Consider the following 51208-nt stretch of genomic DNA (forward strand, 5'->3'; position numbering starts at 1 on the left):
TGATAACGGATTGTATAAAGCTATTGATGTCTTGTGATAGTTGGCTAGGTGCTTTCTTTACTGCTTGACCTGCTGGGCTATAGTACCAAGTATCAAATAAGATTACCTTGCCTTTAGCTGTGATACCAAAAGCACAACAAGCGGTGGCTGATTGTTGGTGTCCTCCATCAAGTGCAAAGGATATACCAATAAGCCTATCGTCACTTGGCAAGACATCTAATGGGTGAAATGTACTCATGTTATAAACGTTATTACCAAGACCGACAGCCTCTCCTAAATATAAATACCTATAATAGTCATAGTCGTTTTCTTTGATGCGCTCAATGTCCTCTAGCATCTGATCTGTTACAAACCCTAACTTGTCATCAAGGTAGGTACTAGAGTGGGCTAAATAATTTTGATTAGTCTTGATACTCTCAAACCACTCATTTATCCAACTGTAAGGATTTCTTGGCGGATTGTAAGACCAAAAAAATTGTACAAATTTAGCGCGTGGATGCTTTTGCCGCATAAAGGTCACATTTGACTGGTCAAAATCCTCTTGGTTGCTAAATTCTGCCGCCTCCTCATACCAAACGGCTATGATATTGCCAATGTCGTTTGATTTAAGCTTTTGAAAGTCATCTTGACCATAAAAGTAAAAGGTTGAGCCTGTCTTTTTATGAGTGATTTTAAACGGGCTTACAGTCTTATCAAATCGTCCAGCAGCCCCAAACATACCAATAGCCCACCACACTTTATTAAACACGCTGTCACGAATTGTATTGGCTACCTTACGAATGACAACCACATTGGCTGTCTCCTTAGCTCTGATGTATCTAAGCATCATATACACCAGTTTTAGGACGATTACAGACGATTTAAAAGAGTTCCGCCCACCTTTTAGAACGTTATAAGGCTTTGGCGATACCCATACAGAATTAAAATGGGGATTTATATTATCTTCCTTGATAAAGTTAGGTTTTTTAGAGGTCATCTATCAATCCCTCCAATTCTCCTGCCTGATCATCAATGATGATAATTTCATCATCTTCATCTTTGCCCGTGTTTAATTGTTCTTTTAGTCTAGCCAATTCAAGTTCTAGTTTTTCAGACTGTTTAGCTGTTGGGTAACGTTTTAAGATTTCAGTAATGGCTTTAATAACTGTGGCGTTGTCTGCTTTCTTAGTGTGTCTTTCAACTTTCCCTGTCGTTGGGTTAAGTATCAACACTTCTTCATCTCTCTTACCCCTTGCAATGTCTGACAAGATAGATAAAGCCTCTTTTGCATCCATGATATTTGACTTATGCAGCTCTTGCATCTGTGCATCAATGTATGATTTTATGTCAAGTTTTGACAAGTTTTGACTAGCAATTCTGTTTGCTGTTTTTTCACTGTACCCAGCATTTATAGCAGCTTGAGTTGCATTACCTGTCTTTATGTACTCATCTGCAAAGCGCCTTTGTCTTTCATTCATTCGCTACCTCCTTTCCAACAAAAAAATCACAAGTATTTCTACTCATGATTTCATTTTATATGGTTAAAAAGGGGATGTTTTACCATTGTTTTGGATTTTAGGCACAAAAAAAGCCCCAATTAAGGGGCAAAGATGTAACGCAAGCGTCAGGATTTGAACCTGAGCATCCTCAATCAAGGCGCACTCCCCCTATGCTACTCCTTGCGTTTCTTAATGTAATTATACCACTCTTTATTTACTCTTTCAACCAACTTATGCTCTTTGGTTGTTAGATTTGTACCACCTTTTTTACCAATTTCATACTCCGCATGATTGTAACCATGATGGGTGTGTGGTTTCATACCTTTATGTTCATGGTCTAAATCAATTTGCTTATTTCTTTTATTGCTAGCGTCAAAATAAATGATACTTTTAGGGGCATCTTTCTGTTTGTTAATCAATACATAGACCCTGCCCTTTGTCATAGTTTCCATTGGTGTTTTTGCATTACCACCATTATAACTAATAAATTTAATGTTACCTGCTGTATGTAAGGTGCTATATTCTGTACCGTATTTCTTACCTTTATCACTCATTCCGGAGCTTGCTCCTCTGCCACCCATGTGTCCATCCTTTCTGTTGTGTCATTACCAAAATAAATAACCTCGATACCTTTATAATCATAATCTACCTTACCACCGTATACCAAGATACGCTTAGGACTTAGTTTTTCAATCATGGTATCTACACCATTTTTCCATAAAGAAAAGCGCTCTTTGTTCTTCTTAATACCTATGGTGCTGATTGCTACTGTACTATTATGAGGTAAACCATCAAAGCAAAATCCATAACTTTCTGAGGTTGTCCATGATACGGTTGGTATCACTGTATAACCCCAATTCTGCATCATCTGCCCTATCATTCTTGACCTATACACATTCCATAGTTGCATGGCTATTGGCATATCTGTATATAGGCTAAAGTCTGGAGTAAGCACACAATCAAAACCAGCTAGTTTCTCTATATAAAAATCTGGGCGTTTCCAAACTCTCTCAAACTGATAATCATCCAAGAAAAAATGCACACCTGCTGAATAATTTGGTTTATTCAAGACATAATTAAATCCCTGTAATGTATTTGGTACATGGTCAACTGACTCAAGCATCGGTATATCATGCTTGCCATCTGTGCGCGTGGCATCATAATCTAATAAATTATATTGGTTAATGGTGTTCTGTCTGTGATACGGTTTTAAATCACCCATACTATCCCCCTAATAAAAAACTATGTACCTTGATTATAGATACATAGGATAGGGGCTTTTTACGGTTATTTAGACAATGGTATGTGTTTATAAGTTGAAACAAAATACTTATCAAACCATTTATTGATGTAAGAGTAAGCTGGGCTAGGACTTAGATATAAAATTTTATGACACGCGCCAATGACATTGATATTTTCAAATACATAAACCTCTTTTATTACTTTCAACAATTTTTTATCTGATTTTCTGATATATTCATCCGTTACACTTTTCAGATTAACTAAAAAAGCTGATTGTTCAATGTTATTTTCTAAAAAAGCCTCATGTATCTTTTGTTCGAGTATTGTTCTTTGTGGGTTTTTCTTATCTCTCAAAAAATACCACTTGAGCCAATTGATTTCTCTACGATGTATAACCGATAGGCGCTCTATTTTCTTTTTAGTCATCTGCTACCTTTATAAATTGTACACTTTTAATAAATTTAGGATTTAATAAAATATCTCTATCTTCCCCTAAAATAACTGTATGCCCATTATTCATTTGAGATATAATTTTATCTCTAATATTTTCTAATTTGACATCATCTTGATGAAATACCTGCGCTTTAAATCCATCACACTTGACATAAACTTTAATCATACAAACCTCCTATGTCATCATAACTTGAATATATTATATTTTCAGCACAATCGTCACAAAACAAACCTTGTACTAACTCATGCACCATCTCATGACAATAAAAACATTCTTGAGAATATAAAGTCATGTCTTCCACTCCTCAATGTCAAACACTAGCCTATAATGCCCCTTTTCTTCACTCAAACCACCATAGACAAATGACAGCTTTTTAATAACCTTGTGATTATCATCTGTCCAAATACCTGCATCAGTCATGCCATCAATAATAGCTTTTACTGTCGGATATAAATTGGGTGGGTCTAGCTTTGACTTGGTAGGGCTGTAAATTGTAACTGTAACCTCACAAGGAATTGAGGAGCTAAAAGCAGCCCTCTTTTTATCCTTTGTTGCCAAAGTGTGCCAATAAGCAAAAACTCTAATACGCTTGGTTATTTTGGCTTTATCAACATTATGAAATCTATCATTGCTATTAACAACCATATTTAGAGCTTTTAACTTTGTGTTGCGTGGCAGAGAAAACTCAAATTTCATTCAATGCTCCTGATTTGGTTTTTAGCCAAATCAAATACCTTTATTGCATACTCGAAACCAGTTATAAAGAAATCTTGGTATGTTTTTTCTTCTCCTTGTGGCATCTGATGATACTCAAGGCGCATCTCCTTAGCTGCTTGTGTATAGGCATTTTCCAAAAAGTTTATACTTCTTAACATTTCCTTTTTTTCACGCTCAAGGCGTTTTTTCTTTTGTCGTTTATTCATTTTTTAATTCCTCCTTCGGCGGCTCTGGCAATGCCATCCAATAGATAACATCCTCATCAATATTTTCAAATCCTACACCATATGGTCCAAAATCATCCCAAGTGTCAATGTTAATACGACCATTAGCATAGACCAATACCTGCTCCCCAATGTCTGGTGTTTGACTATCCCACATAAAATCGTAGTCTGAATATAGTTCTTTTTCTTCATTAGTTAGCACTCTGGTTGTTAATTTATTCCATTTCATTTTCAAACTCCTCTGATTTAGCAATTCCGTAGATTACAACATTCATTTTTTACCTCTCCTAATAATTATTTCAAATGGATAATCAACTAAGTTAGTTGTCATTCCAAAACTAACCTCTTTCAGGTTTTCTTTTCTGACAAGCTCAACCACACTCTCAACAATCTTCTTACCTGTTAAAAGTTGCATCTCAACTGCATTGGCATCATTATTCATTAGTTACCTCTCTAGTAAGATGTTCTTCACCCTCTTAAATTCATCTTGGGATAACTGTAATGTATTGCTCCCATCTAGGAATGGTGTCTTAACTTCTAAAATGTTGAAATCATACGATAACCTCGTAATTTCATCCACTGCTAAAGCAACTGTCCACTCAGCACCACCGCTTAGGTAAGTTACCTTGATAAATTCATGTTTCATTTTCAACTACCTCTTTCTGTCAAATAATCTGGGGCATCATCGCCAATATTGATACTGTCATATTGCTCTTTTGTCACAAGAAACTTACCATAAGCTCCTATAGTAACTGTGTGATGACCGTTAACAACTGATTTATCTGTTACTGTACCAATAAGATTGCCACCAGCATTATCCACTTGATAGATGATAACTGGCTTTCTTTTCTCAAGCTCATGTACCCGGTTTTGTAAATCCATAATTAGATAAGAGCTTACAACAAAGGTACCTACCAATATGAGCGATAAAAATTTTACAGCATCTTTCATCTTACGCCCCTATCAATATTTTAATAGCAGTATAAATCAAACCAATAGCATAGGCATCAGCAATAAACCAAGCTATAGTAGCAGATTTATCCTCTTTGTAAGTTTTGCTACTTGTAACAAAAATCAGAATGGCAAGGAGTAAGCAAGCGCTGATGACCATAAGTTTTAGAAATCCATCCATGCTAATACCTCAAATAGTTTACTTTATAAAGTTCAGAGTTTCTACCTAATTTACCTCTGAAACGTTCAGCCTCTTTCTTTGTTTTGAATTCATGCTTTTCATATTTGATGGTATCTCCACGCCCTTTAATTGGTATCTGTACTACCCAACACATGCTATTTACCACCTAACTTTTCAGCTGCTACTGGGTTTTTAGTTTCTTTAGTCATTGTTATTTCCTCCAAATTTTAAGCTAATACTGTAATGTGTTTTTGGTCTGCTAGTTGCTCTTTTAGATAGGCTGCAATGTTCCCTACTGCATCAGCCACCCAACGCTTACCATCTGCCTCAAATAAAGCCATATTTGCTTGCTTATCAATCCTAAAGACAAATAGGCTTGCTGGTTGTTCAACCTCGCTAAATGTACGATATGGGCGCAAAGTAACTGGGTTTGGCGCTTTACCTTTAGCAAGACTTGCTACACCTGTTTTTACAGTTGCCACTTGAGATACCCCATTATCTTCAATTTCAGCACCATTCTCAATTTTCAATGCGCTAGCAAACTCTAGTAATGTTCCACGGTCATTGTCATCAATAAAGTTTGATTGCAACATGATATTAAATTGTTCTGATGATAGGAAACGCCCAAAAGACAACTCTGGAATGCGTGCTTTGACAGCGACAAGCAATGTACGATGTTCTAATTCATCATTTTCCGACCATACACAAACTTCATCGTTTTTCTCAACTGAAACAATCAAGCGTTGCTTTTTCAAATCGTTTAGGTCTGTCTTTAGGTAATCAACAAGACTTGTCAATGTTGATAGCTCAAGTGTTCTTGGATAGCGCTTAGGGTCAAGCTCTTTTAGGTTGAATTTGTTAGCATCGTAATACTCTGTACCATCTGCTGCTGTTAGAATTTCCAAACCATGCTCATTTAGTTCTACTGCGTATTCCAATGCTGCTTTAAGATTTTCTGTTGTCATATTATTTACCTACTTTCTTTTTATTAAAATCAATAATGTCTGGTTGTGGTGTTTCTTGCTCAACTTCATCTACCGATTGTCCAATGTCTGTAAGGATTTCTCCGTTTTCATCAAAATACATTTGACCAGGTACTGTACTTTTTAATTCGTTAGCATGCACTTGCCCTGTATCTAAATCACGACCAACAAGAATTGTAGTAGCTACTCCATTTTGTGGGGCAAGCTTTGATTTTACCTCCATAGTCGTATCTACTACTGTACGTTCTTCATTAGAGGACATAGTAAGCGTGACTGTTATTTTTCGTTTTGCTTTAGCCTCTGTGTTGAGGTCTAAGATGTTATCAAAGACTTTCTCAAGCTCATTATCTAGCTTTTCTTGTAGCCCACCCTCTGCGATATGGGATAGGTCAAGCCCAATTAGTTTCTTTTCCATGATGTTCCTCCACTATTTCAAAAGATTTTGCAACTTATGCAATTTTTCTTGACTTTCAAGTAATTCTGTATACGTTTCTGCATTTAGAATGACATAGCCAGCCAAATCACTGCCAATAGGTAACTTATCATTTGGAAATAACTCAATTTGCCCCGGTAAGTCATCAATTGCAATCCCTTCAAAAGACTGTTGCTCTGTTTCCTTTTTCTTCTTAGTAAAAGTATTTGTGATAACTTCAATTTCTGTGTCATCACTTAAAAATACAGAAACATGAGTATTCAAAGCCTCAGCGAAAGCATCAATTTCCTCTAATGTTGGAGACGTAACATTTCTTTCAATATCACTTACTCTATTTTGAGAAATACCAACCATTGGGGCTATATCGTATTGAGTAAGTCCAGCATCTTTGCGAATGTTTCGCATTTTTATGCCATCAAATACTTTCATTTGTAAACCTCCCCACCATTTGTGTACCATTTGTTGACAATCACATGCCTTGCAATCTCACATTGTATTTGTGGATGTTGGTAATGAGATACCTTTGCTTTGTGCTTTTTGATAGCCTGCAAAGCATAAATTGTAATCATGCCTGCCCATGTAATAGATATGAGAACAGTAAGTGTCATAATAAGCTCAATTTTTGTCATTTTTTTCTGTGTCCTTTTCAAATTGGTTTAATACAGTCTGAAATATATCTAAAAGTAACTTTTGAGGTATATTAGACCGCTCATTGTATGATTTTGAGAAATTACCCCATTCAACCTCTGCTGGATTTATTTCATTATTAAGATTTAGAAAAAGGTTACTTGCAAATTTTGTAGGTTTTTGCAAAGGGTAATCATAGTTGTTGTATCGTGTTGGGTTTTTATAAGGTAAATGAAACCCTATAATTTGCTCAATGTATTTCCACAAGCGCCCTGTAGCTGGATTTTCGATTATCCAATATTTTGGCTGATAACGTTTAATGATTCCAATAGTGTTAAACGCACATAGCTCTCCATTAACACGTTTCATAAACTGCCTATCATACTGATAGTTGTGGTAAGCATCTTCATAATCTTTACTCGTTCTGATTGTAAACATGCTAGGGGGAATTTGAGGTTCAAACAAGCTATCTGATAAATCTTCCTGTTTCCAACAAGCATTGCCATTTGCAATTGCACTAGCATTTGACCAACTTTCACAAGGTGGGCTAGCTATTATTAAATCTGGATGGGGTAGCTCGTCAAGTGTATCAAATAGCTTGTTATCACCAAATAACCGTGAATAATCAGCAAGATTGAGGGGGATAAAATGATTGTTCTTATTTTCTATGTCAATACCTATGGGATATACTTCAATCTTCGCCCCCCCTGAACTATTTATGGTGTTGATAGCCTTAGTATATGAGCCATTACCACTATCAAACAGCGCCCATACTATCATTTTCTACACACTGTCACCCTCTCATCTTGTTTCTAATAGTGAAAGAGTGTTTTGGTGGTGCATCCTCAAAGACATCTTGAAACTCTTTATTGATTTTACGGATATTGAAAGGCTCGTAAGCGTGGAAATAATATCCATGCTCATCAAGTTCACCCTCAAAACCAGTTGCCCAACTCAAAAATACTGGCTGTCTGCACGTTGGGCAAGTAACAGCTTTTCTATGCGGTGCTGTTTTTAAAATCTTACAAAATCCACAATATGGACATTGTAAATCAACTTTTACTCTCTTCATCTGATTACTCCTGTACTATTTCTTTCAACATTGCCTTTAACTGTTTGTATCGTTCTGATTGTTTTAACAACTCGTCATACACTGACTTATCAATAACAACTTTTTCGCTATTTCCAATAAAATCATGATATTCAAAACCCATTTCTTGTAAAATGTTCATAATTGCAGTTAATTTTACAAGACTAATTTTTATCTCCCCGCGTTCCCAGCGTTGATAAGTCCTTATATTTACACCTAAAGCCTTTGAAAATTCTGCTTGAGTTTTCTTTTTTTGACTTTCTAAATACCTGTAATTTTTCATGAAATTCCATCTCAATACTCCTGTTTTAGAAAGGTAAATCTGAATCATCAATATCCATAGGATTTGTAGTCTGCCCTTGGAAAAATGAGCCTTGTTGTGATTGACTATCAAATGGTGATTGATAGCCACCTTGGTTGTTTCCATTTTGGAAATTACCACCTTGATTGCTGTAGTTTTGTTGTTGACCTCCAAAGTTTCCTTTGCTTTGGCTGTTTGGCTGCTGGTTATAATTACCTTGATTATTGTTATTTCTGCTTTGATTGTTCTGTGGGGCGTAACCATTGATAGCGGTAATAACTACTTGTGGATATTTGTTCCCATCATGTTCATTTAGTCTGTAATATCCAGAAACGGTTACTAAATTTCCAGAGTTATCATAGAGAATATCCCCTAACTCTCCAAATGCAATAACACCAATATAGCCACTTTTATAATTTCCATTTTCATCCTTACCGTTGTTAAAACTCATGGATGCTGTGCAATAGTTAATTTCTTTGCGGTTATAGTCGCTGTTGAAATTGACGTAACCCCTATTAGTAATCTCCATCTTGCACCTCCAAAATATCAACATCAGTAATAGTTGGATCATCCAACATAAAATCATCCTCGATTGATTTATGTGCAATTATTGCTGCCATATATGGATTATTAGCCATTACTTCCATTCCAAGGTCAAGTTGTTTCTCTGGATAATCATCAATAACGCCACATACGTAATATTTTTTTAATTCACCATCATACTTTTTCATCTTCCCTCTCCTTTAAATCAGCAGCTTTAACAAATACACCATCTACCATTTTTCCTTGACGGTCTTTGATTTCATTCCATGCCAATTCAAGGCATTCTGTCAATGTCAAATCAAATTTCTTTGCTACAAACATTAGATAAATAGCAATATTACGGATGCTTAATTGAATTCGACTACGTGAGTTAATACGACTTAAACGTGTTGAAATATCAATCAAACTGTTAGCAATCAATCCGATTTCTTTTGCGATGTGCAAGTAAAGCACTTCTACTGACCACTCATCCAAGTAATAATAATTGTGTTGCCCATTTTCATCTGGATTAATAGTTAGAGAGATTTTAGATAACTCCATTTGTTGGGCTAAAATAGTTAAAACAACCACCATATCCCCAATACTATCAGCTACCTTTTCCTTATCCTTGCGTACTGTTGCATCGTTAAGCTCTCCCCATTCTTCATTGAGTTTGAGCATTTGAGATAATGGGCTCGCCTTATCAATCTCTTTTGCTGATGACCAGCCTTTTACATTTTCAATTAATTCATTAAATGTCATTAGATACCTCCTAAAGTTTCAAAACTAATAAAGTTATCCTCAAGATATTCTTTGAGTTGGTCTAGTTGCGGCTTACCTCCATGCAAAGTCAATAGCATTGTGACTTTCATTGGCTCGCTAGGCTCAAATTTTGGTACTTCTGGTGCTGTATTTTGTGCTTGAGGTGTAATCGGTGTACTTTCCAAAATCTCGCCTGTATCAGCATCATATGCCTTGATATTTGAGTTGGCTTGTTCTTGTGCCATACGTTCAATTTCTGCTTTGCGCTCTGCCTCTGCTTTAGCTTGAGCCTCTTGTTGCTCTTTGTGTAAAGCAATAGCATCTCGGTCACTTTTCATGATTTTCAAAACATCTACTAGTGATTTACCATCTTCAAGGTCTCTAATATAGCCATCTGCTAGCAAGTTGTATTCTTGAGCGTGTTCTCGGATAGCTTGCTTATTAGCTTTGTACTGCTCAAGTGCATCAAATTCAGCAAGTACCAACTTATCCATCTCATCAAGAGTATCTTTCTTCAACTCAAATTTTCCAGATTTGAATTTATCTGATTTTGCATAGTTATCATACTTGCTTTCAAAAAGTGATTTTTCCAGCCCAGCCACCATACACTTGTCTTCAAAGGTTGCACGGACAACATCTAAACGCAACATTCTCTTATGTTCATCAACAGCGTTAATCCCTACTGTCATGATTTTTGTGACATCCTCAATTGGTTTAATAACCTTTTCTTTTAGCCAGATTTCCGTATCTTTTACTGGCTCATTAGCCATACGATTTAAATCTTTACGCTGGTTGTCAAGCCCTTGTATTAGCTTATTAAAACGTGTACGTTCATCATAAACTGATTTGTAATTTTCTGCAGTCACCTCTCGACCGCTATACTGTGCAACAGCGGCGGCTACTTGTGCCTCAATAGCCTCACGGTCAATGTTAATTACTGCTGGTTGAAAATCTACCTTGATTTCTGTCAAGGTGCTATTGGTTACATCTTTTGTCATTCTTTTTATGCTCCTTGTTTTGCGTATGCTTTTTGAATTTGTCCGTTGAGATATTCCATCACTAAGTTATAACCGTCAACTGGTACTTGATGGAAATCTTGAATTTGGTATTTACTCAATACAAAACTTGCGACGGTATCAAATGGTGCACCTTTAACTGTCGCAAATTCTTGAATAGATTTGTAAATCTCTTGGTACTGAATGTTGTCAATATATCTGACTTGATTTTGTTGCTGTGCCTGTTGGTTGTTTGGCTGCTGTTGCTGGTTAGCTTGATTTTGTTTTGATGGCTGTTTCTTACCTTGATTTTTATTGTTTTGTTGTTGATACTCATCACTATCAGCATCTTTATTATCATCAATCAAGAAAAGACCGCTTAAAGCATATTTTCTAGCATAACTTGATGCTGCACCAGTAATCTGTGAACCATCCATACCCTTTTTATTTTCTTCTTCTCTTGCTCTTGCTTTAACTGTGATTTCTTCATCAGTTTCAACATCTGCAAAAACAATAGTAGCTACAAGGTAATAGCGTTCTCCGATATGCTCAATGTAATCATCTTTACAGTAGCAAATGGTATTATTATCAACTAGCAATGGTTTCAGAGCCTCCATAATATCCTCAGCGTTACGATAGCTGAACTTACCAAAGTTGTTATATTGTCCTTTGGGAGCTTTTAAGTCTCGCTGGATATTCAGCAACTTTTTTCTTAGTGTTTCTGCCATGCTATTTACCCTCCAAGTTTGCTAAAAGGTACATCCCATTGGTAATTATCAAATTTTTCGTTCACAATATCTTTGATGACATTACCTTTTGAAATTTCAATCTCTTGTGTAAATTCATAGCCTTGTTCAAAAGTGAAAATTTTAATATCAACATCAAATTGTTTTGAAATATCTTGATAATTATCTGGAATTGCAGCCCAAGCTTGCTTAAAATTACCTAACTCAACAATTAAGAAATCATCATCTAACCAAAGCTCAAGTGAATTACTTTCAATAAACGCACGCCTTGTGCCTTTGATGTAAAAATATGATTGAGTAGTATTTAATTTTATTAACTCGCCATCATATTCCTCCTCTACCGTAACAGTTTCATCAACTAGCATGTGTTTCAATGCTGATGCAATATTTTCTGCTCTACCTCTTAATTTAATAGTTCCCTCTGCCCAATTTGGCATATTTCTTTCCTCCTTGTTGAAAACTCTGTAAATCCCTTATTATCTATAAGGATGAGTTTGTTGTTTTTTAGTAATTATTATTAGTTAGTGCCGTTAGGCTTAGATTGTTTAATATTAGTACTTGTTGTATAGTTAGTATTTATTAGTGGTGGGTTTTCCAACTTTTGGATTTTCCATAAAATGGTTTTTCAGTAAAAAGGGTTTTCCAACTTTTGGATTTTCCATAAAATGGTTTTTCAGTAAAAAGGGTTTACTCTTTTTCAGTTGTGGATAACTCTTTTTCTAACCTATCCTTGATATACTCAAAATAGCTATCTGTGATAGGGGTATCTTGAGCAAATACAAAAGTTTGTACACCGTGTTTCCCATCACTTTTTTTAACAACTCGTATATAACCTGTATTCTGTAACTCTCGGTATGCTTTTCTGTGGGCATCCCTACCATTGGTTGACCTTTTTTCAAGTTCGCCAACATAGATACGCCAGTCTGATTTATTGGCTAGTATCGTTGCAAGCAATCCCTTTGCCTGCAAGCTCAACCTATCATCTTGCAAAAAAGCATTGTTCATTGAGGTATAGTTCTCATGCGTATTTCTGAAAGATATATTGCATTATGCTAGTAACCTCCAATTCTCTTTGACCCATTCACGAACGGCATCCCTTGGATAGCGTGGGTGTTTACCTCTTTCAGCAATTTTTGGAAAACCTGGCAAGTTGGTCACTTCTTGGAACTTATCATCGTTGTAAATCCCCAGCAACTTCTTGCACTGTTTGCCATTGAGTACCAATGGTAGTGCCATTTCAATATCAAATACCTCAAACACTTCTATCAACCGTGCTTTGAGCTGACTTATAAATCGTGAAATGAGGCTTTCAGCAATGTCATCCATAATGTCCCTTTCTAGCCATAGCCAAAACCATAAGCGTATCATATAGACTAAGCCCGACTAGGCTGTTAATCAATACCTCGCTTAATGGGTGAAACTTCCGTTGCCAATTTGCTAATAAAAGTTCTTGAATATCATCTAAATCATTCATTTTTATGGTATAATTGAGTAAATAATTTTTAGCAAGTACCTTACGGGTTGCCGCCCTAGGTGCTTTTTTTGATTCACTCAAAAACAGCCTCCTACCTAATTTTCTTTCATATTTTCCAAGATTCTTTCTTCAGCTACCAATCGTTCCTCATATAGTTTAAGAAATAGATTTTTAAATTCATTATAAATTTCTAATGAATGTTCGAACTCATCATCATCTAAATCCTTAATTATTGATGCTCCCATAATCGCTAACGATAGGCCTCTAAGCAATTCTTGAACAGAAGATATATAGATCTTATGATGTACATAATTTTCAATTCCGCTTGAAAATCTACGTCTTGTATAGATATCATTTGGAACACTCAAGCCAAGACGTATCTCTTCTTTAGATGGTAAATCTGTAATTTGAGAAGAAAAACTACGACTTAGCAACTTAGAAATATTTGGAAATTGTTTGTTAACTTTCTCTATGTCAGAATGTGTAATATGAACATCTCTGTAATCTTTCTTTTTCCTTGGAAGAGTATTTCTAGCAATCGCATCGGCAATCATCAACTCTAACTCCGTTCTTGAAATGGTAATTGTTTCCTCCATCATTAACCTCCTACCTAATCTTAAAATCTTCAATCACACGAGCAATGAAACGATTTGCCTGTGGATTTTTTAGTTTGCCATTTAAAATATTTGTGACATCCTGACGCACCATTCCATACTGGACAGCAAGCGTCGTTAACGTAATGTTGTTTTCATTCAGAAAATCTAAAATTTTTTGCCGTCCATTATTTGTATCTGGCATAATTTATCCCCCTTCTTTTAAAATGTAAGTGAAAGAGTTAGAAATGTTTTTATAAAACACTTGACTTATTTTAGAATTAGATCTAAAATAAAAACATAATAAAAACAACGTTTAGAACTCTTCTAATCATTTAAAAATACAGTTTGGCGACCGTGTTATATTTAATTTTTAGAATGTTTTTGACTTCGTTTTTTTTAACTCAATCATCTTACAAAAACTATTTTAGACTTAATTCTAAAATTTGTCAACACTTTTTGAATTAAATCTAAATATTTTTTGTCAATCTCTTAGAAAGGTTGATAATACAATGTTTTCAACATTTGAAAAAATAAAGGAATTATGCAAAAAGAAAGGGATTTCTCTAAATCAACTTGAAGATAAACTAGGTTTTAGTCAAAATTATATTTACAGTATGAAAAAGGGAAATCCTAAAGTAGAGAATTTGCAAAAAATCGCCGACTATTTCGGTGTTTCCACTGATTATCTACTTGGTAGAACAAACAACCCAAAGATTGCAACGGATGAGACTGCAATTGTAAATGGTCAAGTCATCGACTTGAGGAAAGCAGCGGCGAATACTATGTTATTTGATGGTAAGCCACTAAATGATGATGATATAGATTTCATCACTGCTGTACTAACTGCCCATTTCAAAAACAAACAAAAGGACTGATTATCTATGACACTTGACGAACTCTGTGAAGAGTTTGGTGTTGAACTGTGTCTATTTGATGCCTCAAACTGGCATAGTTCAGGTTTTTACAATCCAGACACCAAAGTTCTAGCGGTTGATATAAATCTATCCGAACTAGAACAAAAGCAAGTTGCCCTACATGAGTTAGGGCATAAAGAACATTTTCCTAGCCAATATCGGATTTTTAGGGAACGATGTGAATTAGACGCAAATAGAAATATGATACATCACCTCATGAAAGAAGAGTTGGCACTTACGGAAGACCGCACACAGTTCAATTACCTGGTTTTTATGGAGAAATACAAACTAAAAACCATGGCTGACGAGGCTATGGTCAAAGAAGAGTTTTATAATTTAGCGGATATAATTTAACAATAATGTGCAATTGCTTGAAACACATTAAAAGCTAGTAAGAAAGGAAATGTTATGAAAAAGAAACATTTTATTATTTTAGGTACAGCTGTACTTTTAGGAACAGCTTCTATTGCCCATGTTGATATTCCTTTTTCGCAACCACAAGCGGTTGTTTATGCAGCGACTAAAGAACAAAAGAATGCTGTTCGTTCTGCTAAAAGCTACGCTAAAACGATGCACATGTCTAAGCAAGGCATCTATGATCAATTGACATCAGAATTTGATAAATTTTCTGAAGAGGATGCTCAATATGCTGTTGATAACATTAAAGTTAACTATAAAAAGAATGCTTTGAAGTCAGCTAAAAGTTATTCTAAGACCATGCATATGTCTAAGCAAGGCATCTACGACCAACTTATTTCGGATGCTGGTGATAAATTTACCGAAGAAGAAGCTCAGTACGCTGTTGACAAACTAAAGGTTGACTATAAAAAGAATGCCCTAAAATCAGCTAAAAGTTATCAAAAAAATATGGCTATGTCTACAGATGCCATTTACGATCAACTAATTTCTGAATATGGTGATAAATTTACCGAAGAAGAAGCACAATATGCTGTGGATAATTTAGACAAGTAAAGTTTTTCAATTATAAAAAAATCCCCACACTCTCCATCGCCAAACTTTGAGTGTGAGGTATCTCGTGTAAGAAACAGCCATTAAATGGGCGGTTTTCTTGTACCCATTTTATCAAAAGAAAGGGGTAAAATCAATATGGCATATTTTAGAAAAAGAGAAAATGGCTGGGAATACCGTATCTCATATAAAGCCCCAGACGGCTCATATAAGCAAAAATCCAAGTCTGGGTATAGAACTAAAGCTGAGGCAGTTCAAGCAGCTTCACAAGCCGAAATAGAGCTATCAGAAGGTGTTATAGAAGATAAGAGTATCACACTTGCTGAATACTTTGAGAAATGGTACAAAATCCATCGTGCTCCTGCGATTTCTGTCGGAACTATTAAACACTATGAAACTGCTACTTCTGCTATTATAAAATATTTTGCTAAAGCTAAATTGATTGATATCACCCCATCTACTTACCAAGCCACTCTAAATGAAATGGGGAAACATTACCAGAAATCAACACTCAGACTTATCCACACCAAGATTAAATCCTGTGCAAAATATGCAGTAATGGATAGATTGATAAAAGTAAACTTTGCTGACCTTGCAAAAGTTACATCTGAGGTAGAACCCAATCCCCTTGAAAAGAAATTCTTGACCCAAACCGAGTACCTAAACCTTATCAAGTACACTAAGGAAAATCCCTACCAGTACCGACAATTACAAATCTACCTTTTGGCAGTAACTGGGATGCGTGTTGGTGAGTCATTAGGTTTAACATGGGATGATATAGATTTCAAAAATCATCAGGTAAGCATCAATAAAACATGGGATATCTATTCTAAAAACGGGTTTGCTCCAACAAAAAATCAACAATCTATCAGGACAGTGCCGATTGATAATGGTACAATAGAGCTACTACAAGATTATAAAGCCACTCATTGGCAACCAAATGAATTTAATCGTCTGTTTCCAACCAAAACACAAACCTATTTAAACTCACGTTTAAAGACACTTGTTGGGCGACCTGTCCACATCCACTCATTGCGACATACCTATGTTAGTTATTTGCTAGCAAACGGCATTGAAGTTTTAACCATTTCAAAACTGATAGGACACAAAGACCCAACCGTTACACTGAATACCTATTCGCACCTACTAGCAGAAAAAGAGATGCTCGATTTTGACAAAATCAAAACACTTTTCTAAAACTTTTGGGGCAGATTTGGGGCAAAATCTTGTAAATACGCTATATAAAGGGATTAAAATGATTATTAAAGAATTTTGTGCCGAAAACTTAACTGCTTTACACTCCCTCTCTAGCCCTGACATCAGGCGTGTAGAACTCTGCGATAATCTTGCAGTAGGAGGCACTACCCCCTCTTATGGCGTTATTAAAGAAGCCAATCACTACCTACATGACAAAGAAATTTCAACAGCTGTGATGATCCGACCGCGTGGTGGAAATTTTATTTATAATGATCTAGAGTTGCGCGCTATGGAAGATGATATTTTGCAAGCCGTTGAACTAGGCAGTGATTCCCTTGTTTTAGGTGTATTGACAGAGGATAACCAGTTAGATAGCGATGCTATTGAACAACTCCTTCCTGCCACTCAAGGCCTCCCCTTAGTGTTCCACATGGCTTTTGATCAAATCCCAATAGATCAGCAATTTGAAGCGATAGACCAGTTGATTGCTTATGGCTTCACCCGCATCTTGACACATGGTCACCCTGATACCAAATCTGATATTTTCGAACATGTTGACCACATCAAATCACTAATCGCCTATGCTGATAACCGCATCGAAATCATAATTGGCGGCGGGGTCACTACCAAAAATTATGAGGAGCTTTGTCGTCTTACAGGAGCTGCACAAGTCCATGGAACACAGCTTGTCTAGAGGACCTATCCAACTATAACAATCCCTTTCAACCACCTTATCACAAGATAGATAGGCGCTAGTTTTGAATTTCCATCTAGCAGAACTCTATCTCAGAAAGAGCACCACAGACGCAAAAGACTCACCTAATCTGATCACTGTTTCTATTAGCTAAAAGGAGCATTTGTCTCGCACCTTACGAAGCGAGACGGATAAAAATCACATCATAAAAACGCCTCACACCATGTTAGCCAAAGCCATGATGTGAGGCGTTTTGGGTTTATACCTTATGTTATTTTAAGCATATCTCTAAATGGCATCACCGCCATGCTCACCTGTGCAAATACGAATAGCATCATCAATCGGCAGAATAAAAATTTTTCCATCTCCGACATCACCTGTTCGCACAACAGAAATAATCACATTAACTAAATCATCCACAGCATCATCTTTTACGACAATCTCAACCTTAACTTTGGCTAACATAGTTGGAGTTACTCTTTGCCCACGAACGATTTCCACAAGGCCTTTTTGATTCCCGTATCCTAATACTTGTGAAATCGTCATGCCTTTTGCAAAACCCGATTGGGTTAAAGCCGTTTTCAAATCCTCTAGCTTCTCTGGTCGAATAATTGCTTCTACTTTTTTCATAAACCGATCTCCTATGAATCTAACCCCATAAAGGTTGGGTAAGCTGTTTCTCCATGTTCACTGTCATCAAGTCCAATAGCTTCTTCTCTATCTGAAACTCGAAGTGTCATGAAGTGACCAATCACTTTAATAATGCCAAAACTAACAAGGGCCGACCAAGCCACGGTAAAGACGATAGCCATTAAAATGACCAAAAGCAAACGAGGACTACCATAAATCAAACCAATATTAACCTTATCAAGAGCCAGGTCGGGAGTCGTGAAAATTCCTGTTACAATTCCACCAAAAATTCCCCCAATACCATGGCAACCAAGCGCATCTAAAGCATCATCATAGCCAAGCTTATGTTTGACAATGGCAATAGCATAAAAACATACTGGACTAACCATCAAGCCTATCAACAGAGCACTCCAGATCTAAACAAAACCCGCTCCAGGTGTAATGGCAACAAGACCCGCAACTAAACCTGTGGAAGCACCAACTAAAGAAGGTTTCCCATTTTCCCGATACTCTAGCAAGATCCAAGAAAACATAGCTGCTGCAGCAGAAAGGTGTGTCGTTACCATAGCATGAACTGCCAGAGCATCTGCAGCTAGGGCCGATCCCGCATTAAAGCCAAACCAACCAAACCATAAAAGTCCTGCTCCTAACAGAACAAAAGGAACATTATGCGGGCGATATTCTAAGCGATCAAAATCACGACGCTTACCAATAACCAGAGCTAAAACAAGTCCACTCACTCCAGAGGTAATGTGAACCACATCTCCTCCAGCAAAGTCAATGGTTCCCCATTGAGCCAAAAGTCCCTCATCCCACACCATATGCGCAAATGAGTAGTAAACCAATAGCAACCAAAATACAATAAAGATTAAAAGGGGGTTAAATCGCATTCTCCCTACCACAGATCCTGTCAAAATACCAATCGTAATAATCGAAAACATCATTTGAAAGAGTGCAAACAAACTATCTGGAATAGCTAAATTCCTGGTACTCACTGAATCACTAACATTTGCAAAGAAAAGATGGTCCCAACCACCAATAAGACTACCATCCCCTGAAAAAGATAAAGAATAACCAACAGCAAACCACATGATAGTGGCAATACTAAGTGAGACAACAGCCATCATCATGGTAGAAATAACATTTTTTCGTCTCTCAAGACCACCATAGAAGAAAGCTAAAGCCGGTGTCATAAGAAAAACCAATCCCGAACAAGCTAGGATAAAAGCAATACTAGAACTGTCAATTGTCATAACCACATCTCTTTTTCAAAAACCATATCATATAATGCAACATAAATAAAATGAGATGTAAAGACATTATTTACAGAAAATTCTGTACTTTTTCAACATGATGTGTTAGCTAAATTTTAACAAAAACCGCTATAAATACTCTAGATACAAGCTTTATAGCGGTTCTGTTAACAAACATATTATTTAATATTATGAAATTGTTGGTAAAGCTCTTGGCGGTTTAGACCATATTCCTTAGAAATTATTTTAATCGCTTGGTTAGGTTTTCTACCATCGTCTATCAATTTTTGAACTTTTGACACATAATCAACAGTTTCTTCGTCGTCCTTTTGCGATTCACCAGAAGAACCTGCCACAATCAAGAGACACTCTCCCTTCAAGGGGTTCTCTGCTAAATAGGCTAATATCTGACGAATACTACCACGTTGGTACTCTTCAAAAAGCTTAGTCAACTCTCTTACCAACACGATTTGACGATCACCATAGACCGTAAGCATGTTTTCCAGAGTAGCTACCACACGGTAAGGCGATTCATAAAAAATTTGTGTCTCAGGGTAATCTCTTTTGTCACGAAAAAAAGCAACTTGTTGGCCAGATTTTCGTGGTAAAAAACCATAAAAACTATGTGGCTGAGGAGCCAGCCCACTAGCAATCAAAGCCGTAATCCCAGCCGACGCTCCCGGTAAAGCAACAACTCTAATCTGTTCAGCAATCGCCGCCTTAACCAGGTCATGACCAGGATCCGAAATAGAAGGCATCCCTGCATCAGAAACTTGTGCTAAGGAATTTCCAGCTTTCAACAAATCAAGTAAATCAGGAATTTTGCTAAAGGCATTGTGCTCATGAAAACTGATTTGCCGAGTCTCAATCTCGAAATGCTTTAAAAGTAAGCCTGTATTGCGTGTATCTTCAGAACAAATATAGTCCACTGACTGAAGTGTTTCAACCGCACGATAGGTCATATCAGCTAAATTTCCAATCGGAGTTGGAACAAGGTATAGTGTGCCATAGGGGCTATCCCCCTTAAAACTTTTTTGAATTTGCATACTTACTCCCTATATAAGAGTTCTAAACAAAAGGCACAGGATTCATCATTTTCACGTCTTTGCCCGTAAAAATCGGTACAAATATGGAAGCCATCTTCGTAAATACTATCCAAATGTTGCTTGACTTGATGGTGATTTTTCTCAAACTGGTTATCACTCACCTGTGTTAATCGCTCTCGTAATTTATTGTTTTCGAGACGCAACTGCGTATTTTCTTCAACCAAGTCTTGAACCTGTTTCTTAATCGCTTCAATTTCAGCCAAGGTAATCATAAGATTTTGTGAAAAGCCATCAAATACATCAAATAACTCTTTTTTTGGTACCACCATTTACCTCCTTAGGTCGTTATATATCTAAAATCGTACGGTTATCCGTAGCATGAATAGAGAACGACAGCTCTCACAGTCACCTAAGATCTGCAGATAACGACATTTATCTATTAACTGTTAATAATCATATATTCCAGAGCATTTTGAAAACTAACATTATGTTGCCACATGTCTCTAGCTAAATCAATAGCATCCAACAAAGCCAACGCTTTTTCTTGCTCCAAAGCTTTACCAAATAAGGCAATCAACAGTTGAAAACTCATGTCTTGCAGTTCTTTCTCTTTAGCCAAATTGGCCAAGCGACTTACTTCTAGATAGGCTCTTTCTTTATTGGTCAAGGCCAGCTGACTATACGTCTCCAATACAGAGATGAGTTGCAAAACCTTTTGATCATCAGCTAAAGTCTCTGCCTGCTGTAAAGACACCGAATAACTGGCGAGTAAGCTCGCTTGATTTTTCAACAACCCCCTTTTTTCTAAAGCTTCTACAAGGATCGTCTCATTCTTCTTAAAATGAAACAGTTGACAACGACTTTTGACTGTTGGCAATAGGTGATTGTCGTCATTAACCAATAAAATAAGATAAATATGACTTTGAGGCTCTTCCATAACTTTCAACAAGCTATTAGCTGCATTGGGATGCATTTTGTCAGCCTCTTTGATAATCACAACCTGATCTTTTCCTTCAAAACTCGTACTTGAAAAGCGGTGTAGGAGTGAACGGACATCATCTGTCTTAATTGTTCCATTACTTGGCTCTAAAATGGCCAGATCTGCAAAGTCACAATCCGCTACCAAACGACAGGAACGACAATGTCCACACGGTGTTGGGGAATCCGTAACTTCACAAAACTGAAATTGCGTCATCCAAAGCGCCATTTCCCAGCTAGCGAAGCCCCCCGTGAACAAATATGCATGACTACGTCTCTCTTCAACTAAAATGCTATGAATAGCTTTAAAAAGAAGAGGTTGCTGCCATTCTAATAGTGACGTCAATGGATTTTTAGACATCTTTCACTTCCTTAAATCTCTCTTGAATAATGCGCAGTGTCTCTTCAACGACAAGTTCGAGATCTTGACTAGCATCAATAGTGAGCACACGATGAGGATTTTTCCGAGACAATTCCAAGTACCCTTGACGTACCTTCTGATGCATATCTAGTTGTTCCAGATCCAAACGATTAACTTCACGATTTTTATTTTGAGCAATTCGCTTTAAACCAATCTCAGAAGCAACATCAAAATAAAGCGTTAAATCGGGTTGACGCTTATCTGTTGCATAGGCATTTAGCCAATCAATATCAGCAATTTCAAGACCTCGCCCATACCCTTGGTAAGCAACAGAACTATCAATAAAGCGATCCACCAAAACGATAGCCCCATTAGACAAACTTGGCAATATTTTTTCAATGAGGTGTTGACGACGAGCTGCCATATACAACAGCAACTCTGTTTTGGGATCCATATTGGTGTGAGTAACATCTAGTATTACATGACGAATCTTTTCTGCAATAGCTACGCCACCCGGTTCACGCGTTGCTATAATATCTTGTGTCAGTGAGGATCTGAGCAAAGGCAATATCTTCTCTAAAACAGTCGTCTTACCCGCGCCATCTGGTCCTTCGAAGGAAATCAAAAATCCATTAGTCATAATACTTCTATTTTAGCAGATTTCATTCAAAAAGACGACAAGAATCCTTATCGTCTTTTCTTATCTTCTAAAAGCCTGCTTTTGCCTCGGTTTTCGTGATACTCTCTACTGTAATCCCCTGAGCCTCTAACCTTTCTTGTAAGGCTTGGGTATCTGTCTGGCCTTCTATTTGAATTTCAACTAGAATCTTACCAGACTTATGATTAGCAACTACTGTCCGATAAATATTCAAACCATGATCACTGATCACACGGACAACTTTTTCCAAACTACCTATCGTATCATTCAATAATATATTAAGGCGTACACCTTCTTCACCATAACCAGATACCTGGAGAAAAGCTTTAAAAATATCGCGATCAGTGATGATACCATATAATTGGTCATTATCAACCACTGGCAAGACTCCCACCTTATGCTTCATCATAATATAGACAGCATCTTCCAAACTGGCATTTTGTGATACGGTAATGACATCCCTTATCATAATGTCACGAATTTTGGTCTTATTTAGCAAATAGTTCATTTCATAAATCGATAAACTGGTTGCTTTGGAAGGAGTTGCATCTGCCATCGTCCCCTCGGTAATGAGGCCCACTAATCTGTCATTTTCAATAACAGGTAAACGGCGTAAATCTTGTGCTTTCATCTTTTCCGAAGCATGTGCAACGGTTGTATCAGGTGACACATAAATAACTTTTGACGTCATGAAATCTTTAACAGACATAGGTTCTCCTTTGCATTCACTTCACATTTCCTTTGCTACTACAAGTATACCATCATATCAAACAGAATCCTACCAACATCATGACGACATCGTAATAAAAACGAAGAATAGACAGCATCGTAGGCATTCATCAATCGACAGCTGACTTCCATCAGTTATTAAAAATAACTATAAAAGTGCCATCGACTCAAATAACTGCTTTAATAGTTTAGCCACCTAAGTAAGCTTTTCTAACTTCATCTGATTCCAGAAGTTCTTGACCTGTTCCTGAAAGAACAATTTTCCCAGTCTCTAAAACATAGCCACGATCCGCAATTGACAAAGCCTTAGTCGCATTTTGTTCAATAAGAAGAACTGTTGTTCCTTGCTTTTGAATGTCTTGGATAATATCAAAAATTTCTTGGATAAAAATCGGAGCCAAGCCCATTGATGGCTCATCTAGCAACAATAATTTAGGCTGACTCATCAAAGCACGCCCCATGGCTAACATCTGTTGCTCACCACCAGAGAGAGTAGCGGCATCTTGATTTTTACGCTCTTCCAAGCGTGGAAAGCGCTCAAAAATACGTTTTAAATTCTTTTGATTCTGGTCTTTGTCTTTCTTTAGAAAGGCACCCATCTCTAAGTTTTCCATAACAGTTAGACCCGCAAAGACATGACGTCCCTCAGGTACTTGTGACAAGCCATCTGCAACAATTTTTCTAGCTGGTATTTTATGGATTTCATTGCCTAAAAAAGTGATTTTACCTTCTTTAGGACGCACTAATCCTGAGATCGTTCTTAAAATTGACGTTTTCCCTGCACCGTTGGCGCCAATTAAGGAAACAACTTCTCCCTCGTTAACTTCAAAAGAAACATTTTTTACCGCTTCAATGGCACCATAGCTTATTGAGAGGTTATCAACTTTTAACATTGTCATTATAATTCACCTCCAAGATAAGCTTCAATAACGCGTTTATCATTTTTGATTTCGTCTGGCGTCCCGTGTGCAATCAAACGACCATATTCCAAAACATAAATACGTTCTGTCACTTCCATGACCAAACTCATATCATGTTCAATTAAAATAATCGTAATACCAAATTCTTCCTTAACTTGGCGAATCAACGCTGTTAATTCCGCCGTTTCCTGAGGATTCATCCCCGCAGCTGGTTCATCTAGAAAGAGAATTTTAGGTTCTGTCGCTAGAGCTCGAACAATTTCAAGACGGCGTTGCTGCCCATAAGGTAAATTTTTCGCTAAATGATCAGCTTTAGTTTCTAAACCAAAAATAGTCAGCAATTCCATAGCTTTTTCTCTAAGATTGTTTTCACTGTTATAAAACTTAGGCAGGCGCAATAAAGCTGATAACGTATGAGGTTTGTGATGGTTATTCATACCAAGTAGGACGTTATCCAAGACCGTCATATTCTTAAACAAACGGATATTTTGGAAGGTCCGAGATAGCCCTAAAGAGGCAATGGTATAAGGGTTCTTACCATTAAGTAAGGTACCATCTAACACAACTGTCCCCTCTGAAGGCTCGTAAACACCCGTTAACAGATTGAACAGTGTCGTCTTACCGGCACCATTAGGGCCAATGAGCCCAACAAGCTCTCCTTCATTCAGCTCTAGAGTAACATCCCCAACGGCTGTTAAACCACCAAAATGTTTGGTTAAATTTGTAACTTCAAGTAAGGCCATTAGCTATTGCCCCCTTTATTTTTCTGGAAAAATTTCGATAGGATTAATTCTTTAGTCCCCAATAAGCCGCCTGGGCGGAAAACCATAACTAAGATCAAGGCTAGTGAATAAACGATCATCCGAAGCTCTGCCACATTTTGCAGGTACATGTTCAAGATACCTAGGACAATAGCAGCGACAATTGTTCCTGTCATTGAGCCTAGACCTCCTAATACCGCAATAATCAAGTAGTCAATCGAACGCATGATCGTAAAGTCTTTAGGCGCAACAGTTCCGATATAACCAACGTAAAGCGATCCAGCGATAGCTGCTGTCATAGCCGCAAAAGCAAACGTAATGACCTTAATTTTTGTTGTATTAACTCCCATAGATTCTGCAGCAATCTCATCTTCACGTACAGAAATCACTTGGCGACCAATAGAACTTCGTAAGAAATTCATAATAAGAATAGCAATCAATACCACAAAGATAAAGACAACTGGCCAAGAGGTATAAGGAAGAATACCTGTCAATCCTGCAGCACCATTTGTGAGTTCACCACCATTCACAATGGCAATACGAATAATCTCTGAAACCCCCAAAGTTGCAATCGCCAAATAATCCCCTTTTAAACGAAGCGTAGGAAAGCCAACTAAGACTGCAATTAAACCTGCAATCAATGCCCCAACTAACATCGAGATGTAAAAACCTGCATAAGTCGGATTACTATTCGTCATGATAGCTGTCGCGTAAGCACCAATAGCCATAAAGCCAGCTTGTCCCAAAGAGAACTGACCTGAGAAACCAAGAACAAGGTTTGTTCCCATAGCCATAATCATTGAGATACCAATTCCCATTAAAATTTGGATTTGGTAAAGTCCCAAAACGCCTGCACTGACTAATAGATTAAGTACTAGGAAAGCAACTGCAATAAGCGCAAACCAAGCTAAAATAGATTTGATGTTTTTTGTCATTTGCTTATACCTTCTCCTTAATATTTTTACCAAGAATTCCTGCAGGACGAACGAGTAGGATAACAATTAAAATAGCGTAAACGACAGCATCCTTATAACTAGATAAGCCGATTGCTATTGACAAGGTTTCTAACATCCCGATGATAAAGCCACCGACTGCAGCTCCAGGAATGATACCGATTCCTCCAAGAACAGCGGCAACGAAAGCCTTAATTCCTGGTGCCATTCCCATCAATGGGTTCATTGTATTGTAGTAAAGACCAATTAAGACACCTGCAGCACCTGCCATCGCAGAACCCAGCGCAAAGGTAAAGCTAATCGTTGAATTTACATTAATCCCCATCAACTGAGCGGCATCGCTATCCACAGATACGGCACGCATCGCTTTCCCCATCTTAGTTTGTTTAACGATATAATTCAGTGCCAACATCAAAATAATAGACACTGCTAAAATAATCAATTGGATATTGGTCACACTGACTGGACCCAGATCATATTTTACTGTTTTCATAGCTTGAGGAAAGGCCCGTGCTTCAGCACCTACCAAGTAAACCATTCCGTATTCTAAAAAGAAGGATACCCCAATTGCTGTGATTAAAGCTGCAATACGAGTTGAATTTCTCAAAGGACGATAAGCTAAAAATTCAATGAGAACCCCGATAGCTGCTGTGATGATCATTGTTAAAATAAGCGCTACAAAAAAGTTCATATGAAACGTTGAAATTAGATAATAACCGACAAAGGCTCCCATCATGTAGACATCACCGTGCGCAAAGTTAATCAGCTTGATAATACCATATACCATGGTATAGCCAAGTGCCAATAGGGCGTACACACTGCCTAGAATAAGACCATTGACAAGTTGTTGTAACATAAGAGTTTACCAAACTTTCTATCAAAATAAGAACACCTGAGAAGGATCACTCCTCAGATGTTATCATGTATACCATTTGATAACAAGAACGAGTTTAAAACAAGTGTCTCTTTATCAAAAATTATTCTGCTTCAACAACTGTTGCTGAGCTTTCTTTGCCTTCTGTAAGACCGATTATAGTAACTGATTTCACTGGGTTGTGTTTATCATCGATTGTCATTGTTCCGGTAACACCTTCAAAATCTTTGATATTAGCTAAATTTTTAGCGATATCTTTAGATGTTTTAGCATCTTCAGAAGCTTCAGCAATCATGTAAACAGAATCATAAGCAAGGGCCGCAAACATTGATGGTGCATCACCATACTCTGCTTCGAATTTTTTCGCAAATTCTGCCGCCTTATCTGAGCTAGTTGCTGAGAAACCTGAGATGTAAGAAACATCCGTTACATTTTTAGCGCCAGCTAATTCTGTTAACTTATCATCTGCCAAACCATCTGGACCAATAACTGGTGCATCGATACCCATTTCACGCATTTGTTTCAACAATGGTCCAGCTTCTTGATAGTAGCCTGGAAGAACGATCGCATCAAAGTCTTTATCTTTAAGATTCGTTAAAGCTGATTGGAAGTCTGTATCTTTAGCTTGGTAGTTTTCTTCAGCAACGATCTCACCTTTATAGTTTTTCTTAAATTCTTCGGCAACGCCTTTAGCGTAGTCCGTTGAGTTATCAAAGTAAAGAACCACTTTGTCAGCTTTCATATTTTCAGTTGCGTAACGCGCTAACACTTCACCTTGGTAACTGTCAATGAAAGTCGTACGGAAGATATAGTCATAAGTTTTACCATTCTTATCAACTGTCAGATTATCTTGAGTACCACTTGGTGTCACAAGCGGAACAGCTGCAGACTGAGCATTTGGACTAGCTGAGGCTACCGCACCTGATGTTACTGGACCAACGATAGCGTTAACTTTACTTTGAGTCGCGAGGTTAGTCGTTACTGTAGCTGCTTCGGCGTTATCAGATTTGTTATCTTTCGATACTAATTCAATTTTCTTACCGTCAACACCACCTGCATCATTGATTTCTTTAACAGCCAAATCAACAGCTTGTTTTTCAGGAACACCATAAGCAGCAACGTCACCAGTCACTTCCAAGTTAACACCTAACTTGATGGTATCACCAATTTTTGTACCAGCAGCTTCAGAGCTACCTGATGGGGAACTTCCTGGAGCGGCTCCACAAGCTGCAAGAACCGCTGTACTCATAAATGCAACTGCTGCAAATGTTAACTTTTTCTTCATATCAAATAATCTCCTTCAAGTATGTTACATAATAATACTGAATTATCAGAAAATTGTCAATAGTTTTATTTCTTCTTTTTTAAAACTCCTTTTCCTGCTCCAAAACCCTATAATGACAGCCTCTAGAGAAATTTACTATCTCCTTAGCCAGCAATCTTTTGCAAAAAATATACTTTTTAATACCTATCACTAGTTTTTAGCTTATTGTGACAATTATAAAAGGAGCGTCTATCAGATCACACTCTCTTCTCTATGGTTTCCTAAATTCCCAACAAATGAGCGATCAATATCATCAAAAGCAGATGGCTTAACTTTTTTGATAATCTTCATTTGCTTTAATTTGGAGACAACTGTCTTCTGATCGTCACGATTAATGTATAAAATCAGATACTTGAAGCGCCTGGAATGGTATAAAACATCTCCAAATTTGCTTAATTTTCTAGCATCTCGATTATAGTAGAGATAGACAGCTATCCCAACTCTTTCTTTGATTTCCATATTATCCTTCTTTTTTTACGCGTTTGCCACTATTATATCAAATTTTTAACAATAAAAAACCCGCCGAAGCAGGGTTCCGAACATAGAAAAATGATACTCTTCTAAACAGACTAAGTAGCTCTGCTTAGAAAAAATAACCATTTGGGCTTATTTTGTCAGCAGAGCGAATACAAACCGCGACTTTCCAACATTATAAAAATGCTTGAAATACTGTCGTTTCAAGCATTCGAAATCTTTTTAGGTTGTCGCTTGGAAACAAGAAAGCGACAAAAACTTAAAGGATTTTAAGAACTGCTCAGCAGGGTTCCTTTTACCCCAGAATTACTTTAATTCATTATTGTTCATGATAGCGTCGATAAAACCATATTCCAAGGTTTCTTCAGCATCCATCCAACGGTCACGTTCTGCATCAATATGAATTTTCTCCATGGTTTGACCAGAATTGTCAGAAAGAATTTTTTCTAATTTGTTACGTGTTTTCAAAAGATGTTCTGCTGCAATGGCCATATCTGTTTGTTGGGTACCACCGCCAGTACCACCCATTGGTTGGTGCATCATGTACTCTGCATTTGGTAACATAAAACGTTTCCCTTTGGCACCTGATGAAGCAATAATCGTTCCCATTGAAGCTGCCATACCCATAACAATGGTTTGAACGTCAGCCTTAATAAAGTTCATTGTATCCACAATAGCCAAACCAGCTGATACAGAGCCACCTGGAGTATTAACATAAAGATAGATATCTTTAGTTGGATCTTGTGCATCCAAGAAAAGTAACTGGGCAATGACTGAGTTAGCCATGTTGTCCTCTACTGGACCTGTTAACATAATAATACGATCTTTTAAGAGACGTGAGTAAATATCATAAGAGCGTTCGCCGCGCGACGTTTGTTCAATAACTACAGGAATCATACTGTTCTCCCTTTTAAACTAAGATTCTAAGCCCATACAAGACATGAGAAACGAGGATTAGAACTAGCTTTAGGAGCTCTCCTTTTCTCATCACCTGTAGGACATATTCGATGACATTTTTAGGTAACATATGGTCACCAAATTTTTGACTGATTTTATTATAAAACTTAGGTCAAAAAAGGTCAAATAAAAAACTCATTTTTTTAGCATTCTATCCCTTAGAGTGCTAAAAACACCTTAAAAGGAAGGAGCAATCGCTTGCTCCCCTCCAAATAATATTCATCCTATTTTTATTTTGTGCCAAAGAGGCGATCACCTGCATCACCAAGGCCAGGAACAATGTAGCCATGCTCATTAAGTTTTTCATCAAGCGAAGCTGTGTAAATATCTACGTCTGGGTGTGCTGCTTGTAATTTTTCAACACCTTCTGGTGCAGCTACTAAACAAACAAAACGAATGTTTGTTGCCCCACGTTTTTTGAGTGAATCCACTGCTAAAATCGCCGAACCACCTGTCGCAAGCATTGGGTCAACTAAGAAAATTTGACGTTGATCAATATCTTCAGGCAGTTTCACAAGGTATTCAACAGGCTCTAATGTCTCTTCATCACGGTACATACCGATATGCCCAACTTTTGCCGCTGGAACCAAGCTAAGGAGGCCATCAACCATACCGATACCCGCACGGAGAATCGGAACAATAGCTAATTTTTTACCAGCCAGTTGTTTTTGAACCGTTGTTGTTACAGGTGTTTCAATTTCAACGTCTTCAAGAGGTAAGTCACGTGACACTTCGTATCCCATCAACATAGCAATTTCATCAACTAATTCTCTAAAGTCTTTTGTTGCTGTTGTTGAACGGCGTAAAATAGATAGCTTATGCTGAATTAGCGGATGTGAGATGACTTGGAATTTTCCCATGATTTGAAACCACTTTCTATCGTTTTTTATTTATTATATCAAAAAATCCGCCACTAAGGGAGGATTTATCGAAAGCATTTCAGAAAAATACTAGGAAGACTTTGGAAAATGCTTCACCAGACGTTCTAAAGCTACTTTTAATAGCGCTGTTGGTGTTGCAGTATTTAAGCGGAAGTGGTATTTTCCTTCTTTCCCAAAAGTAATGCCGTCATTGAGAATTAACTTGGCATCTTCTTCCAGCACTCGACCAAGCTCATTATGGCTAAGGTCATAAGCTGAAAAATCTAGCCAAACTAAGTAAGTACCTTCTGGCTTCATCACTTTAATATCTGTCTGTGACTCCAATACGCTAACGACTAGATCAATATTAGTTTCCAAAACATTCTTCAACTCTTGTAACCAATTCTGACCTTGCGTTAAAGCTACTTCTGTTGCTAGGAAGCCTAACGTTGATACTTCGTGTTGATTGTTAATCAATTGGGCATCTTTGAAGGCCTTGCGTAGTTTAGGATCCGGGATTAAGGCAAAGCTATTTTTGGTCCCTGCGATATTAAAGGTCTTTGTTGCACTACTTAAAACTATTATCCGCTCTTTCTCCCCAAAGGTATCAGAAAGTAAACTATGGTGTTTATGCCCAAACAAAGCCAAATCTTGATGAATCTCATCTGACACCAAGTAGACATTATGCTTTTGACACAAGGCTACTAGCTTATGAAGTTCTTCTGGCGTCCAGACCCGACCACCTGGATTATGTGGGCTACAAAAAACATAAAGTTTAACAGCATTGTCTACCAAATCTTTTTCCAACTGTTGGAAATCAATTTGAAAATGGCCGTCAACTTCGACCAATGTGTTTGTAACCAATTGTCGACCACTAAGCTTCACACTTCTGGCAAAAGGTGGGTAAACTGGGGTGTTAATGAGGACAGCATCCCCTACTTTTGTCAAAGCATTAATAGCTACGGAAATCGCTGGTACAACACCCTCAATCAAAACAATATCGTCTTTTGAAATGTCAACTTGATGTTGGTTTTTTTCCCAATTTTGAATGGCTGTAAATAAGCTATCTTTAGGCGCATCATAACCAAAAACAGACGTTTTCGCAAAGGTTTCTAAAGCTCTAGTCATCTCTGGAAAGACCTGGAAGTCCATGTCAGCTATCCATAATGGGATAATATCTGGATCTTCTTTTACTTTTTGCCACTTGATCGCATTCGTTTTTAATCGCTCTGGGAGAACCGTAAAATTATATTGTGTCATACCCAACTCCTTAGTTTTCTAAAGCTTGTTTTAAGTCTGCCTTCAAATCAATAATATCCTCAATACCGACCGACAGTCTTAAAAGATCGTCGGTTAAACCATATGAAGCTCGCACTTCTTCTGGAATGTCTGCGTGGGTCTGCGTTGCCGGATAGGTGATTAAACTTTCCACACCACCTAAACTTTCAGCAAAACTAATAATATTGAGATTATTTAATAGGCTTGGTATTTGTTTCTGATCTTTGACTTTAAAGGAGATCATACCACCTTTTCCTGTATAGAGCACCTCTTTGACAGCTTCATGGTTCTCTAAAAAGGTCACTAATTCTCTCGCATTCTTTGTTGCAGCTTCCATACGCAATTTTAGTGTCTTAAGACCACGCATTAAGAGGTAGGAATCAAGAGGGGAGAGATTAGGTCCTGTCGTGTTGTAATGATACATGAGTTGGTCAAACGGCTCAAGATCATTAGTCACGACAACGCCTGCCAAAACATCGTTATGCCCTGATAGGTATTTTGTCGCTGAATGAATCACAAGATCTGCTCCTAGTGGAATAGGATTTTGGTAAATAGGGCTATAAAAGGTATTATCCACCAAAACCCGTGCGCCATAGTCATGCGCGACTTTTGCTATTTTAGCAATATCAAATTCAATCATTAAAGGGTTGGTCGGCGTCTCAATGTAAACAACATCTGTCGTCTCATCGATGGCTGAAATCATCTCTTCCTCAGTATTGGTATAAGTAAAAAACAGATTTCCTTGAGCTTCCTGCTGCTTAAACCATCTGAAAGAACCCCCATATAAATCACGCGCAGCAACAACCCGGCTGCCTGGTGCAAAAACAGAAAAAGCCAAGACGACTGCGCTCATCCCTGAACTTGTCGCAATTGCATAATCAGCGTGTTCAATTTTGGCCAAGGTTGTTTCCAAAGTGCTTCTCGTAGGATTTTTGGTTCGTGTGTAATCAAATCCTGTTGATTGGCCAAACTCGGGATGTTGATAGGTCGTAGACAGATGAATAGGTGCCACTAAAGCTCCTGTAGCCTCGTCTGATTTGATACCTGCTTGTACTAATAAAGTTGCCAGTTGATAATTTTCTGTCATACCTCTCTCCTTTGTCCATTTTGCTCATTCGTCAAGTATTTTGTCACTTAGCACCATTTTATCACTTCTTTTAGCAGATAAACGACTCCTTATTATACCGATTGGTAATAGATTCAAATAGTTTTTATTTATAACCAAAAAAACCAAGAAAAGCACCGTTGGTCAGAACTTCTCCTGGTTATCATTCTTGTCGTTAGCCTATTCTTAATTTTTCACGCAAACGATTAGCTCTTCCTCCAATAAGTTTATCCAACATACGTGTCTTCAATGAGAGATATCCATAACTCATAATCCCTACACCACCGGCGATCAAAAGATAAACGGCACTGTCAAATCGTCTCTCAGGATTTAAGATAAAGCCCAAGACAAAGGTTACCAGAACGACCAAGACACTCATAATCAGCGACATGATATTAATCAAATGGAGACGTCGGCTCAAATGAGAGGATTCCAGCGAGGTTACACGTTGCAAATGATTATAACTAAGACAGATAGGCACTGCTAACGCAATAGAAGTTGATAATAACGGACCATAGCTATGGAACATGTAAATCGTAGGAAATTGCAAAATCAACTTGGTGACTAAACCATAGCCAAAATAACGAAGTGCCTTACGATTTTCAAACATGGCTTGTAGCATTGGTGACAGCATGACATACAAGGCTAAGAAAATGGTTTGGATCATGGCAGCGATAAAGAGGCCTAAAGCCATCTCATTTGGAGCACCATAAAATATGGTGTAAACTGGCTTAGCCAAAATGATCACCCCCGCAATAGCAGGAACAATAAACATGAAGAGCATCTGTAGATTATTAGTAATCAAATCAGCTGCCGCTTTCATATCTTTTTTGACATAATTTTCAGTCAAAAGTGCTATCCCAACACCTCCTATGGAAGCTGCTACTGAAACCAAAAGCATAACTATTTTATTGGGATTTGACGCAAAATAAGCAAACTGTACCAACAACTCAGACTTACTGTAATCGGTCATTTTCTCCATAACATTAACATAGGTCATTTGGTCAATCAAACTGAAAACCTGAATGGCTGACCCAGTAACGACAAAGGGAATAGCCTCTTTAAAAGTCTCGATGAGGAGAGCCTTAGCATCAACTGCAATATTTTTCTCTTTTGCCAAAAATATAGGCTTAAGTAGCTGCGCCTTGGCTAAGTAGTAAAGCAACACCCCCATACTAGCAATCATACCTAGAAAGGCCGCAAAAGTGGATTGGGTCACTGCTTGGACATAATCTCCAGAACCTATTTGCATGATGAAATAAGCTGTTAAAAGCATCCAAATCACACGGATAATCTGCTCTGCAACTTGACTTTTCGCAGCGGGAGCCAGATCATTGTAACCCTGAAAAACACCTCGGATGACACTCATGACAGGAAATATCAAGACTGACCAAGATAGACTCTGAATAACAGGAATAAGCTCTTTTCCTGCACCAGACGCACTAGCAATCATTGGCGATAAAAAGTACATCACCCCTGCGCTAACTAAACCCAGTAGGAGCATCAATTTTAAAAATTCACGGATTAACTGAATAGCCTCTCCTACCTTACCCATGGCATTGTACTTCGCAATCTGTTTGGCCACTGCTACGTTCAAACCAGAGGTCGAAATCAAAAGAAAGAGAGAATAAATATTATAACCTTGTGTGAAGAGGGCGTTGGCTTCGTTAGCATGTTGCCCCATCCACAGATACCAAGGAATAATGTAAACGACTCCTAAGAGACGACTAATAAAATTACCAGCTGCAGACCAGGCTGTTCCTCGAATCATCTGCTCTTGTTGAGAGATCTTCGGTTTTGTTTCAGACATAAGTGATCCTTCTAATTTTTCTTCAATTCATTATAAACTTTTGCCTAGGACTTGTAAAACCTTAACCATAAGTCTAAAATAGGAGTTATGATACAAATAGAGACTGTGTTACATATTTTAAAAAATGACGCGAATTACCGTGAAATCAGCGATAATGGGAAATACGTCTACGACTGTCATAAGGTGACCTTTACCAAACTAAGCTATGATAGCCGTGATGTCGATGCTGAAACTCTCTTTTTTGTGAAAGGTGCTTCATTTAAGGCGGAATTTCTCAACCAAGCTATTGAAAAGGGACTTACTTGGTATATTGCTGAACAAGACTATCAAGTTGGAATCCCGGTCATTCTAGTCAATGATATCAAACAAGCCATGAGTTTGCTTGCGATGGCTTTTTACGATCATCCAGAGAGAAAATTGCAGTTATTAGGTTTCACAGGAACTAAGGGAAAAACCACAGCAGCTTACTTCGCCTATAATATTCTAAAACAAAGCCATCGACCAGCTATGTTATCGACAATGAATACCACATTAGATGGCAAGCACTTCTTTAAATCAACACTCACAACACCAGAAAGCCTAGATCTCTTTAAAATGATGGCGGAGGCGGTTGAAAATGGAATGACTCACCTAATCATGGAAGTCTCTAGTCAGGCTTACTTGGTTAAAAGAGTTTATGGCTTAACATTTGATGTTGGTGTCTTTTTAAATATCAGTCCAGACCACATTGGTCCCATTGAACACCCAACTTTTGAAGATTATTTTTACCACAAGCGCCTGCTCCTAGAAAATAGCCAGTCAGTTGTTGTGAATAGCGCTATGGATCATTTTGAACTTGTCAAAGAACAAGTAGCAACAAGGCCTCATGATTTCTACAGTGGAGACTCCGAAAACCTGATTATAAAGAGCTCTGCCTTCACTTTTGAAACGACAGGAAAATTAGCTGAGCACTATGATATCCAACTTATCGGACACTTCAATCAAGAAAATGCAATGGCTGCTGGTCTAGCTTGCTTACGACTAGGGGCTAGCCCTAAAGATATTCAAAAAGGCATTGCCCAAACCAGTGTTCCCGGGCGTATGGAAGTCCTCACCCAAGCTAATCAAGCCAAGGTATTTGTAGATTACGCTCACAACGGGGATAGTCTGACCAAATTGCTTGATGTCGTCAGTCACCACCAAACAGGGAAAATCATCTTGATCCTTGGAGCTCCTGGAAATAAAGGCGAAAGTCGTCGCGCCGATTTTGGACAGGTCATCAACCAGTATCCAGAGCTTGATGTCATCTTGACAGCTGATGACCCTAATTTTGAAGAACCACAGGCTATTGCCGACGAGATTGCCAGTCATATCAATCGTCCAGTTGACAAAATCATCGATCGCGAATTAGCCATTAAAGAAGCTATGCAGCGTACCGAAACAGCTAAAGACGCTGTCATCATTGCTGGCAAAGGAGCTGATGCTTATCAAATTGTCAAAGGTGAGCGCTCACCTTACCTAGGTGATCTTGCTGTGGCACAATCTTTTTTATAGTTTTTTAGAATCATTATCAGGTGTTTTTTGAACCATTCTTATTATAGTAAAAGGGCTTTTGATAGCCCTTTTACTGTGCTATAATCAAACACGTATCCGCACATTTGGGAAGTGCTTGCTAAGTTCTTGCCTCTCTAGCTATAAAGGTGAAGAAGGCATTTTTACAAAAATACAAATTAGAAAGGATTGGCTACGATGTCTGACATAAAGGCTGAAACTATTTCGGTAGCTTACGACCATAAAATGATCATTGAACACCTATCACTAGATGTACCCCAAGGTGCTATTACAACTATTATCGGCGCCAATGGTTGTGGCAAATCAACCCTGTTAAAAGCCCTTACGCGTATTCATAAGGTTGAAAAAGGGGCTATCTATTTAGACGGGCAGTCTATTGCTACCTTGCCGACGAAACAAGTGGCTCAAAAAATCGCCTTATTACCACAAGTTTTAGAAGCTACAGAGGGGATCTCTGTCTGCGAATTGGTTTCTTACGGGCGATACCCCCACCAAAAATACCTCGGCAGTTTAACAGCATATGATCGTAGTCGCATCCACTGGGCAATGGAGGTCACTAACACGATTGGTCTCGCTAACAATGATGTCGATACTTTAAGTGGTGGACAAAAACAGCGTGTCTGGATTGCAATGGCACTCGCGCAAGATACAGATACTATCTTTTTAGACGAACCAACTACATATCTAGATCTCAATCACCAATTAGAAGTCTTGGAACTTCTCAAGCGGTTAAATCAAGAAAATGGCAAAACTATCGTGATGGTTTTACATGATCTCAATCTCTCTGCTCGATTTTCTGATCAACTTATCGCCATGAAAGATGGGGACATTCAATATCAAGGAGCTGTATCTGATATCTTAACCGTATCGAACCTTGAGACCATCTTTAACATTAAGGCACACCTTGTAGAAGATCCTATTCAAAAGGTCCCTGTTTTACTTAGCTACCAATTATTACCCTAACCTGGAGGATTTATGAAATACTCAAAATTTATCTCATGCCTTGCTCTAATTGTCATCGGTTGCCTATTAGTGGCCTGTGGCAACACTAAGAAAGAAGAAACATCAGCTCCTCAAACCAATCGCTCAAGTTTGCCAAAGCTAAAAGGATTTACCTATTATGGTGATATTCCTGAGAAACCTAAAAAAGTGGTTAATTTCGCCTACTCTTATACAGGATATCTCCTCGAACTAGGTATTGATGTTTCCTCCTACTCACTCGATTTAGAAAAAAATAATCCCGCCTTTGGTGATAAACTTAAAGACTTACCTCAGCTAACCTCTGCCGATACAGAAGCTATCGCTGCGCAAGAACCTGATTTGATTATCGTTTTTTCACTCGATGACAATATTCAACAACTCAAAAAAATCGCTCCTGTTCTATCTATTGAATTTGGCGCTAGTGACTACCTGCAGGTAATGGAGCAGTTTGGTCAACTTTTCAATAAAGAGAAAGAAGCTGCTGAATGGCTCAAAAATTGGGATCAGCAAGTGGCAGCGGCAAAAGACCAGCTCTCTCAAAAGCTGCCTTCCGATACCCAATTCACTGTTTTAGATTTTTACGATAAAAATATTTACCTCTATGGACCAGCTTTTGGTCGCGGGAGTGAGCTCATCTACCAAGCCCTGGGATATGAAGCACCTCAAAAAGTTCAAGATGATGTTTTCAAAGAGGGCTGGTTAGGCGTTTCACAGGAAGTTTTAGGTGACTATATCACAGACTATGCTCTCGTCAATGTCAATGAGGATAACCAGCAAGTAGCTGCTTCACTGAAAGAAAGTGATGTCTGGAAAAATATTCCAGCAGTTTCCGACGGTCATGTCATTGAAGTTGATTACGACCTCTTCTACTTTGCTGACCCTCTCTCTCTAGAGCGTCAACTCGATGCTTTCGTGACAGCTGTTCAAGCTAAAAAATAAATGACTTAAAGGAATCCTCTGATGTTTAGGAATATGCGATTAAATAAGCCAAACCAGCTTTGGCTTGTTTTTTTCTTACTGCTACTCTTATGTGGATTAGGGAGTTACCTCAGTTTACGCCTAGGTGCGATTCACTTTTCACACCACGAATTGAGACAAGTGTTAACCTCTCCTCTTAAGGACTCTAAGGTCCAAGATATCATTATCGATATCCGCTTGCCCCGTTTAATCGCTGCCTTCTTCGTTGGGGCAGCCATGGCTGAATCAGGCCTCATGATGCAAGGGATCACAAGAAATCCTATCGCAGATCCAGGTCTGTTAGGGATTAATGCCGGAGCTGGCCTAGCCCTAATCCTTGCTCAAGCCTTTTTTAAAAATCTCCACTATACACATATTTTAATCGTTTGCTTGTTAGGTTCAGCGCTAGCAACCCTACTTGTCTTTGTCTTATCCTATCGTAGAGGAAAAGGATACAACCAACTACGCCTCATCCTTGCTGGTGCAATGGTATCAACTCTTTTTTCAGCGATTGGTCAAGCCACCACTCTGTTCTTTCAATTAGAAGCCAGTGTCATTGGTTGGCAGGCTGGTGGGCTAGCACAGACCAATTGGAAAATGCTAGAAATTGTCTTGCCTTTTATCTTACTAGGTATCGTTTTGTCACAGTTTCTAGCGCATCAACTCAACATCCTCAGCCTTAATGAGACCGTGGCCAAAGGATTAGGACAAGAAAACTTGTCAACGACCGTAATCTCACTACTCATTGTTCTCTCTCTTTCAGCGGGAGCTGTTGCCATTGTTGGTTCTATTGCTTTTGTCGGTCTGATAATTCCTCATCTTCTAAAGATGATTTTCCCAAAAGATTACAAACTCTTATTACCAATCACTGCTTTTTCTGGTGGCACCTTTTTGATTTGGATTGATTTATTAGCGCGAACACTAAATCCTCCCACTGAAATTCCCTTAGGGGCTATTATAAGTATGATTGGTCTCCCGATTTTCTTATGGCTTATTAGACGAGGAGGCTATTTATGAGACAAACAACCATCAAAACATCTTATATTTGGCTGCTCCTTCTCTTATCTTTAAGCCTTGCCATACTTGCCTCACTCTCTGTTGGCTACGCCAATACTTCTCTAATAGATGTTTGGGAGCTTCTTCAAGGCAATGCTTCAAGTACGACACAATTTATCATGATGACGATTCGACTCCCCAGAATCATTGCCTGTCTTTTGGGAGGAGGCTCCTTAGCTTTAGCAGGTCTATTACTACAAAATCTGACCAAAAATCCATTGGCTGACTCCGGTATTTTGGGAGTCAATGCGGGCGCTGGCTTGTTCATCTCTCTCTTAATTGGGTTCGTTAATCTATCAGATCTTCAAGCGATCATTGCAATGCCCTTTGCAGCAATGACTGGTGGTACCATCACCATCTTTGTTGTTTATTGGATTTCTCGTAAAAAAAACCACGGTATTAGTCCTACACGGCTAGTGATTACTGGAGTTGGGATGTCCAGTATGATTTCAGGTATGATGATTACTATCCTCTCATCTTTATCCGAACTTAAAATTAATCTCATCATTGAATGGTTAAGCGGTAAAATCACTACCCCCTCCTGGAATATATTAGCCTTGTTTGGGGTCATTATGATCTGTCTTTGGGGATTGACCTATAGTCAGAGCCAGTCCTTAAATATTATGAGTTTGAACGAACAATCCGCATTAGCGCTAGGACTCAATCTACAGCAACAACGCTTGATCATTATGATGCTTGCTACAGCCCTAGCATCACTAAGCGTTGTCATTGTCAGTAACATGACCTTTATTGGTCTGATTTCTGGGCATATCACTAAAAAAGTATTAGGCAATGACTATCACCTCAGTATTCCTGCAAGTCTTTTAGTTGGTATGCTTCTGTTATTAATTTCCGATACTATCGGACGTGTCCTGCTGGTCGGCACCGGAATCCCTACCGGTATTGTCGTAACTCTGATTGGTGCTCCCTACTTTTTATACCTCATGTTAAAAACCGATCGCTGAGAAAGACTTGGCATTTATCTTTAGCATGAGATAATATGTACAGCATCGTTCTTAAAATCGTGAATGTAGCAAATAACATTTAAATTCGTCTAGTTCTGTCTACTCCTATAATAGAGACAAACGATACTTTTGATAGCATAAGTTGCATAAGACTGCTAATATAAGATAAATAGAAACATCTTTTGTAAGCGATGCTATCTTCAACGGCAACTTCCAACTATGCTCAATCCATTTTAAAAACGTGATAAACAAAGTCTCGGGACGCTGGAGCTATTTATCAAAACTGTCTACCTAACAATTTTTAAGAACGATTCTTTAAATAAATGAGTAAGCCATTTAAGGAAAGTTGCGAAATGGCTTTTCATCAATCTAGAATCACATCAACAAAACAAGAGCTAGGGCCCAAACCCTAGCTCTTATTTTACGATTGCAATCAATACGTCAACTCAGCATCTGGATGATTGCCTAAGATCGTCAGCCGTTTGCAGGTCGCAACACGAATAACTCTATTTGACAGATGCAAACCTTATATGTCTAAGCATAATCTATCGCCTAGCCATCTCTGACTATTCAGAGGTAAGTTTAAACGGGTATAGCAATAAAGCATTTTATCCCGAACCTAGTCACTCAAAAGTTCAGATTAACTCTCTCTTGTAAGTTATGCATTAAAGCTTTCGGTTAATTGTGGTACGACTTGTTTCTTACGTGAAACAGCACCTTCAAGGAAGGCATGATTATCTTCAAGTTTGAAATTAAAGGCTGCTTCTACCTTGTCCATGTTTGAACCAAGGGCAAGAATTTCTGAATTTGAGTTGAGGATATCTGTAATCATCAAAACAAAGTCCGAATACCCTTCTGAAACAATGGCTTCAGAAATCGCTGCTTCAATCTCTTCTTGGCGTCCCAAGACTTCAGCAATATCAACCGTGTTCACTTGAGCGACGCGGACATTATTACCATTTAGCTCGAAGGTCTTAGCATCGATGTCAATCAATTCGGCTGCTGATTTGCTAGAAAGATTTGTCCCTGCTTTGAGCAATTCAAGACCATATTCTTCCAAGTTAACACCAGCAATTTCTGCCAATTCTTTAGCCACTTGTGAATCTGACTCGTGGGTTGTTGGTGATTTTAAAAGGAGAGTATCTGAAATCAAACCTGAAAGCAGTAGACCAGCAACTTCTTTTGGAAGCTCAACATTATTTTCTTTAGCGGCGCGAAAAACGATAGATGATGCTGATCCGACTGGCTCTAAACGCATGTAAAGAGGGTTTGCTGTCTCAAAGTTAGCTACACGGTGATGGTCAATAACAGCTGCTACTTCTACTTCGCGGATATCTGAGATAGACTGTTGGAATTCGTTATGGTCTGTCAAAATAACTTGGTTAACACCTTCTGCTTTAGCAGATCCTATAACACGTGGTGCATCGACACCAAAGTAGTTAAGGGCAAAGGTTGTTTCTTCATTTGGTGTACCAAGGGCTACAGATTCAGCATCACGACCAAAAGCTGTACGTTCTAAGTAAGCCCAACCGTATGATGAAGCAATGGCATCCGTATCAGGATTTTGGTGACCAAAAACTAAAAATTTAGACATATTTATACCTCTTTATTTTTTCAAATTCTCCTACATTATACCATAAGTCTAGGTAAGTTACCAAAGAGCCTGTTAACAAATTAAACCATAAAAAAAGCCAGAGAACAAGCTCTGACTATATCACTTAAGCACCCTGCATACGTTTCATATAATCGGTGTAACTTTCCGTATGCATGATGTCTTTAGCATTTTGCACACGTGCTGGTGTCGGTGGTTTGACACCTTCTAACTTATAAGGGATACCTAACTCGCGCCATTTGAACTCACCCATGGTGTGATAAGGCAATATTTCAAATTTATCCACATTTTTCAGAGTTTTGACAAATTGACCTAATTCCTCTAACTCATCATCAAAATCCGTCAAACCTGGTACCAAAACATGACGAATCCAAACGGGGACTCCCTTATCAGAAAGGTAACGCGCACAGGCTAAAATATTGCGATTCGACTGCCCTGTCACTATTTTATGTTTCTCAGGGCGAATGGCTTTGATATCAAGCAATACCAAATCAGTCACTTCTAAAAGTTTATCAAAGACCTCATGATAAGCCGGTTTATCACGAAAAGGTAATGCACAGGTATCTAAGGTACAATGAATACCATATTTTTTAGCTTCATGGAAAAGGGCTGTGACAAATTCAATCTGCAAGAGAGCCTCTCCACCAGAAACTGTAATACCTCCGTTTTTACCCCAAAAATGACGGTATTTCATCGCTTCATTCAAAACATCTTCAACAGTTCGTTCCTGAGAGTTATTGGTTTCCATTTGCCAAGTATCGGGATTATGGCAATACTGACAACGCATTTTACAGCCTTGCATGAAAACAATGAAACGGATGCCCGGCCCATCAACAGATCCAAAGCTTTCTGTCGAGTGGATCATTCCCGTCACTTGTGAATAATCAATATCTGCCATCGCAACCTCCTCATGTGAAAATGTTTTTGTAACCGTTTTTATGAATTCTATTATACACTTTTCATTATTAAAAGAAAAGATATGACCGAGTCACAAGTCTTATCACAGAAAACTTCTTTTATAGAACAGAAAAAATCACAAATGTTTCCATCTGTGATTTTCGGATTTAGTCTTCTTCTATTTCTTCGGGAATATCTGAAATCAACAATTTCAGTTTGGTAATACGCCCATCTTTTACCTTATCATTAATCAAGGTTAGTCGCTTATCGTTGCTATCCACCACATGCTTTTCTTTAACTTCCTGACTCGGAATAGAGCCAACACCTGTCAAATAAAACCCTGCGATAGTATCCACATCATCACTCTCTAAATTCGTTTCAAAGTAATCATTGAACTCATTCAGTGTCATAGTCCCTTGGACAATATAGGTGTTCTCAGCAATTTCACGAACAGACTCCGCAGCCAAGTCAGTCTCATCATCAATTTCACCGACAATCTCTTCCAAGAGATCCTCTAAGGTCGCGATACCTGCCATCCCACCATATTCATCCAATAAAATAGCCATTTGATTTTGTGTCGCTCGTAACTGTGTCAACAGGTCATCCACAAAAATCGTTTCAGGAACAAACAGTGGTTCCTGCATGATCCGTCGGATGTTGATGTTGTCAAAACCATTGGTAAAGGCATCGTTCAAAATCTTTTTAGTATGAATAAGACCGATAACCTTGTCCTTATCCCCATTATAAACTGGGATACGAGAATAATTCTCTTTCAAGATGGCTTGGACGATTTCTTTGATGTCATCATTGATGTCCACCATGAAAGCATCGGTACGAGGAACCATGACCTCACGCGCCATCATCTCATCAAGTGAGAAAATCCCTTGAAGCATGCCAATTTCATCTGCATCCAATGACGCTTCACTATTGGTCAAAATGTACTCAATTTCATCACGAGTCATTTGCTCATCCGCATCATCAAAACTCATTGGCGTAATACGACTAAGTAGATTGGTCGATGCTGACAGTAGCCAAACAAATGGGCTAACAAGCTTACTCAAAACTAGGATAACAGGTGCTGAAATGACCGCTAGGTTTTCCTTAAGGTTCATGGCAATACGTTTGGGATAAAGTTCACCAAGAACGATCGAGATATAGGTTAAGAAGATAAGCGAAATCACACTACCAATTGTATCGGCTAATCTCGAATTCCCAAACCAACTGGCAATAACCTCACCCAATGAATCCGCAAAGTTAGCACCGGCTAAGAGGTTGATCAAAGTGATCCCCACTTGAATCGTTGATAAAAAGTCATTAGGATTTTCTAACACCTTTACCAAACGGACAAACTTCTTCTCGCCCTCTTCTGCTTTTTGCTCAACACGAGATCTGTTTAACGAAACCAACGCCATCTCACTAGCTGAGAAAAAGGCATTCAACAGGGTTAAAATAAGTAATAAAATAAATTGTAAAATCAAGGACTGACCGGGGTCTTCCATCAATGTTCTCCTAAAATGTCAATATAGTGTCTCTATTATAGCATAAATTCTTAAAATCAGGTAAGCATTTCAGCCCTAAAGAAGCAGAAAAAGAGCCATCACAGGACTTTTCCAAAGTTTTTAAGAAAGCGACTAAGAAATCACAATCCTGAAAAATCATAGAGTTGGGGATACTCGTGACATTGAGGATTTTTAGGATGGCAAATGGCCCGTCCAAAGTAAATCATAGCCTGGTGAGCGGGAAGCCATTCTTCTTCAGGCAGAACTTCCATGACACGTTTTTCAATTTCTAGAGGGGTTGCCGACTTTTTGACAATATCATGATGTTTACAAATCCTTGTGACGTGTGTATCCACAGCAAAAGCAGGGATACCAAAGCCAACGCTCATGACCACATTAGCTGTCTTTCGTCCCACACCAGCCAAACTTTCCAATTCAGAGCGTGTTTTAGGCACTTCGCCGCCAAAGTTTTCCAAAAGTTGTTGAGAACATTTTTTTAAAAATTTAGCCTTATTGCGATAAAGACCTAGTCGAGAAATATAAGTAGCAATTTCCTCTTCTTCCGCGAGCGCCATAGCCGCAGGCGTTGGAAAAGCTTCAAAGAGAGCAGGCGTCACTTTGTTAACGGCAGCATCTGTCGTTTGTGCCGATAAGGTTACTGCCACTAAGAGTTCAAAACTATTGCGAAAGTCCAAGCTAGGCTTAGCATCTGGAAAGAGAGCGATAATCTCTTCAATAACCTTACGTGCCCGTTTTTTTGATAAAACCATAATCTTCCTTTTTTATGAATAATAACCACACTTCTAGTAACTAGACTCAATTCTAGACTACTATCATGAGATTAGTCCTAACACTGAGGTGCAGGGGGAGTTGATGAAAATCTTCAGTAAACTTCTTTACTAAACCTGCACCTGTGATGCCAACTGCATTTGTCCCATTTTCAACCGAAACAGCCCCAGATAATGGTGGATTAACAAGAAGCCTATTAACAAATCGTGATAACTGTCTAGGCTTTCTCTCTACCTTAGGCTATCTACAAATCCAACTCTGCATATGGTGTACGATAACCGATTTGTAGGACCTTATCATCCTCGATAAGAATGGGGCGTTTGATGAGCATACCGTCTTTTGACAAAAGTTCTAAAGCCTCATCAACCGTCAGGCTGTCAAACTTATCTTTGAGACCCAGCTCCCTGTAGGAATTGCCTGAAGTATTGAAAAACTTCTTCAAATCAAGGCCAGAATTTTCCAAAAGCTCCTTGAGGAGGCTGACTTTGGGTGGATTAGTCTTGATATCCACTGACTCGTAGGCCAGACCAAGCCTGTCCAGCTCCTTCTTAGCCTTCTTGCAAGTCGTGCATTTAGGGTATTCGTAAAAAGTATACATCATTTCTCCAATTCTAAGAGCGCTGCCTTGCGCTCAAGGCCACCAGCATAACCTGTCAAGGAACCATCAGCCCCTAAAACACGGTGGCAGGGCACAACAATGGATAGAGGATTTTTGCCAACGGCAGAGCCAATGGCTTGCGCAGACTTGCAGTTTAGCTCTGTAGCCAGTTGACCATAGGTCGTCGTTTGACCGTAGGGAATGGCCGCTAGCGCTGACCAGACCTGATGCTGAAAGGCAGTCCCATGCGGAGCCAGTCTCAATCGACTAGGTTTGGGCTTGCACCCTGCAAAATAATCATCTAGCCAAGCCTTAGCCTCCCGGTGCGGAGCTACCTCTTGCTCCACAATCTGAGCCACCTCAAACCCACGCTCAAAGTAAGCTTGTCCGACAAAGTAAATCCCCAAAAGAGACTCCTCATCAGCCAAAAGACTGATTTCCCCAAGGGGTGACTGGTAGTAAGATCTATAAAACATGCTTGGCACTTTCTTGACGCAAATATTTTTCCCACTTAGCTATTAAAGGTTCAAAATCAGGTAGGGACTCGCCATTAAAAAGAGCTTCTAGGCGCTCCATATGGACAGCCCAGCCCACCATATCCTTGATGGCATCTGCAAATTCATTTTGGTAGGAAACTGGGATTTTTTCTTGAAAAACAAGGCCGTCTTCCGTAAGACTAAAGGTAACAACAGCCTGATCCCACTGAACAGCCAATTTCTTTTCTGGCAGACACTCCAAAAAAGGTAAGTCTTCGCGGAAATCTACCATAACAAAATGCCAGGCTTTTTCAGAAGCTTCCAGTTCTGGAAACCAGGAAGAGAGTTTTTCAGTCTTGGTCAAATACTCCCAAACGTCCGCCTGGCTCATTGGGTATTGAAAAGCCATACGATGGTACCAATAGCCATCTCTTTGATGTAATTGTGATTGCATACTGTCATTATATCATAGAAGCTGATACTGGAAAAAGTAGGATATCAAAAACTATCATCGAGGCACTGCATCTCTCATTTCCTTCCCATGCCAAAAAGGCTGGGCACATACCCAACCTAGACTTGCTATTCTATACTTTTGTCCTAAACATGACTCCTTAAGCCGCTTGAATGATTACTCGTCCCTCTTTAAGGTCAGCTCTCAAATGCTTGCTATCCAAATGGTCAAGGTAGAAGTCCGTCACTTTATCTCGGATATCGTTCTCAATAACCCGACGTAGCGGTCTTACCCCCATAGTGTCATCATAGCCCTTGTCAATCAAGTAATCAATCACTTGGTCAGATACCTTTAGGTCAATATCCTTTTTAGCCAAGGTAAGATTAACTTTAGCTAACATCAAATCAACAATGGCTCTCAAATCTTCTTTGCTAAGCTTGTAGAATTCAATGACAGCGTTAAAGCGATTCAAGAATTCTGGACGGAAATATGGCGCAATGCGATCCATAATGGCAATCTCTTCTTGATCAGGCTGGTCATAACCAAAGCCAGCGTTAGAGGTGGCAATAATGACGGTATTTTTGAAGTTTACCTGATTGCCCTGACCGTCTGTTAAGTGGCCATCATCAAGAACCTGGAGTAAAAGCGTAATCACTTGAGGATCAGCTTTCTCTATTTCATCCAAAAGCACGATGGAATAAGGATTGCGGCGCACACGTTCTGTCAAGGTGTGTGCATTATCGTCGTAACCCACGTAACCAGCTGTCGTTCCGATTAACTTAGACACAGCGGTACGATCGCTATACTCAGACATGTCCAGTCTGATAATGGCTTCTGTCGTGCCAAATAGGTCTAAAGCCAACTGTTTCGCCAGCTCTGTTTTACCGACACCGGTAGGTCCGACAAACAAGAAACTACCGATAGGACGATTGCCTTCATCAAAACCTGCGCGATTACGGCGAATGGCACGAGAAACAGCTTCTACAGCATCATTCTGACCAATGACCTTACCTTCCAAACGCTCAGTCATGCCTTTCAAACGTTCAATATCGGAAGCACCCATTTGTGAAACAGGAATACCTGTTAAACGCTCAACGGATTCTGCAATATCATTGACACTAGCTGTGACGCGTTTATCTTCCGTATGATTATCAATAAGCTTTTGAAGCTCCTCAATTCTGACCTTAGCTTTCAAAGCATTTTCATAATCTTCTTTTTCAGCAAAGTCTTCTTGTCTTTGTTTTTGCTGATCAATTTCCGCCTCCAAGGACTTGATATCGGTCACAGGATGGGCCGCTGCCAAGTGAGCAGCTGTCATATCTAATAAATCGATAGCTTTATCTGGCAGATGACGTTGGGGAATGTATTGTACAGAGTAATCAACCGCTGCCTTTAAAACCTGATCTGGTAGGACAACATTGTGATGCGCCTCATACAAGGACCTGATCCCTTTTAAAATCTCCAAAGTATCCTCAGCTGATGGGGCATTAACCGTCACTTCATTAAAACGACGTGCCAAGGCAGCATTTTTTAAAATGGTGTTGCGATATTCGTCTTGAGTCGTTGCTCCAATCACTGTTAATTCACCGCGTGAAAGAGCTGGCTTCAAGATATCAGCTAGACCTTTGGAACCCGAATCGCCGCCTGTTGAACCTGCTCCTAAAATTTGATGAATTTCATCAAAAAAGAGGATGATATTACCGGCTTCCTTGACATCAGACATGAGTTTTTGGATATTTTCTTCAAATGCGCCACGATACTGAGTCCCTGCTTCCAAGCCAGAAATATCAATACTGATGACTTCCTTATTCTTGATGCTAGCAGGAACATCGCCTGCTACGATTGCCTGAGCCAAACCTTCTACGACAGCTGTTTTACCAACACCTGCATCACCTACTAAGACAGGATTGTTTTTGGTACGACGCGCTAGAATTTCTGCTGTCTCTTGGATTTCTTTATTGCGCCCGATGACGGGATCCAACCGTCCTTGACGCGCTTCTTCGGTCAAGTTAGTTCCTAACTCTTGCAAGATACTATCTTTCTTAAGCTTTGCGCCTTGACTTTCCACTGCTTCCTCAGCAAGAGATGCTGGCAATTGCCCTGTTTGGCGGTACTTAGCAAACTCCTCTGGCGTTACCTCACGGCCATTGATCAAATAGCGTTTGTTTTCAGAGCGATAGCCATTCATATTGCCCATTAGTTGGTTAAATAAATCGTCCATATTGTTAAAATTGTTGTTCATATTGTTTCCTCACTTTATTTCTGACTAATACTGACCAATTTTCTAAAAAAAATAGACCTGGTCATCTTGTAAACATATCCTTTTGAGTTAAGAGCCTAAGGATGATTTCTGGTGCCGCACTTGGGACTAAACCATCTCCCATCAAATGGATACTAAGCTTTCTATGAATCATCATGCACCTCCATCTTCCTTTGATTTTTAAACTGACCATCTCTGACCTTTTCTTTAAAAAGATAATGGCTACTAATCGAAGCCATCCAAGTTCAGTGGTCATGGGTGTCTGTAAGGACCTCTTCTTCCTTACATGCTTATTATACATCATTGGTCAGTAAAGGTCAATAGAAAATTTGACTATTTTTGACCTTTTTTATCTTTTGGAAACCTATAGATAGAAAAACAGCTATTTATGTGATTCTTTACACAATATTTACTTCTTTTTTACAAAATCTCCATCAAATCCTTACAATTCTTGATTAGACTAAAGATGGAAATAGATTCCAAATACCTAAGGAGATACTTATGAAAAGAAAATGGACCCTGGCCAAAAAAGTGGGATTACTAATCGCAAGTAGTAGCTTGATTTTAGCTGCCTGTCAGCAAGGCGCAAATCTCAAATTAGATACTAAGGCAGTCAACGATGCCTCTGCCGCTAAAAAAACAGCCAATGGCAAAGATGTACAGCTCTATGATACAGGTAGAGCAAAAACAGAAGACTATTCTAAAGTCAATGACAATCAAGCTAAATACGTCTTCCTTTTTATCGGTGATGGCATGGGGGTAACACCTGTGACAGCTGCTGAGAATTACTTAGGCTATACCAGAACTAACAAAGGGGAGGTCTATCCTGACCGCATGAATTTCACAGAAATGCCAGTGGTTGGGATGAAAACACAGTACGACTGCCACTCCTTTATTCCGGACTCTGCCTCAACAGCAACTGCTTTTGGAACAGTCATTAAAACACAAACAGACACCATCGGCTTGTCAGGGGATTTTACAAAATCAGCTGACTCCGTTGCTGAAAAAGCGAAGCGAGCTGGTAAAGCGGTAGGTATCGTCTCTTCTGTAACCCTAAATCATGCCACACCTGCTGCCTTTTATGCCAACGAAGAATCTCGCAATTCTTACTATGATATCGGTCTCCAGATGGCTGAAACGGACTTTGATTATTTCGCAGGAGGCTCTCTCAAACATCGAACTGGTGAAAACGAGGATCAAAAAGATCTCTACGCAATTATGGAAGAAAAAGGCTATACTATCGCTGATACCAAGGAAGAGGCTAAAGCTATCAACAAGGATTCAGAAAAAGTTTACCTTGTGGCAGAAGACTTGCAAGATGATGGGGCTATGACTTATAAGATTGACCAGAAAAAAGGCCAGCAAGACCTCAATGACATGGTCAGAAAAGGGATTGAAGTCATGGAAGATGATCCTGAGGGCTTCTTCATGATGGCTGAGTCGGGTAAAATCGACTGGGCAGAACATGCCAATGATGCTGCAACAACCGTTGAGGAAGTCATTGGCTTCCAAGATTCGATCCAAACGGCCATTGATTTTTACAATGAGCACCCAGATGAAACACTAATCGTCGTTACTGCTGACCATGCAACAGGTGGCTTCACCATTGGAAATAGCTCAACAGGTTATGAAACCTTCTTTGACCAACTAACTCATCAAAAAGGGTCTCAGGTTGAATTTAACAACTTGGTACAAGCCGAGCTAGAAAAAAATCCATCCTTAAGCTTTGAAGCGTTTGTACCTAAAATCGAAGATTTCTTTGGCTTACAGCTAGATCCAGATGCACCATCAGAATCAATCTCAAACAGCGAAAAAGATAGCTATTTAGCTAAACAAGCTGAAAATCGTAAACTCTGCTCAAAAGAGGAATACCAAGAACTCAAGACTGCTTTTGAAGAATCTAAAAAAGACGATGATGACCAGCATGTTCATTATGGAGGCTACACACCAATCGCCATTACAGCAACGCGAATCCTAGACAAAAAGGCAGGTTTGGCTTGGACAACCACAGACCACTCTGGGGATAAGGTTCCTGTATACGCTATGGGCTCAGGCGCTTACATGTTTGATGGGGAATACGATGACACAGACGTTGCTATCAGAGTAGGAGAGGCTATGGGCTTTAACGGCGATCCTGCGAAAGCAAAAGAACAAGTCGAAACAGAAACTAAAAAACCAACAGGAGTTGGCTAAAAACCTAAACAAAGTGGGCAATAAAAGAAATAAGACTGGGCTTGATCCAGTCTTATTATTATGGTTTAAAGTCAGCTTTTCTTTGGTCGTAACTTACTAGAAAGAAGCCGCTTTAATAGACGAACAAGGCAACTCATTTGGTTGATTCAGCTCATTCGACAAGCTTTGAGTGAGGCAATCTCGCCAGATACTATTGTGATTATGGACAGTTTTCCATTGCCGCTTTTCCAGCCTATTCGCAATCATAGAGCCAAGATTTTCAATGATGTCGCTGATATTGGGTATAATGCCACTAAAAACCTTTGGTGCTATGGTTTTAAAGTCCATATGCTGGTCACTTTGTCGGGGGTTATTCTCAACTATGTTGTGACACCAGCCTCTGTTCACGACATTAAAGTCGTT

General features: G+C 38.8%; 67 protein-coding genes, 1 tRNA gene and 2 pseudogenes (1 of these 70 running past the window's edge). 12 read left to right on the top strand and 58 right to left on the bottom strand.

Annotation, left to right across the window (positions count from 1 at the left end):
- From G574_RS0105635 to G574_RS0105800, 32 genes are all read right to left on the bottom strand, one after another.
- Positions 1-976, bottom strand: partial view of a PBSX family phage terminase large subunit gene (locus G574_RS0105635; RefSeq protein ID WP_029691346.1) — the 5' portion only. 350 nt of this gene lie to the left of the window's left edge; 976 of the gene's 1326 nt are visible here — the first part of the coding sequence; it begins with the start codon at positions 974-976; its stop codon lies beyond the left edge, outside the window.
- Positions 966-1457 (bottom strand): terminase small subunit, encoded by a 492-nt coding sequence (locus G574_RS0105640; protein ID WP_029691347.1) that lies wholly within the window; start codon positions 1455-1457, stop codon positions 966-968. Before G574_RS0105640 ends, G574_RS0105635 begins: the two co-directional genes overlap by 11 nt.
- Positions 1458-1595: 138 nt before the next feature.
- Positions 1596-1662 (bottom strand) — tRNA-OTHER (locus tag G574_RS11525).
- Positions 1652-2032 (bottom strand): hypothetical protein, encoded by a 381-nt coding sequence (locus G574_RS0105645; protein ID WP_084677580.1) that lies wholly within the window; start codon positions 2030-2032, stop codon positions 1652-1654. The genes G574_RS11525 and G574_RS0105645 overlap by 11 nt, the downstream gene beginning before the upstream one ends.
- Positions 2029-2700, bottom strand: a complete 672-nt coding sequence (locus G574_RS0105650) for a DUF4417 domain-containing protein (protein WP_029691349.1) — start codon at positions 2698-2700, stop codon at positions 2029-2031. The genes G574_RS0105645 and G574_RS0105650 overlap by 4 nt, the downstream gene beginning before the upstream one ends.
- A gap of 65 nt (positions 2701-2765) precedes the next feature.
- Entirely contained in the window at positions 2766-3146 is a 381-nt protein-coding gene (locus G574_RS0105655) for a hypothetical protein (protein ID WP_029691350.1), read from the bottom strand.
- A complete protein-coding gene (locus tag G574_RS0105660; protein ID WP_029691351.1) occupies positions 3139-3339 on the bottom strand; it encodes a hypothetical protein in 201 nt (66 codons plus the stop codon). Before G574_RS0105660 ends, G574_RS0105655 begins: the two co-directional genes overlap by 8 nt.
- Positions 3340-3462: 123 nt before the next feature.
- On the bottom strand, positions 3463-3870 hold the full coding sequence (locus G574_RS0105670) for a RusA family crossover junction endodeoxyribonuclease (protein WP_029691352.1): 408 nt from the start codon (positions 3868-3870) through the stop codon (positions 3463-3465).
- Positions 3867-4097, bottom strand: coding sequence for a hypothetical protein (locus G574_RS0105675; protein WP_029691353.1), 231 nt, complete (start codon positions 4095-4097; stop codon positions 3867-3869). Before G574_RS0105675 ends, G574_RS0105670 begins: the two co-directional genes overlap by 4 nt.
- The gene (locus G574_RS0105680; RefSeq protein WP_029691354.1) at positions 4090-4344 is read right to left on the bottom strand and encodes a phage protein; all 255 of its coding nucleotides are present in this window, start codon (positions 4342-4344) and stop codon (positions 4090-4092) included. The genes G574_RS0105675 and G574_RS0105680 overlap by 8 nt, the downstream gene beginning before the upstream one ends.
- A gap of 42 nt (positions 4345-4386) precedes the next feature.
- On the bottom strand, positions 4387-4557 hold the full coding sequence (locus tag G574_RS11530; RefSeq protein WP_156828109.1) for a hypothetical protein: 171 nt from the start codon (positions 4555-4557) through the stop codon (positions 4387-4389).
- Between the two features lie 3 nt (positions 4558-4560).
- Entirely contained in the window at positions 4561-4761 is a 201-nt protein-coding gene (locus G574_RS0105690) for a hypothetical protein (protein ID WP_029691355.1), read from the bottom strand.
- Positions 4762-4763: 2 nt separating this feature from the next.
- Positions 4764-5066, bottom strand: coding sequence for a DUF1372 family protein (locus tag G574_RS0105695; RefSeq protein WP_029691356.1), 303 nt, complete (start codon positions 5064-5066; stop codon positions 4764-4766).
- Position 5067: 1 nt separating this feature from the next.
- The gene (locus tag G574_RS0105700) at positions 5068-5247 is read right to left on the bottom strand and encodes a hypothetical protein (RefSeq protein ID WP_029691357.1); all 180 of its coding nucleotides are present in this window, start codon (positions 5245-5247) and stop codon (positions 5068-5070) included.
- Positions 5248-5474: 227 nt separating this feature from the next.
- Positions 5475-6212: a hypothetical protein gene (locus G574_RS0105710; protein WP_029691358.1), complete on the bottom strand. Its 738-nt coding sequence runs from the start codon at positions 6210-6212 to the stop codon at positions 5475-5477.
- A gap of 1 nt (position 6213) precedes the next feature.
- Positions 6214-6645, bottom strand: a complete 432-nt coding sequence (locus G574_RS0105715) for a hypothetical protein (RefSeq protein WP_029691359.1) — start codon at positions 6643-6645, stop codon at positions 6214-6216.
- A gap of 12 nt (positions 6646-6657) precedes the next feature.
- Positions 6658-7092 carry a helix-turn-helix domain-containing protein gene (locus G574_RS0105720; protein ID WP_029691360.1) on the bottom strand — a complete coding sequence of 145 codons (435 nt, stop codon included), beginning with the start codon at positions 7090-7092 and terminating at the stop codon, positions 6658-6660.
- Positions 7089-7271: a hypothetical protein gene (locus G574_RS0105725; protein ID WP_425423282.1), complete on the bottom strand. Its 183-nt coding sequence runs from the start codon at positions 7269-7271 to the stop codon at positions 7089-7091. The genes G574_RS0105720 and G574_RS0105725 overlap by 4 nt, the downstream gene beginning before the upstream one ends.
- Positions 7272-7278: 7 nt before the next feature.
- On the bottom strand, positions 7279-8070 hold the full coding sequence (locus G574_RS0105730; RefSeq protein WP_029691362.1) for a DNA cytosine methyltransferase: 792 nt from the start codon (positions 8068-8070) through the stop codon (positions 7279-7281).
- Between the two features lie 13 nt (positions 8071-8083).
- Positions 8084-8362, bottom strand: a complete 279-nt coding sequence (locus G574_RS0105735) for a hypothetical protein (RefSeq protein WP_029691363.1) — start codon at positions 8360-8362, stop codon at positions 8084-8086.
- Between the two features lie 4 nt (positions 8363-8366).
- The gene (locus G574_RS10820) at positions 8367-8663 is read right to left on the bottom strand and encodes a helix-turn-helix domain-containing protein (RefSeq protein ID WP_169343461.1); all 297 of its coding nucleotides are present in this window, start codon (positions 8661-8663) and stop codon (positions 8367-8369) included.
- 25 nt (positions 8664-8688) lie between these two features.
- Complete coding sequence (locus G574_RS0105745) at positions 8689-9210, bottom strand: single stranded DNA-binding domain-containing protein (protein ID WP_029691364.1); 522 nt, start codon at positions 9208-9210, stop codon at positions 8689-8691.
- Positions 9197-9412 (bottom strand): hypothetical protein, encoded by a 216-nt coding sequence (locus G574_RS0105750; RefSeq protein WP_029691365.1) that lies wholly within the window; start codon positions 9410-9412, stop codon positions 9197-9199. Before G574_RS0105750 ends, G574_RS0105745 begins: the two co-directional genes overlap by 14 nt.
- On the bottom strand, positions 9399-9965 hold the full coding sequence (locus G574_RS0105755; protein ID WP_029691366.1) for a MazG-like family protein: 567 nt from the start codon (positions 9963-9965) through the stop codon (positions 9399-9401). Before G574_RS0105755 ends, G574_RS0105750 begins: the two co-directional genes overlap by 14 nt.
- Complete coding sequence (locus G574_RS0105760; RefSeq protein WP_029691367.1) at positions 9965-10963, bottom strand: DUF1351 domain-containing protein; 999 nt, start codon at positions 10961-10963, stop codon at positions 9965-9967. Before G574_RS0105760 ends, G574_RS0105755 begins: the two co-directional genes overlap by 1 nt.
- 5 nt (positions 10964-10968) lie before the next feature.
- Complete coding sequence (locus G574_RS0105765) at positions 10969-11688, bottom strand: ERF family protein (protein ID WP_029691368.1); 720 nt, start codon at positions 11686-11688, stop codon at positions 10969-10971.
- A 5-nt stretch (positions 11689-11693) separates the two neighbouring features.
- Complete coding sequence (locus G574_RS0105770) at positions 11694-12143, bottom strand: hypothetical protein (RefSeq protein WP_029691369.1); 450 nt, start codon at positions 12141-12143, stop codon at positions 11694-11696.
- A 250-nt stretch (positions 12144-12393) separates the two neighbouring features.
- On the bottom strand, positions 12394-12711 hold the full coding sequence (locus G574_RS0105780; RefSeq protein ID WP_029691370.1) for a DNA-binding protein: 318 nt from the start codon (positions 12709-12711) through the stop codon (positions 12394-12396).
- Between the two features lie 42 nt (positions 12712-12753).
- Positions 12754-13032: a hypothetical protein gene (locus tag G574_RS0105785; RefSeq protein ID WP_024410610.1), complete on the bottom strand. Its 279-nt coding sequence runs from the start codon at positions 13030-13032 to the stop codon at positions 12754-12756.
- Entirely contained in the window at positions 13025-13261 is a 237-nt protein-coding gene (locus G574_RS10825) for a hypothetical protein (RefSeq protein WP_037590650.1), read from the bottom strand. The genes G574_RS0105785 and G574_RS10825 overlap by 8 nt, the downstream gene beginning before the upstream one ends.
- Positions 13262-13275: 14 nt before the next feature.
- Entirely contained in the window at positions 13276-13776 is a 501-nt protein-coding gene (locus G574_RS0105795; RefSeq protein WP_029691371.1) for a hypothetical protein, read from the bottom strand.
- 10 nt (positions 13777-13786) lie between these two features.
- The gene (locus tag G574_RS0105800; RefSeq protein WP_029691372.1) at positions 13787-13978 is read right to left on the bottom strand and encodes a hypothetical protein; all 192 of its coding nucleotides are present in this window, start codon (positions 13976-13978) and stop codon (positions 13787-13789) included.
- A gap of 307 nt (positions 13979-14285) precedes the next feature.
- Here G574_RS0105800 and G574_RS0105805 point away from each other — a divergent pair, with 307 nt between their 5' ends.
- The 5 genes from G574_RS0105805 to G574_RS0105825 all read left to right on the top strand — a co-directional run bounded on the left by G574_RS0105805 (position 14286) and on the right by G574_RS0105825 (position 17550).
- The gene (locus G574_RS0105805) at positions 14286-14651 is read left to right on the top strand and encodes a helix-turn-helix domain-containing protein (RefSeq protein WP_029691373.1); all 366 of its coding nucleotides are present in this window, start codon (positions 14286-14288) and stop codon (positions 14649-14651) included.
- A 6-nt stretch (positions 14652-14657) separates the two neighbouring features.
- Positions 14658-15044: an ImmA/IrrE family metallo-endopeptidase gene (locus tag G574_RS0105810; protein WP_029691374.1), complete on the top strand. Its 387-nt coding sequence runs from the start codon at positions 14658-14660 to the stop codon at positions 15042-15044.
- Between the two features lie 54 nt (positions 15045-15098).
- The gene (locus tag G574_RS0105815; protein ID WP_029691375.1) at positions 15099-15662 is read left to right on the top strand and encodes an Ltp family lipoprotein; all 564 of its coding nucleotides are present in this window, start codon (positions 15099-15101) and stop codon (positions 15660-15662) included.
- 135 nt (positions 15663-15797) lie between these two features.
- Positions 15798-16856 (top strand): site-specific integrase, encoded by a 1059-nt coding sequence (locus G574_RS10830; RefSeq protein ID WP_037590654.1) that lies wholly within the window; start codon positions 15798-15800, stop codon positions 16854-16856.
- A gap of 58 nt (positions 16857-16914) precedes the next feature.
- Positions 16915-17550 carry a copper homeostasis protein CutC gene (locus G574_RS0105825; RefSeq protein WP_029691407.1) on the top strand — a complete coding sequence of 212 codons (636 nt, stop codon included), beginning with the start codon at positions 16915-16917 and terminating at the stop codon, positions 17548-17550.
- Between the two features lie 288 nt (positions 17551-17838).
- Here the strand turns inward: G574_RS0105825 and G574_RS0105830 are convergent, their stop codons facing one another.
- The 18 genes and pseudogenes from G574_RS0105830 to G574_RS0105915 form a co-directional block, all read right to left on the bottom strand.
- Positions 17839-18180, bottom strand: a complete 342-nt coding sequence (locus tag G574_RS0105830; RefSeq protein ID WP_029691376.1) for a P-II family nitrogen regulator — start codon at positions 18178-18180, stop codon at positions 17839-17841.
- A gap of 11 nt (positions 18181-18191) precedes the next feature.
- Positions 18192-19427: pseudogene (locus G574_RS10835) on the bottom strand (ammonium transporter).
- Positions 19428-19612: 185 nt separating this feature from the next.
- Positions 19613-20479, bottom strand: a complete 867-nt coding sequence (rsmI, locus tag G574_RS0105840) for a 16S rRNA (cytidine(1402)-2'-O)-methyltransferase (protein WP_029691377.1) — start codon at positions 20477-20479, stop codon at positions 19613-19615.
- Between the two features lie 2 nt (positions 20480-20481).
- Positions 20482-20808: a DNA replication initiation control protein YabA gene (gene yabA, locus G574_RS0105845; RefSeq protein WP_029691378.1), complete on the bottom strand. Its 327-nt coding sequence runs from the start codon at positions 20806-20808 to the stop codon at positions 20482-20484.
- A gap of 110 nt (positions 20809-20918) precedes the next feature.
- Positions 20919-21818 (bottom strand): DNA polymerase III subunit delta', encoded by a 900-nt coding sequence (locus tag G574_RS0105850; RefSeq protein ID WP_029691379.1) that lies wholly within the window; start codon positions 21816-21818, stop codon positions 20919-20921.
- Positions 21811-22458: a dTMP kinase gene (gene tmk, locus G574_RS0105855; RefSeq protein ID WP_029691380.1), complete on the bottom strand. Its 648-nt coding sequence runs from the start codon at positions 22456-22458 to the stop codon at positions 21811-21813. The genes G574_RS0105850 and tmk overlap by 8 nt, the downstream gene beginning before the upstream one ends.
- Before the next feature lie 67 nt (positions 22459-22525).
- Complete coding sequence (locus G574_RS0105860; RefSeq protein ID WP_029691381.1) at positions 22526-23185, bottom strand: CBS and ACT domain-containing protein; 660 nt, start codon at positions 23183-23185, stop codon at positions 22526-22528.
- A gap of 208 nt (positions 23186-23393) precedes the next feature.
- Positions 23394-24104 carry an ABC transporter ATP-binding protein gene (locus G574_RS0105865; RefSeq protein ID WP_029691382.1) on the bottom strand — a complete coding sequence of 237 codons (711 nt, stop codon included), beginning with the start codon at positions 24102-24104 and terminating at the stop codon, positions 23394-23396.
- Positions 24104-24868 carry an ABC transporter ATP-binding protein gene (locus tag G574_RS0105870; RefSeq protein WP_029691383.1) on the bottom strand — a complete coding sequence of 255 codons (765 nt, stop codon included), beginning with the start codon at positions 24866-24868 and terminating at the stop codon, positions 24104-24106. Before G574_RS0105870 ends, G574_RS0105865 begins: the two co-directional genes overlap by 1 nt.
- A complete protein-coding gene (locus G574_RS0105875; RefSeq protein WP_029691384.1) occupies positions 24868-25821 on the bottom strand; it encodes a branched-chain amino acid ABC transporter permease in 954 nt (317 codons plus the stop codon). The genes G574_RS0105870 and G574_RS0105875 overlap by 1 nt, the downstream gene beginning before the upstream one ends.
- A 4-nt stretch (positions 25822-25825) precedes the next feature.
- Positions 25826-26695, bottom strand: coding sequence for a branched-chain amino acid ABC transporter permease (locus G574_RS0105880; protein WP_029691385.1), 870 nt, complete (start codon positions 26693-26695; stop codon positions 25826-25828).
- Positions 26696-26816: 121 nt separating this feature from the next.
- Complete coding sequence (locus tag G574_RS0105885; protein WP_029691386.1) at positions 26817-27998, bottom strand: ABC transporter substrate-binding protein; 1182 nt, start codon at positions 27996-27998, stop codon at positions 26817-26819.
- A 231-nt stretch (positions 27999-28229) separates the two neighbouring features.
- Positions 28230-28496 (bottom strand): DUF2129 domain-containing protein, encoded by a 267-nt coding sequence (locus G574_RS0105890; protein ID WP_029691387.1) that lies wholly within the window; start codon positions 28494-28496, stop codon positions 28230-28232.
- Positions 28497-28817: 321 nt separating this feature from the next.
- Positions 28818-29408: an ATP-dependent Clp protease proteolytic subunit gene (locus G574_RS0105895; protein ID WP_029691388.1), complete on the bottom strand. Its 591-nt coding sequence runs from the start codon at positions 29406-29408 to the stop codon at positions 28818-28820.
- Positions 29409-29698: 290 nt separating this feature from the next.
- Positions 29699-30328 carry a uracil phosphoribosyltransferase gene (gene upp / locus G574_RS0105900; RefSeq protein WP_017769108.1) on the bottom strand — a complete coding sequence of 210 codons (630 nt, stop codon included), beginning with the start codon at positions 30326-30328 and terminating at the stop codon, positions 29699-29701.
- A gap of 90 nt (positions 30329-30418) precedes the next feature.
- A complete protein-coding gene (locus G574_RS0105905) occupies positions 30419-31588 on the bottom strand; it encodes a MalY/PatB family protein (RefSeq protein ID WP_029691389.1) in 1170 nt (389 codons plus the stop codon).
- 10 nt (positions 31589-31598) lie between these two features.
- Positions 31599-32693 carry a cystathionine gamma-synthase gene (locus G574_RS0105910; protein WP_029691390.1) on the bottom strand — a complete coding sequence of 365 codons (1095 nt, stop codon included), beginning with the start codon at positions 32691-32693 and terminating at the stop codon, positions 31599-31601.
- 193 nt (positions 32694-32886) lie between these two features.
- Entirely contained in the window at positions 32887-34521 is a 1635-nt protein-coding gene (locus G574_RS0105915; protein ID WP_029691391.1) for a putative polysaccharide biosynthesis protein, read from the bottom strand.
- An 87-nt stretch (positions 34522-34608) separates the two neighbouring features.
- Here G574_RS0105915 and G574_RS0105920 point away from each other — a divergent pair, with 87 nt between their 5' ends.
- From G574_RS0105920 to G574_RS0105940, 5 genes are all read left to right on the top strand, one after another.
- Positions 34609-36054 (top strand): UDP-N-acetylmuramoyl-L-alanyl-D-glutamate--L-lysine ligase, encoded by a 1446-nt coding sequence (locus G574_RS0105920; RefSeq protein ID WP_029691392.1) that lies wholly within the window; start codon positions 34609-34611, stop codon positions 36052-36054.
- A 195-nt stretch (positions 36055-36249) separates the two neighbouring features.
- A complete protein-coding gene (locus G574_RS0105925) occupies positions 36250-37035 on the top strand; it encodes an ABC transporter ATP-binding protein (RefSeq protein ID WP_029691393.1) in 786 nt (261 codons plus the stop codon).
- A 12-nt stretch (positions 37036-37047) separates the two neighbouring features.
- Entirely contained in the window at positions 37048-37992 is a 945-nt protein-coding gene (locus G574_RS0105930) for an ABC transporter substrate-binding protein (protein WP_029691394.1), read from the top strand.
- Positions 37993-38013: 21 nt separating this feature from the next.
- Entirely contained in the window at positions 38014-39027 is a 1014-nt protein-coding gene (locus G574_RS0105935; protein ID WP_029691395.1) for a FecCD family ABC transporter permease, read from the top strand.
- The gene (locus G574_RS0105940; RefSeq protein WP_029691396.1) at positions 39024-40031 is read left to right on the top strand and encodes a FecCD family ABC transporter permease; all 1008 of its coding nucleotides are present in this window, start codon (positions 39024-39026) and stop codon (positions 40029-40031) included. Before G574_RS0105935 ends, G574_RS0105940 begins: the two co-directional genes overlap by 4 nt.
- Before the next feature lie 658 nt (positions 40032-40689).
- On the opposite strand, the gene G574_RS0105945 is transcribed toward G574_RS0105940, so the two are convergent.
- The 8 genes from G574_RS0105945 to G574_RS0105980 all read right to left on the bottom strand — a co-directional run bounded on the left by G574_RS0105945 (position 40690) and on the right by G574_RS0105980 (position 48595).
- Positions 40690-41625, bottom strand: coding sequence for a manganese-dependent inorganic pyrophosphatase (locus G574_RS0105945; RefSeq protein ID WP_029691397.1), 936 nt, complete (start codon positions 41623-41625; stop codon positions 40690-40692).
- Positions 41626-41749: 124 nt separating this feature from the next.
- On the bottom strand, positions 41750-42541 hold the full coding sequence (gene pflA / locus G574_RS0105950; protein ID WP_029691398.1) for a pyruvate formate-lyase-activating protein: 792 nt from the start codon (positions 42539-42541) through the stop codon (positions 41750-41752).
- 166 nt (positions 42542-42707) lie between these two features.
- Positions 42708-44039: a hemolysin family protein gene (locus G574_RS0105955; RefSeq protein WP_029691399.1), complete on the bottom strand. Its 1332-nt coding sequence runs from the start codon at positions 44037-44039 to the stop codon at positions 42708-42710.
- Positions 44040-44179: 140 nt separating this feature from the next.
- Positions 44180-44809 carry an endonuclease III gene (gene nth / locus G574_RS0105960; RefSeq protein WP_029691400.1) on the bottom strand — a complete coding sequence of 210 codons (630 nt, stop codon included), beginning with the start codon at positions 44807-44809 and terminating at the stop codon, positions 44180-44182.
- Between the two features lie 263 nt (positions 44810-45072).
- On the bottom strand, positions 45073-45426 hold the full coding sequence (locus G574_RS0105965) for a Spx/MgsR family RNA polymerase-binding regulatory protein (protein ID WP_029691401.1): 354 nt from the start codon (positions 45424-45426) through the stop codon (positions 45073-45075).
- A complete protein-coding gene (locus G574_RS0105970; RefSeq protein ID WP_029691402.1) occupies positions 45426-45902 on the bottom strand; it encodes a methylated-DNA--[protein]-cysteine S-methyltransferase in 477 nt (158 codons plus the stop codon). Before G574_RS0105970 ends, G574_RS0105965 begins: the two co-directional genes overlap by 1 nt.
- Positions 45892-46356, bottom strand: a complete 465-nt coding sequence (locus tag G574_RS0105975; RefSeq protein WP_156828111.1) for an SRPBCC domain-containing protein — start codon at positions 46354-46356, stop codon at positions 45892-45894. The genes G574_RS0105970 and G574_RS0105975 overlap by 11 nt, the downstream gene beginning before the upstream one ends.
- A gap of 157 nt (positions 46357-46513) precedes the next feature.
- Positions 46514-48595, bottom strand: a complete 2082-nt coding sequence (locus G574_RS0105980) for an AAA family ATPase (RefSeq protein ID WP_029691404.1) — start codon at positions 48593-48595, stop codon at positions 46514-46516.
- Positions 48596-49114: 519 nt separating this feature from the next.
- Between G574_RS0105980 and G574_RS0105990 the strand changes: the two genes are divergently transcribed.
- Both G574_RS0105990 and G574_RS10840 read left to right on the top strand, forming a co-directional pair.
- Positions 49115-50806: an alkaline phosphatase gene (locus G574_RS0105990; protein WP_029691406.1), complete on the top strand. Its 1692-nt coding sequence runs from the start codon at positions 49115-49117 to the stop codon at positions 50804-50806.
- A gap of 75 nt (positions 50807-50881) precedes the next feature.
- A pseudogene (locus tag G574_RS10840) lies at positions 50882-51208 on the top strand (IS982 family transposase); the annotation flags it as partial.

Origin of the sequence: Streptococcus hyovaginalis DSM 12219 (genome assembly GCF_000420785.1) — a bacterium.
Lineage (GTDB): Bacteria > Bacillota > Bacilli > Lactobacillales > Streptococcaceae > Streptococcus > Streptococcus hyovaginalis.

What these genes read in the sequence shown, in the direction of transcription:
- G574_RS0105990 (WP_029691406.1), top strand. Translation starts at nt 49,115, where the DNA reads ATGAAAAGAAAATGGACCCTGGCCAAAAAAGTGGGATTACTAATCGCA.
- G574_RS0105750 (WP_029691365.1), bottom strand. Translation starts at nt 9,412, where the DNA reads ATGAAAAAGTATGATGGTGAATTAAAAAAATATTACGTATGTGGCGTT.
- G574_RS10830 (WP_037590654.1), top strand. Translation starts at nt 15,798, where the DNA reads ATGGCATATTTTAGAAAAAGAGAAAATGGCTGGGAATACCGTATCTCA.
- G574_RS0105660 (WP_029691351.1), bottom strand. Translation starts at nt 3,339, where the DNA reads ATGATTAAAGTTTATGTCAAGTGTGATGGATTTAAAGCGCAGGTATTT.
- G574_RS0105675 (WP_029691353.1), bottom strand. Translation starts at nt 4,097, where the DNA reads ATGAATAAACGACAAAAGAAAAAACGCCTTGAGCGTGAAAAAAAGGAA.
- G574_RS0105850 (WP_029691379.1), bottom strand. Translation starts at nt 21,818, where the DNA reads ATGTCTAAAAATCCATTGACGTCACTATTAGAATGGCAGCAACCTCTT.
- G574_RS0105905 (WP_029691389.1), bottom strand. Translation starts at nt 31,588, where the DNA reads ATGACACAATATAATTTTACGGTTCTCCCAGAGCGATTAAAAACGAAT.
- G574_RS0105810 (WP_029691374.1), top strand. Translation starts at nt 14,658, where the DNA reads ATGACACTTGACGAACTCTGTGAAGAGTTTGGTGTTGAACTGTGTCTA.
- G574_RS0105765 (WP_029691368.1), bottom strand. Translation starts at nt 11,688, where the DNA reads ATGGCAGAAACACTAAGAAAAAAGTTGCTGAATATCCAGCGAGACTTA.
- G574_RS0105640 (WP_029691347.1), bottom strand. Translation starts at nt 1,457, where the DNA reads ATGAATGAAAGACAAAGGCGCTTTGCAGATGAGTACATAAAGACAGGT.
- G574_RS0105655 (WP_029691350.1), bottom strand. Translation starts at nt 3,146, where the DNA reads ATGACTAAAAAGAAAATAGAGCGCCTATCGGTTATACATCGTAGAGAA.
- G574_RS0105755 (WP_029691366.1), bottom strand. Translation starts at nt 9,965, where the DNA reads ATGACATTTAATGAATTAATTGAAAATGTAAAAGGCTGGTCATCAGCA.
- pflA (WP_029691398.1), bottom strand. Translation starts at nt 42,541, where the DNA reads ATGGCAGATATTGATTATTCACAAGTGACGGGAATGATCCACTCGACA.
- G574_RS0105965 (WP_029691401.1), bottom strand. Translation starts at nt 45,426, where the DNA reads ATGTATACTTTTTACGAATACCCTAAATGCACGACTTGCAAGAAGGCT.
- G574_RS0105890 (WP_029691387.1), bottom strand. Translation starts at nt 28,496, where the DNA reads ATGGAAATCAAAGAAAGAGTTGGGATAGCTGTCTATCTCTACTATAAT.
- G574_RS0105955 (WP_029691399.1), bottom strand. Translation starts at nt 44,039, where the DNA reads ATGGAAGACCCCGGTCAGTCCTTGATTTTACAATTTATTTTATTACTT.
- tmk (WP_029691380.1), bottom strand. Translation starts at nt 22,458, where the DNA reads ATGACTAATGGATTTTTGATTTCCTTCGAAGGACCAGATGGCGCGGGT.
- G574_RS0105735 (WP_029691363.1), bottom strand. Translation starts at nt 8,362, where the DNA reads ATGAAGAGAGTAAAAGTTGATTTACAATGTCCATATTGTGGATTTTGT.
- G574_RS0105920 (WP_029691392.1), top strand. Translation starts at nt 34,609, where the DNA reads ATGATACAAATAGAGACTGTGTTACATATTTTAAAAAATGACGCGAAT.
- G574_RS0105725 (WP_425423282.1), bottom strand. Translation starts at nt 7,271, where the DNA reads ATGACACTTACTGTTCTCATATCTATTACATGGGCAGGCATGATTACA.
- G574_RS0105860 (WP_029691381.1), bottom strand. Translation starts at nt 23,185, where the DNA reads ATGTCTGTTAAAGATTTCATGACGTCAAAAGTTATTTATGTGTCACCT.
- G574_RS0105910 (WP_029691390.1), bottom strand. Translation starts at nt 32,693, where the DNA reads ATGACAGAAAATTATCAACTGGCAACTTTATTAGTACAAGCAGGTATC.
- G574_RS0105915 (WP_029691391.1), bottom strand. Translation starts at nt 34,521, where the DNA reads ATGTCTGAAACAAAACCGAAGATCTCTCAACAAGAGCAGATGATTCGA.
- G574_RS11530 (WP_156828109.1), bottom strand. Translation starts at nt 4,557, where the DNA reads ATGAATAATGATGCCAATGCAGTTGAGATGCAACTTTTAACAGGTAAG.
- G574_RS0105805 (WP_029691373.1), top strand. Translation starts at nt 14,286, where the DNA reads ATGTTTTCAACATTTGAAAAAATAAAGGAATTATGCAAAAAGAAAGGG.
- G574_RS0105760 (WP_029691367.1), bottom strand. Translation starts at nt 10,963, where the DNA reads ATGACAAAAGATGTAACCAATAGCACCTTGACAGAAATCAAGGTAGAT.
- G574_RS0105885 (WP_029691386.1), bottom strand. Translation starts at nt 27,998, where the DNA reads ATGAAGAAAAAGTTAACATTTGCAGCAGTTGCATTTATGAGTACAGCG.
- nth (WP_029691400.1), bottom strand. Translation starts at nt 44,809, where the DNA reads ATGGTTTTATCAAAAAAACGGGCACGTAAGGTTATTGAAGAGATTATC.
- G574_RS0105980 (WP_029691404.1), bottom strand. Translation starts at nt 48,595, where the DNA reads ATGAACAACAATTTTAACAATATGGACGATTTATTTAACCAACTAATG.
- G574_RS0105745 (WP_029691364.1), bottom strand. Translation starts at nt 9,210, where the DNA reads ATGGAGATTACTAATAGGGGTTACGTCAATTTCAACAGCGACTATAAC.
- G574_RS0105645 (WP_084677580.1), bottom strand. Translation starts at nt 2,032, where the DNA reads ATGAGTGATAAAGGTAAGAAATACGGTACAGAATATAGCACCTTACAT.
- G574_RS0105785 (WP_024410610.1), bottom strand. Translation starts at nt 13,032, where the DNA reads ATGGATGACATTGCTGAAAGCCTCATTTCACGATTTATAAGTCAGCTC.
- G574_RS0105780 (WP_029691370.1), bottom strand. Translation starts at nt 12,711, where the DNA reads ATGAACAATGCTTTTTTGCAAGATGATAGGTTGAGCTTGCAGGCAAAG.
- G574_RS0105690 (WP_029691355.1), bottom strand. Translation starts at nt 4,761, where the DNA reads ATGAAACATGAATTTATCAAGGTAACTTACCTAAGCGGTGGTGCTGAG.
- G574_RS0105720 (WP_029691360.1), bottom strand. Translation starts at nt 7,092, where the DNA reads ATGAAAGTATTTGATGGCATAAAAATGCGAAACATTCGCAAAGATGCT.
- G574_RS0105730 (WP_029691362.1), bottom strand. Translation starts at nt 8,070, where the DNA reads ATGATAGTATGGGCGCTGTTTGATAGTGGTAATGGCTCATATACTAAG.
- rsmI (WP_029691377.1), bottom strand. Translation starts at nt 20,479, where the DNA reads ATGCAAATTCAAAAAAGTTTTAAGGGGGATAGCCCCTATGGCACACTA.
- G574_RS0105870 (WP_029691383.1), bottom strand. Translation starts at nt 24,868, where the DNA reads ATGGCCTTACTTGAAGTTACAAATTTAACCAAACATTTTGGTGGTTTA.
- G574_RS0105825 (WP_029691407.1), top strand. Translation starts at nt 16,915, where the DNA reads ATGATTATTAAAGAATTTTGTGCCGAAAACTTAACTGCTTTACACTCC.
- G574_RS0105865 (WP_029691382.1), bottom strand. Translation starts at nt 24,104, where the DNA reads ATGACAATGTTAAAAGTTGATAACCTCTCAATAAGCTATGGTGCCATT.
- G574_RS0105800 (WP_029691372.1), bottom strand. Translation starts at nt 13,978, where the DNA reads ATGCCAGATACAAATAATGGACGGCAAAAAATTTTAGATTTTCTGAAT.
- G574_RS0105770 (WP_029691369.1), bottom strand. Translation starts at nt 12,143, where the DNA reads ATGCCAAATTGGGCAGAGGGAACTATTAAATTAAGAGGTAGAGCAGAA.
- G574_RS0105880 (WP_029691385.1), bottom strand. Translation starts at nt 26,695, where the DNA reads ATGTTACAACAACTTGTCAATGGTCTTATTCTAGGCAGTGTGTACGCC.
- G574_RS10820 (WP_169343461.1), bottom strand. Translation starts at nt 8,663, where the DNA reads ATGAAAAATTACAGGTATTTAGAAAGTCAAAAAAAGAAAACTCAAGCA.
- G574_RS0105670 (WP_029691352.1), bottom strand. Translation starts at nt 3,870, where the DNA reads ATGAAATTTGAGTTTTCTCTGCCACGCAACACAAAGTTAAAAGCTCTA.
- upp (WP_017769108.1), bottom strand. Translation starts at nt 30,328, where the DNA reads ATGGGAAAATTCCAAGTCATCTCACATCCGCTAATTCAGCATAAGCTA.
- G574_RS0105875 (WP_029691384.1), bottom strand. Translation starts at nt 25,821, where the DNA reads ATGACAAAAAACATCAAATCTATTTTAGCTTGGTTTGCGCTTATTGCA.
- G574_RS0105715 (WP_029691359.1), bottom strand. Translation starts at nt 6,645, where the DNA reads ATGGAAAAGAAACTAATTGGGCTTGACCTATCCCATATCGCAGAGGGT.
- G574_RS0105970 (WP_029691402.1), bottom strand. Translation starts at nt 45,902, where the DNA reads ATGTTTTATAGATCTTACTACCAGTCACCCCTTGGGGAAATCAGTCTT.
- G574_RS0105975 (WP_156828111.1), bottom strand. Translation starts at nt 46,356, where the DNA reads ATGCAATCACAATTACATCAAAGAGATGGCTATTGGTACCATCGTATG.
- G574_RS0105680 (WP_029691354.1), bottom strand. Translation starts at nt 4,344, where the DNA reads ATGAAATGGAATAAATTAACAACCAGAGTGCTAACTAATGAAGAAAAA.
- G574_RS0105895 (WP_029691388.1), bottom strand. Translation starts at nt 29,408, where the DNA reads ATGATTCCTGTAGTTATTGAACAAACGTCGCGCGGCGAACGCTCTTAT.
- G574_RS0105925 (WP_029691393.1), top strand. Translation starts at nt 36,250, where the DNA reads ATGTCTGACATAAAGGCTGAAACTATTTCGGTAGCTTACGACCATAAA.
- G574_RS0105830 (WP_029691376.1), bottom strand. Translation starts at nt 18,180, where the DNA reads ATGAAAAAAGTAGAAGCAATTATTCGACCAGAGAAGCTAGAGGATTTG.
- G574_RS0105650 (WP_029691349.1), bottom strand. Translation starts at nt 2,700, where the DNA reads ATGGGTGATTTAAAACCGTATCACAGACAGAACACCATTAACCAATAT.
- G574_RS0105940 (WP_029691396.1), top strand. Translation starts at nt 39,024, where the DNA reads ATGAGACAAACAACCATCAAAACATCTTATATTTGGCTGCTCCTTCTC.
- G574_RS0105935 (WP_029691395.1), top strand. Translation starts at nt 38,014, where the DNA reads ATGTTTAGGAATATGCGATTAAATAAGCCAAACCAGCTTTGGCTTGTT.
- G574_RS0105945 (WP_029691397.1), bottom strand. Translation starts at nt 41,625, where the DNA reads ATGTCTAAATTTTTAGTTTTTGGTCACCAAAATCCTGATACGGATGCC.
- G574_RS0105695 (WP_029691356.1), bottom strand. Translation starts at nt 5,066, where the DNA reads ATGAAAGATGCTGTAAAATTTTTATCGCTCATATTGGTAGGTACCTTT.
- G574_RS0105815 (WP_029691375.1), top strand. Translation starts at nt 15,099, where the DNA reads ATGAAAAAGAAACATTTTATTATTTTAGGTACAGCTGTACTTTTAGGA.
- G574_RS0105930 (WP_029691394.1), top strand. Translation starts at nt 37,048, where the DNA reads ATGAAATACTCAAAATTTATCTCATGCCTTGCTCTAATTGTCATCGGT.
- G574_RS0105700 (WP_029691357.1), bottom strand. Translation starts at nt 5,247, where the DNA reads ATGGATGGATTTCTAAAACTTATGGTCATCAGCGCTTGCTTACTCCTT.
- yabA (WP_029691378.1), bottom strand. Translation starts at nt 20,808, where the DNA reads ATGGTGGTACCAAAAAAAGAGTTATTTGATGTATTTGATGGCTTTTCA.
- G574_RS0105710 (WP_029691358.1), bottom strand. Translation starts at nt 6,212, where the DNA reads ATGACAACAGAAAATCTTAAAGCAGCATTGGAATACGCAGTAGAACTA.
- G574_RS0105795 (WP_029691371.1), bottom strand. Translation starts at nt 13,776, where the DNA reads ATGGAGGAAACAATTACCATTTCAAGAACGGAGTTAGAGTTGATGATT.